This window comes from Streptomyces albofaciens JCM 4342 (genome assembly GCF_008634025.1).
Lineage (GTDB): Bacteria > Actinomycetota > Actinomycetes > Streptomycetales > Streptomycetaceae > Streptomyces > Streptomyces albofaciens.
The window spans coordinates 3107193-3163792 of record NZ_PDCM01000001.1 but is presented as its reverse complement, the minus strand read 5'-3'; the positions used below and the strand labels follow the sequence as shown (position 1 = coordinate 3163792).

Below are 56600 nucleotides of genomic sequence, written 5' to 3'. Positions count from 1 at the left end.
ACGGCGGTGTTCTCCAACCTGCTGCTCGGATCGCTGGGCGGTTACGCCTTCGCCCGGATGCGGTTCGCCGGGTCCCGGCTGCTGCTCGGGCTGATGCTGGCGACCATGGTCATCCCGTTCCAGCTGACCATGATCCCGACGTTCCTGGTGATGAAGCGGCTGGGGCTGATCGACACGCTGGGGGCGCTGATCGTGCCGTCGCTGGTCACGCCGTTCGCGGTGTTCCTCTTCCGGCAGTTCTTCCTCGCACTGCCCCGGGAACTGGAGGAGGCGGCCTGGATCGACGGCTGCTCGCGGCTGCGGGTGCTGTACTCCGTCGTGCTGCCGCTGGCCCGCCCGGCGCTGGCCACGGTCGCCGTGCTGACCTTCCTGACCACCTGGAACGATCTGACCTGGCCGCTCATCGCCATCAACCACGACACCCAGTACACGCTCCAGCTGGGGCTGACCACCTTCCAGGGGCAGCACCACAACCGGTGGTCGGCGATCATGGCGGGCAATGTGATCACCGTGTTGCCGGTGCTGGTGGCGTTCCTCTTCGCGCAGAAGACCTTCATCCAGTCGCTGACGTCGAGCGGGCTGAAGGGGTAGCCCTCTGCTGGTCCGTCTGCTCCGCTCCCCGCCCAGCCCCCGCCCCGGAGGTGTCCGTGCCCCGTCCCTTCGATCTCCTCGTGATCGGCGACGCCAACCCCGATGTGGTGGTCGGCCCGGTCCCGCGCACACCGGAGTTCGGGCAGCGCGAGCAACTGGTCGGCACCGGGCGCCTGTTGCCGGGCGGTTCGGCCGCGATCACGGCCTGTGGCGCCGCCCGGCTCGGGCTCCGGGTGACGTTCGCCGGGCGGGTCGGCGACGACGCCGCGGGCGCCTTCGTCCGTACGGCACTGGCCGGGCGCGGCGTCGACGTCTCGGCGCTGGCCACCGACCCGGAGCTGCCCACCCCGCTGACCACCGTCCTCACGCACGGCGCCGACCGCGCGATCCTCACCGCCCCCGGCTGTCTGGCGGCCACCGGGCCGCAGGACGTGCCGGACCGGCTGCTGGCCGCGGCCCGGCACGTCCACGCCGGATCGTTCTTCCTGATGCCGCGGCTGGCCCGGTCGCTCGGCGACCTCTTCGCGCGGGCCCGCGGGCACGGCGCGGCCACCTCGCTCGACACGAACGACGACCCCGCGCAACGCTGGGACCCGGAACTCCTCGGCCCCGTCCTGAAGTCGGTCGATCACCTGCTGCCGAACGCGGCGGAGGCACGGGCGCTGGCCGCCACGCTGGCACCCGGGTCGGCGGAGGAGGTGTCTGAGGGGACGCCGGAAGGCGACCGGCCCGGCACCGGCCCGGCCTCCGCTGCCGCCGCCCTCGCCCGCCTCGGCCCGCTGGTCGTCGTCAAGGACGGCGCGGCCGGCGCGCTCGCCCACGACGGCGCCGTCCTCACCCGTACCGCCGCCGTGCCCGCCGACCCGGTGGACACCGTCGGCGCGGGCGACAGCTTCGACGCCGGCTTCATCGCCGCGGTCCTGCACGGCCTGGACCTGCCCGCGGCCCTCTCCTTCGCCGCGGCCTGCGGCGCCCTGTCCACCCGCGCCCACGGCGGTACGGCGGCCCAGCCCACCTGGGACGAGGCCCGTGCCGCCGCCCTCACGACCCGACCAGGGAGCCACGCATGACCAGCACCGCCCCGACCGGCCGCACCGGCATCGGCACCGGCACCGGCGCCGTGAAGATCGCGTTCATCGGCGCCGGCAGCGTCGTCTTCACCCAGGGCCTCCTCGCCGACCTGCTCGCCTTCCCCGAGCTGCGGCGCATCCACGTCGCCCTGCACGACATCGACGCCGAACGCCTCGCCACCGCCGAGGGCGCGGCCCGCCACATCGCCGCCACCCGCGGCGCCGAGCCGCGCATCACCGCGCACCCCGACCGGCGCGCGGCACTCGACGGCGCGGACTTCGTCATCAACACCGTGCAGGTCGGCATGAACGCGGCCACCCGTACGGACTTCCGCATCCCCGCCCGCTACGGCCTGCGCCAGACCATCGGCGACACCCTCGGCGTCGGCGGCATCTTCCGCGCGCTGCGCACCTTCCCGCTGCTGCGCGCCCTGGCCGACGACATCGCCGAACTCTGCCCGGACGCCTGGCTGCTGAACTACACCAACCCGATGGCGATGAACGTGATGTACCTGGCGCGGGCCACGCCGCTGCGCCGCGTCGTCGGCCTGTGCCACTCGGTCTACTGGACCGTGCGCGACCTCGCCGAGCTGCTGGACGTCCCCTACGAGGAGATCACGTACCTGGCCGCGGGCGTCAACCACCAGGCGTGGGTGCTGCGGTTCGAGCGGGGCGGGCGGAGCCTGTACCCGCTGCTGGACGACGCGATCGCCAAGGACCCGCAGCTGCTGCGCCGGGTGCGCGTGGACATGTACCGCAGGCTCGGCTACTACCCGACCGAGACCAGCGAGCACTCGTCCGAGTACGTGCCCTGGTATCTGCACCACGACAGCGAGGTGGAGCGGCTGCGGCTGCCGATCGGCACCTACCTGGACATCATCGAGGAGAACACCGCCGAGTACGAGAAGACCCGGGACGCGCTCGCCGCGGGCACACCGCTGCCGGTGGAGGGCACGATGGAGTACGCGCCGCAGATCATCCACAGCGTCGTCTCCGGCACCCCGCGCACCGTCTACGGCAATGTGCCCAACCACGGCCTGGTGGACAACCTGCCCGCCGAGGCGGTGGTGGAGGTGCCGTGCCTGGTGGACTCGCTGGGGGTGCAGCCCACCCGGGTCGGCGCCCTGCCCCCGCAGTGCGCGGCCCTGAACCGGACCTATGTGAGCGCGAACGATCTGGTCGTACGGGCGGCGGTGGAGGGCGAGCCGCGCCACATCCGGCACGCGGCGATGACGGACCCCGCCACCGCCGCCGCCCTCCCGGTCGAACGCATCTGGGACCTGTGCGACGACCTCGTACGCGCCCACGCCGACCTGCTCCAGCCGGACCTGCGCGCCGTGCTGGGGCACTGAGGCGGGCGCCCGGGGCGGGACCCGCGCGCTACTGGAGGCCGAGCGCCATCCACTTGCCCGGGTCGGCCAGCGGCTCGAAGCCGACGCGGGCGTAGACCTCGTGGGCGTCGCCGGTCGCCAGCAGGATGCGGCGCAGGCCGTACGGCGCCAGGTGGTCGCGGACGTGGGTGACGAGGGCCGTGCCCAGGCCCTTGCCGCGGGCCGTGGGGGCGATGTAGACGTCGCAGAGCCAGGCGAAGGTGGTGTGGTCGGTGACGACCCGGGCGTAACCGACCTGTCGCCCCCGGCCGTCCCCGGCGGAATCCGCCTCGTACAGGCCGAAGTTGAGCGATCCGGCCACCGCCCGGTCCTGGCGCTCGCGGGGGCGGCCGAGCGCCCAGTAGGCGTCGGTGGAGAGCCAGTGGTGGATCAGGGCCAGGTCCAGCCGGTCCGGGTCGGTGGAGACCTCGTAACCGGCGGGGATGCCGTCGGTCACGGGCTCGGGGGCGAGGTCGCCGCGGGTCGTGTCGTTCATGGCGGGAGGCTGGCAGAGGATGCGGCCGGAGTCGAACGGATTACGTTCCGCGCCGCCCGCCGCGTCACCCGCCGCCCGTCACTTCGTCGTACGCGGCGCGCAACCTCCGCGCCCCTTCGGCCAGTTCGGCGGTCCCGGCGGCCGAGGCGAACGTTAGGCGCAGGTGCGGGGCCGGGGGCTCGGCGGCGAAGTACGGGCGGCCCGGGGCGACCGCGACACCCGCGCGCAGCGCGGCCCCGGCGAGCGCCGCCTCGTCCGTACCGTCGGGCAGGCGCAGCCAGAGGTGGTAGCCGCCGGGCGGGACGACCCGTACGCCGGGGCCCGTCCCCGTATCCCCGAAGTGCAGCCGGAGCGCCGCGGCGAGCGCCTCCCGGCGCACCGCCAACTGGCCCGAAGTGGAGCGCAGGTGACGGCTCCACGCCGGGGAGCCCACCAGTTCCAGGGCCGCCTCCTGAAGCGGCCTGGGCACGAAGAAACTGTCCACGACCTGGATGGCGCGCAACCGGTCCAGCACCGGTCCGCGCGCGGCGAGCGCACCCACCCGCAGGCTCGGCGAGGTGGCCTTGGTCAGCGAGCAGACGTGTACGACCGTGCCGTCCGGGTCGTCGGAGATCAGGGTGGGCGGCAGCGGTGGCGCGTCCTCGTGGACGAGGCGGCGCGCGAAGTCGTCCTCGACCACGAAGGCGCCGGCCGCGCGGGCGACCCGCAGCACCTCCGCCCGGCGCCCCGCGGCGAGCACCGCCCCGGTCGGGTTCTGGAAGAGCGGCTGGCAGACGAACAGCCGGGCCCCGCTGGCGCGGAAGGCCTCGGCCAGCAGGTCGGTCCGTACGCCGTCCGCGTCCATCGGTACGGGTACGGGGCGCAGCCCGGACGCGCGGGCGGCGGCCAGCATCCCCGGGTACGTGGGCGACTCGACGAGCACCGGCGCGCCGGGCGGGGCCAGCGCCCGCAGCGCCGCGGTCAGCGCGCTCTGCCCGCCCGCCGTCACCAGCACGTCCGACTCCGCGAGCGCGCCGCCGGGGCCGCCGGTCTCGCGCGCGAACCAGGCGCGCAGTTCGGTGACGCCTTCCATCGGCGGCCGGCCCCAGGCGCCGGGCCGGCGTCCGGCCCGTGCGAGCGCGGCGGCGAGCGCGCGCTCCGGTTGCAGCGCGGGGTGCAGATAGCCGCCGTTCAGCTCGATGACGCCGGCGGCGGGCGCGGCCAGGGTGGCCAGTACGCCGGAGGCGTCCACGCCGCGCGGCGCGTGGTCCCCGGCCGCCTCGGCGCTCAGCGCGATCTCCTGCCAGGAGGTGTCCACCGGGCGGACCTGCGGCCGGGCCTCGGCGCGGAAGGCGCCGGCGCCGGGCCGGGTGACGACCAGCCCCTCGGCCGCCAGCTCGGCCAGGGCGCGGGAGACCGTCACCGGGCTCACCCGGTGCCGCTCGACCAGGGCCCGGCTGGACGGCAGCTTCTCACCCGGAGAGTAGCGGTTGAGGCCACTACGGAGAATGGCGGCCAGCTCGGCGACGCTGCTACGCTCATGCATGAGAGAGCACGATAGCGCTACTACCGGTACCGCGATAGCGGTCGACACCACGGCCGCCGCGGCCGCCGGCCCCGGCCGCCCGGGGGCCGAGGCCGTCCGGCCGTCTCCCGTCACGCACGCCGCGGCCCCCGCCCCCGGCACCGCCGCCCGCGGCACCCTGCTCGCCGCCCTCGGGGTCGCCTCCTTCTCGCTCACCTTTCCCGCCACCGCCTGGGCCCTGGAAGGCATGGGCGCCTGGACGGTGGTGACGCTGCGCAGCGTGCTCGCCGCCGCCATCGCCGGCTGCTGCATGGCCGTCTTCCGCGTCCGGCCGCCGGAACGCCGGCACTGGGCCGGCCTGGCCGTCGTGGCGGCCGGTGTCGTCCTGGGCTTCCCGCTGCTGACCACCCTCGCCCTGGAGACCTCCACCACCTCGCACGCGGCGGTCGTCGTCGGTCTGCTGCCGCTGACCACCGCGGTGTTCTCGGCCGTACGGACCGGGGCCCGGCCGTCGAAGGCGTTCTGGGCCGCGGCGCTGGCCGGTGCCGCCGTCGTCATCGGCTTCACCGTCCAGCAGAGCGGCGGCGCGCTGAGCACCGGTGACCTCTACCTCTTCGCCGCGCTCCTGGTGTGCGCGGCGGGCTACACCGAAGGCGGCCGGCTGGCCCGGCACCTGCCCGGCTGGCAGGTGATCGGATGGGCGCTGCTGCTGGCCCTGCCGGTCACCGTGCCCGGCGCGGCCCTCGCCCTGCTCGCCGAGCCGCCGCACCTGACCGGGCACGCGGTGGCGGGCCTGCTGTGGCTGTCGCTCGGCTCGCAGTTCCTCGGGCTGGTGGTCTGGTACCGCGGCATGGCGGCGATCGGCGTGTCCAGGGCCAGCCAGCTCCAGCTCGCCCAGCCGCTGCTGACCCTGGTCTGGTCCGTGCTGCTGCTGGGCGAACAGCTGCCGCTGGCCGCCCCGGTCGCCGCCGTCGCCGTCCTGGTCTGCATCGCGGTCACCCAGCGCTCCGCCGGCTGACCGAATGGCCGGTGGACACCGCCCGCGGTACCGCTCTCCACGGGTGCAACGGTGGGGCCCGGCCGTACACTTACCGCCACGGAACACACACCCTCCGACCGACTTGACGAGGAGGCCGTAGCCGATGCGTGCGAGTGTGGGAGACCGGCTGCTGGTGCACGGCAGGATCGTGGGGCAGCACGACCGGACCGTCGAGATCATCGAAGTGCTGGGCGAGAACGGCACCCCGCCCTACCGCGTCCGTTTCGAGGACGGGCACGAGACCCTGATGTCCCCGGGCCCGGACACCGTCGTCCGTCCGTTCTCGACGGCCGACGCCCAGGAGTAACGGCCCGGTCCGGGCGGCGGGCGCCGCCCGGCACGCCGCTCAGCCGGCCCGCGGTGGCACGGCCGGCCCCTGGTAGTGGTCGGCCACCACCCGCGCCATCGCCCCGGTGCGGTCCTCGGCCACCTCCTTCGCCGAGAAGAAGATGTGGCCGCGCACCCTCGGGTGGCGGCGGGCGAAAGCGAGGTGGCGGGACAGTTCGGCGGGGTCCTGCCAGGCGGGCGGCTGACCGGGCGCCCCCGCCTTGTACAGGGCCTCGCCGACGCACAGGTGCACCCGTGTCCCCGCGACCGTCTCCGCCCACCAGGGCACCAGCTTCGCGTAGTCGGCGGCGGGGAACCCGATGTTCCAGTACACCTGCGGCACGATGTAGTCGATCCACTCCTCGCGCACCCACTTGCGGGTGTCGGCGTAGAGGTCGTCGTAGGTCTGCACGCCCGCGCGGGTGTCGGATCCGGACGGATCGGTGGCCCGGTTGCGCCATATGGCGAAGGGGCTGATGCCGAACCGTACGGGGCGGTGGTGGGTACGGCGCCGCCGGTGCCACCGGCCCCGGTCCGGCCCGCGCCCCCCGCCGGGGCCCCGGCCGCCGCCCGGTGACCGTGCCTCGCGCACCCGCTCCGCGGTCTCGTACACCAGCAGGTCGATGTTGGCGCGCCGCCAGTCCGCGCGGGTCTCGAAGCCGCCGCCGTACTCCTCGTACGCGGCGTCGTCGTCGAAGGTCTGGCCCGCCACCGGATACGGGTAGAAGTAGTCGTCGAAGTGGACGCCGTCGATGTCGTACCGCTCCACCGCGTCGAGGATCGCGTCCTGCACGAAGCCGCGGACCTCGGGCAGGCCCGGGTTGTAGTAGAGCTTGCCGCCGTACGGCACGACCCAGTCCGGGTGCAGCCGCGCCGGGTGGGCGGGCACCAGCCGCGACGGATCGGTGTGGTTGGCGATGCGGTACGGGTTGAACCAGGCGTGCAGTTCCAGGCCGCGCCGGTGGGCCTCGCGCACGGCGAAGCCGAGTGGGTCCCAGCCGGGGTCGCGGCCCTGCGTCCCGGTCAGGTACTCCGACCAGGGCTCGTACGGGGAGGGCCACAGCGCGTCCGCCGTGGGCCGCACCTGGAAGATCACCGTGTTGAGGCGGCGCGTGACCGCCACGTCCAGGTACCGCAGCAGTTCGGCCTGCTGCTGGGCGGGCGGCAGGCCGGGCCGGGAGGGCCAGTCCCGGTTGGCGACCGTCGCCAGCCACATGCCGCGGAACTCCGCCCGCCCGGTGTCCGCGCCCCGGCCGCGGGCCGCCGCGCCCCCGGTGCCCGGTACCGCGGCGGCCGTGGTCAGGGCCGCGACCGCGAAGGCTCTTCGTGTGATCCGTCTCATGCCACGCCCTCAAAGTGTCCGGTACGTCCCGTCCTAAGGCACCAGGATGCCCGCCCCTCCCCCCGCCGCACAGCATTCCGCGGAGTAACGTCGGGGCCGAGGCGGACGCCGGGGTCCCTGCCACGAGCACAGGCCCCCGCGCGGGCCGCCGGACCCCGAGATCAGCGAAAGGCACGATGTGACCGACATCGAACGCGTCGGAGTGGTGGGCTGCGGCCAGATGGGCGCCGGTATCGCCGAGGTGTGCGCCCGCGCCGGCCTGGACGTGATGGTCGCTGAGACCACCGGCGAGGCCCTGGAGCTGGGCCGTACACGGCTGACCAACTCCCTCGGCAAGGCGGCCGACCGCGGCAAGATCACTGTCGCGGAGCGGGACGCGACGCTCGGCCGGCTCAGCTTCACCACCGACCTCGGCGAGTTCGCCGACCGCGACCTGGTCATCGAGGCGGTCGTGGAGAACGAGCAGGTCAAGACGGAGATCTTCCAGGTCCTCGACCAGGTGGTGACCCGCCCGGACGCGATCCTGGCCTCCAACACCTCCTCGATCCCGCTGGTGAAGCTGGCCGTCGCCACCTCCCGCCCCGACCAGGTCATCGGCATCCACTTCTTCAACCCGGCGCCGGTGCAGAAGCTGGTCGAGCTGATCCCCGCGCTGACCACCGGCGAGGAGACGATCAAGCGGGCCGAGGCGCTGGTCCAGAACGTCCTGGGCAAGCACGCGATCCGCGCCCAGGACCGCTCCGGCTTCGTCGTCAACGCGCTGCTGATCCCGTACCTGCTCTCCGCGATCCGGATGTTCGAGTCCGGCATCGCCAGCCGCGAGGACATCGACAACGGCATGGAGCTGGGCTGCGCCCACCCGATGGGCCCGCTCCGGCTCTCCGACCTGATCGGCCTGGACACCGTCGCCTCGGTCGCCGCCTCGATGTACGAGGAGTACAAGGAGCCGCTGTACGCCGCTCCCCCGCTGCTCGCCCGCATGGTCGACGCCGGACGCCTCGGCCGCAAGACCGGCTCCGGCTTCTACCCGTACTGATCTTCGCGACGGTACGGACGGCGGGGCCCGGCCGCCGGCTCCGGCGGGCGCCCGGCCCGCACCCACGGCACACGGCGCGAGGGCCGCTCCCCTGAGGGAGTGGCCCTCGCGCCGTTCTGCTTTACCGTGCCCCGGGCCGTGCGGCCCGGGCACGCCGGACGAAAGATCCGCCCGCCGTCCCGCCCCGTGAGTGACGTCCCCCGTCGTGGTCCGCCCGCCGCTCGGGGGAAAGACGGCGGGCGGACAACCGGCCGATGGGCGCCCGTCCACCGGCAGCGGCCCCCGTTGCAGACCAGCTTCGGGCTTCCCGGCCATGGTCGGGACCGTGTGAACGGGGCGGGCGCTGGTGCGCGTTTCACACCCCGTGTGAAATCCGCACTCCCTCCGGCGCCGTCACGGCGGGTGACTTCACACGGGGTGTGCGCGGCCAACCCGCATATTCGTTCCGCACACGCTCCCGCCGTCCGTGCCGAGGTAGTTGACTGATGCGCGGATCGACAACGAAGTCCCGTCCATGGAAGGAATGAGGAGCGGACCGTGACCGCCCACCCTGAACCCGATCTGGTTGCCACCGACTTGGCGGAGCTCAGACGCTGCCTCGATGTGCGGACCGCCCGTGTCGACGGTCAACTGGCGCTGCTCGCCCAGCGATCCGAGCAGACCGAGCGTGACGCGGGCGACTTGCATGCCCGCGTCACGCGGTTGGAGCACGGCCGCTGGCCGCTGCCCTCCATCGCCGCACTCACGGGGCTCGCGGCGCTGGCGATCGCCGTATGGCAGGCGATGGTGCGCTGAGGCCGGCGGGCACGCGGCGCGCCTCGGCCGCCGCGGCCCGGGTCACCCCAGCCTGATGTGGTGCAGCAACAGCAGAGCGGCCGCCATATTGGCGGCCGGCACCTCCCCTCGCGCGATCATGTCGGGTACCAGTTTCAGCGGGACCCACTCCCGTTTGTCGGACTCGAAGTCGTCCTCGGGATGGCCCACGAAGGAGCCCCGGTCGGACCAGAAGATGTGGTGCCGGGCGTCGGTGAGGCCGTTGGACGGCTCCACCGAAAGGAGGTGTTCGAGGGGGCCGGGGCGCCACCCGGTCTCCTCCTCCATCTCCCGGGCGGCCGCGGCGGCGATGTCCTCGCCGTCCTCGACCACCCCCGCGGCCAGCTCCCACCCCCAGGTGTCGGTGATGAAACGGTGCCGCCACAGCAGCAGCACCTCGTTGGCCTCGTTGACCACTGTGGCCACGGCGACGGGCCGCAACCGGATCAGGAAATGATCCAGGTGGCGGCCGTCGGGGAGTTCGACATCGGCGAGGTTGACCCGGAACCAGCGGTTCTCGTAGACGGTCTGCTCACTGAGATTCTTCCATCGCACGTATGTGCCACCTTCCGCCGTTGGGCTGGCAAGGTGACACGGGCCGGCCTCACAGTGGAACGCGCAGCGCCTCGTCGATCAGATCGGCAGCCTCCTCGGTGGCGGTACCTCCGGTTTCGGACAGATGCTCGCGCACCGCCCGCAGCCGGTCCCGTAACCGCTGCGACTCCATTCCCCGCGCCTGTTCGGTCATCTGCGCGGCGTTGGCCACAGCCTGGTCCGCGTCCCCTTGGCGCAGCTCGATATGGGTGAGCATGGCCAGCCGGTGGACCCGGCCCCGGTCGTGCGTGGGGGTGTCGACGGCGGCGTCCGCGTGTTCCCGGGCAGCACGCAGGTCCCCCAGGCTCAGCAGTGCCTCCGCCACTTGTACGTTCACCAGGCCCGGCTGGACGTAATCCGTTTCGTCGGGTTCCTGACCAGGGCGTATGCGCTCGGCCGCCGCCTCCGCACGCCGGATGCAGGACAGCGCGCTCGCGCCGTCCCCCAGGCGTGCGTACGCCTTGGCCTGCATCGCGTAGAGATCCGCCGCGAGCGCCGGGGTGATCTGCGGCCCCGCCGTGCGCAGGGCCGCCTCCGCGAACGCGACCGCCTGGCGGTACTCCCGTACGAACAGGGACTGGTTGACCAGCAGCGCGATGATGTACGCGCCGAGCCCCCGGTCCCCGCTCGCCTTGGCCAGCCGCAGCGCCTGATGGAAGTAGCGCTGGGCCAGCCCGAGAGCGTCCGAGTCGTACGCACAGATGCCCGCGACGGCCACCAGCCCGCCGGTCGCCCGGTGGAGCTGACGCCCCGTCGCATCGGTGTAGCTGCCGCGCAGCAGCGGCGCCGCCTCCGTGTTGAGGAACCCGACGACCCGCGTTCTCGTCGCGATACCACCCGCCTTCCGGTACATCTGCTCGTAGTGCGTACGCGCCGCGCGGAGCATTTCGATGTCCGCCATGGACACCCGGGTCAGGCCGTCCCGGGACACGTCGGCGTCCTCGGGCGGGTTCTCCCACTCCCATACGGGGATGACCGCGGAGGTGCCGGTGAGGGCGGGGGCCGACAGGACGTGCGGCCGCTGCTGTTCGTCGGACCGCCACAGCGCGGTGGCGCGTTCCACGAATCCGGAGAGCGGGGTGTCCGGGGCGCGGCGCACCCCCGGCCGGCTCAGTCCGATGTCGTCGAGCCCCACCGCCCGGTGCAGCCGCTCGCTGAGGACTTCGCAGATCAGGTCGGGCACCTGGCCCCGTGGCCGCTGCCCCTTCAGCCAGCGGGCCACCGCCGTGTGTTCGTAGCGCAGCGCCAGTCCGCGCTGCCGGCCGAGCTGGTTGACGTGCAGGGCCAGCCCGGCGTGTGAGATGCCCGCCTCGTCGAGAATCGCGTCGAGCAGGCTGTTGGGCTCCATGGTGCCCTCCCGAGGGGGCCGCCCCGCCCCCGGCCGGGGCGACCGCCCGTAGACTTGTCGACTCAACTACCCCTTGAGATCAGCGTAATGAAGCGACCTTCACACGGGGTGTGAACCGGTCGCGCCCTCCTTCACTCCACCCGGCCCGCCCGGACACGCCCGCGCGCCGAGGGGGCCGCCTCCGCCTGGGCGGGTACCCGCCAGCGGTCGTTGCACAGCACCAGCAGCGCCACGTCGTCGGACAGCCGCCCGCCGACGTGCCGCAGCAGCGCGGCCCGTACGCCTTCGACGACGCGGGCGGGACGGCAGTCGCGGACCGAGCGGACACTGTCGTCCAGCGCCCGCGGCAGCGGGAAGAACGTGCCGTGGGCGTCCCGCGCGTCGGTCGCGCCGTCCGTGTGCAGGAAGATCGCCTGGCCGGGCTGCAGCGGCGGGCAGCCCACCACCGGCAGGTCGGCGGGCAGCGGGAACAGGCCCAGCGGCGGCATCGGCTCGCCGGGCGCCTCGGGAAGCGCGCCCTGCCGGCTGAGGCGGTACGGCCACGGGTGCCCGCAGTTGAGGGTGCGCACGGCGCCGTCCCGGTCGATCTCCACCAGCAGCACCGTCACGAACTCCTCGGACAGCGGGTTCTCCGGCTCGCCGCCGCCCGACGCCGGGTGCTCCGCGCGGGCCCGCTCCCGCAGGTGCCGTTGCAGGGCGCGCTCCAGGCGCCGGAGCACCGCGCCCAGGTCCGGTTCGTCGTGCGCCGCCTCGCGGAAGCTGCCGAGGACGGCGGCGACCGTGCCCAGCGCGCCGATGCCGTGGCCGCGCACATCGCCGATGACGGCCCGTACGCCGTGGCGCGTCGCCACGACGTCGTACAGATCGCCGCCGACGGTGGCGGTCTCGTCCGCCGTGAGGTGGTCGGCCGCGACCACGATGCCGTCCACCCGCGCGGGCAGCGGGCGCAGCAGCACCCGCTGCGCGGCGGTGGCCACTTCCTTCGTACGCTCCAGCTCCCGCAGCAGGCGCAGCCGCCGGCCCGCGGTCAGATAGCTGGCGGCCACCACGACGAGGACGGCGCAGCACGTGCCGATACGGGCGAGGACGTGGGCGCCCGGGTCCTCCGTGCCCAGGGGCAGCAGCGCGAGCAGCGCGCACAGGCCGCCGAGCACCACGCACTGCCGGCGGCCGGTGCCGGCGCAGGCTATGGCGGGGGCGGCGGCGAGAAGCTGGAGGAACTGGCCGTCGCCGGGGGTGCACCGCTCCCAGAGCAGTACGCCGAGGACCCACAGTCCGGGCAGCACGAGGACGAAGGCCCGCCGGGCTCGCGCGGCACGCGCAGGCGTGCCGCTCCGCCGCGCCCAGGTTCGGATCATGCCGATGCTCCCCCCAGCAACCATCGAGGCGGTCGGCCCGGCCCTCTCCCCGCGGCGGAACCTGTTGTGTGAGCGAGCCGCATCGTCCCGCACGATTCTTACGACCCCGCGTGGTCGACCGGATACTTTGCGCACTGATCTCACCCGATCGGGTGACCGCCGGGGAAACGACCGGGGGCCCGGGGACGAACCGTCGGTTCGTCCCCGGGCCCCCGGTGGGACAAGCGGTACGCGTGCTTACGCGCCGCGCAGCACCGCGCCCGTCCGCTCGACCGCGGCGGCCACCGCCGCGTCCCGCGCCGCGGACGCCTCGTCGGCGGTCAGCGTGCGGTCCGGCGCGCGGAAGCGGAGCGCGTAGGCCAGGGACTTCTTGCCCTCGCCCACCTGCTCGCCGGTGAACACGTCGAACAGCCGCAGCGATTCGAGCAGGTCGCCCGCGCCGGAGCGGAGCGCGCCCGCCACCTCGGCGGCCGGGACCGACGCGTCCACGATCAGCGCGACGTCCTGGGTCGCGACCGGATAGGTGGAGATCCGCGGCGCCCGCACCACACCGGTGCCGGCCCGCTGGAGGCGGTCCAGGTCGATCTCCATCGCGCAGGTGCGCTCCGGCAGGCCGAGCGCCTTGATGACGCGCGGGTGCAGCTCACCGGCGTTGCCGACGAGCACCTCCTCGCCGTCGATCACGGCGAGCAGCGCCGCGCAGCGGCCCGGGTGCCAGGGCGCGTGCTGGTCCTGGCGCACGATCAGCTCGACCCCGGCCTCGCGCGCCACGATGCGGCCCGCCTCGATCGCGTCCGCCCAGCCGGCCGGACGGCCCTTGCCCCACCAGCCGGCCTGCTCGCGGGCGCCGGTGAGCACCACCGCGGCGCGGCGCGGCTGCTCGGGCAGCGCCGCGTCCAGCGCGGCGATCTCCTCGTCGGTCGGCCGGCGGTCCACCGGCAGCCGCACCGACGGCTTCTCGTCACCGGTCGGCCGGAAGACCAGGCCGGTCTCGAAGAGCGCGAGGTCGTGCGAGCCGCGGCCGTCGTTGCGCCGCAGCGCGCCGAGCAGGCCCGGCACCAGCGTCGTACGGAGCACGGGCTCCTCGTCGGAGAGCGGGTTGACCAGCTTGACGGTCCGGCGGCGCGGGTCGTCCTCCTCCAGGCCGAGCTGGTCCAGGACGGCCTCGCCGAGGAACGGGTAGGTCGGTGCCTCGACGTAGCCGGCGCCGGCCAGCGCGCGGCCGACGCGGCGGTGCAGCCGCTGGCGCTCGGTCAGGCCCCGCCCGGCGGGCGGCCGGGGCAGGGTGAGGGGCAGGTTCTCGTACCCCTCCAGGCGGATGACCTCTTCGGCCAGGTCGTTGGGGTCGGTCAGGTCGGGCCGCCAGGACGGCACCGTCACGACCAGCTCGTCCTGGCCGTACACGTCGCAGCCGACCTGCTGGAGGCGGCGGACGACGGTCTCGCGGCCGTACGCGACGCCCGCGACGCGGTCCGGGTGGTCGGCGGGCACGGTGATCGTGCGCGGCGCGCTGGGCGCGACGACCTCGGTGACGCCGGCCTCGGCGGTGCCGCCCGCGAGCAGCACCAGCAGGTCGACGGTGCGCTGCGCGGCGGCGGACGCGGCCTGGGGGTCCACACCGCGCTCGAAGCGCTTGGACGCCTCGGAGGACAGCTTGTGGCGGCGGGCCGTGCGGGCCACGGACACCGCGTCGAAGTGCGCCGCCTCGACGACGACCTCGGTGGTGCCGCGCACCTCGCCGGTCTCCGGGTCCGCCACCGGGTCGGCGATCTCGGTGTTGGCGCCGCCCATCACGCCGGCCAGGCCGATCACACCGCGGTTGTCGGTGATGACCAGGTCCTCGGCGTCCAGCACGCGCTTCGTGCCGTCCAGGGTGGTGAGCTTCTCGCCGGCCTCGGCGCGGCGCACGCCGATCGTCCCCTCCACGCGGGAGCGGTCGTAGGCGTGCAGCGGCTGGCCCAGCTCCAGCATCACGTAGTTGGTGACGTCGACGGCCAGCGAGACCGGCCGCATGCCGGCCTTCTGCAGGCGGCGCTGGAGCCAGATCGGCGAGCGCGCCTCCGGGTTCAGGCCGACGACCGTACGGGCGGTGAAGCGGTCGCAGCCGAGCGGGTCGCCGACCTTGACCGGGTAGCCGAAGGAGTTCGGCGGCGGCACGTCCAGCAGCGCCGGGTCGCGCAGCGGCAGCCCGTAGGCGATGGCGGCCTCGCGGGCGATGCCGCGCATGGACAGGCAGTCGCCGCGGTTGGCGGTGACGGCGATGTCCAGGACCTCGTCGACGAGCTGGAGCAGCTCGATGGCGTCGGTGCCGGGCTCGTACTCCGGCGGCAGCACGATGATGCCGCCCGACCCGTCGTCGCCCATGCCCAGCTCGTCGCCCGAGCAGATCATGCCGTGCGAGACCTTGCCGTACGTCTTGCGCGCGGCGATCTTGAAGTCACCGGGCAGCACGGCGCCGGGCAGCACCACGACGACCTTGTCGCCGACGGCGAAGTTGCGCGCGCCGCAGACGATCTCCTGGGGCTCACCCGTGCCGTTGGCCCGGCCGACGTCCACCGTGCAGAAGCGGATGGGCTTCTTGAAGCCCTCCAGCTCCTCGATGGTCAGCACCTGGCCGACGACCAGCGGGCCCTTGAGGCCGGCGCCGAGCTGCTCGACGGTCTCGACCTCCAGGCCGGTGGCGACGAGTTTGGCCTGTACGTCCCGGCCGGACTCGCCGTCCGGCAGGTCGACGTATTCCCGCAGCCAAGAAAGCGGGACCCGCATCAGATCTCCATCCCGAAAGGCCGGGTGAACCGGACGTCACCCTCGACCATGTCTCGCATGTCCTCGACGTTGTGGCGGAACATCAGCATCCGCTCGATGCCGAACCCGAAGGCGAATCCGCTGTACTTCTCCGGGTCGACGCCGCAGGCCGTCAGCACCCGCGGGTTGACCATGCCGCAGCCGCCCAGCTCGATCCAGCCCTCGCTGGAGCACGTGCGGCACGGGTTCCGGGGGTCGCCGACGGACGCGCCGCGGCAGACGTAGCAGACCATGTCCAGCTCGGCGGACGGCTCGGTGAACGGGAAGTAGTTCGGCCGCAGCCGGGTCTTGATGTCGTCCCCGAACAGCGCCTTGACCATGTGGTCGAGGGTGCCCCGCAGGTCCGCCATGGTCAGGCCCTCGTCGATGGCGAGCAGCTCGACCTGGTTGAAGACCGGGGTGTGGGTGGCGTCCAGCTCGTCCGTGCGGTAGACGCGGCCCGGGCAGATCACGTACAGCGGCGGCTCGCGGTCGAGCATCGTACGGATCTGCACCGGCGAGGTGTGGGTGCGCAGCACGACACCGGACTGGTCCCGGCCGGCCGCCGCGTTGTCCACGAAGAACGTGTCCTGCATGGTGCGGGCCGGGTGGTCCGGGGCGATGTTCAGGGCGTCGAAGTTCAGCCACTCCGACTCGACCTCGGGGCCCTCGGCGACCTCGTAGCCCATGGCCACGAAGACGTCCTCGATCCGCTCGGACAGGGTGGTGAGCGGGTGGCGGGCGCCGGGCCGTACGCGGTCGTGCGGCAGTGTGACGTCCACCGCCTCCTCGACCAGCACCCGGGCGTCCCGCTCCGCCTCCAGCTCTTCCTGGCGGGCCTTGAGCGCCTGGCTCACCTGGCCGCGGGCCTGGCCGACGCGCTTGCCGGCCTCGGCCTTGGCCTGCGGCGGCAGCGCGCCGATCTCGCGGTTGGCCAGCGCCAGCGGCGAGGTGCCGCCGGTCTGCGCGACCTTCACCTCGTGCAGCTCCTGGAGGTCACCGGCGGCGGCGATGGCGGCGAGCGCCTCGTCCCGCATGCGGGCGATCTCTTCCGGTTTCAGGGCCTCGACCTCGACAGGGTCGTACGACTTATTGGGTGCGGACATCTCTTCCCGTGCTTCCGATGGGCTTGGCGCGCGGCGTGCCCCCGACGTGTGCAGTGCCAAAGGTGCCAAAGGTGCAGTCTACGGGGCAGGGCGGCCGCGCCTCATCCGAGCCCCGGCGGGGTCCGGCCCGCCGGGCGCCGCTCACGCCATGAAGGCGGGCGTCCCGACGGGCAGGCTAAATCGGAACCGGGCGCCGCCGGCCGGGGCGCGGCCGACCGTGACCGTGCCGCCGTGGGCCTCGACGATGCCCTTGACGATGTACAGGCCCAGGCCGGTGCCGCCGCGCTTGCTGCCCCGCCAGAAGCGGGTGAAGACGCGGCTCATCGACTCCTCGGGGATGCCGGGGCCCTCGTCGCTCACGGTGACGCTCGTCCCTTCCGCTCCGTCCGCGCCGGCGACGTCCGATGCCGGTGCCACCTCGATGGTGACGGTTCCCTCGCCGTGGCGCACCGCGTTTTCCAGCAGGTTGCCCAGCACCTGGTCGACCTTGTCCGGGTCGGCCCACAGATCGGGCAGCGGCTCGACCATGCGGATCAGGAAGCGGTCGGGCAGCTGGCCCGCCGTCGTCTGGGCCTGGACGTGCCGGCGTACGGCGGCGACCATGTCCACCCGCTGCCGCCGCACCTCCAGCCGGCCGGAGTCGATACGGGAGATGTCCAGCAGCTCGGCGATGAGCCGGGTGACGCGGTTGGCGTCCGCGTCCACGGTCTCCAGCATCAGCCGCTTCTGGTCGTCGGTGAAGCGCTCCCACTTCTGCAGCAGGGTGGCGGTGAAGCCCTTGACGGAGGTCAGCGGCGAACGCAGTTCGTGGGCGACGGTGGCGATCAGCTCGGCGTGGCTCAGCTCGGTACGGCGGCGCGCCTCGGTGCCGCGCAGCGCGACGACGAGGCGGCGGACCGGGCCGGTGGGGCGGCTGCGCACATAGCGCGCGGAGACCAGCACCTCACGGCCGCCGAGCAGCAGGTTGCGCTCCGGCTGGCCGCTGCGGATCGCCAGGCCGCCGTACGGGTCGGTCAGCTGCCACCAGCGGCGGCCCTCGATGTCCTGGAGCGGCAGCGCCTTCTCCAGCGGCCGGCCCAGCGCGTCGCGCGGGTCGATGGCGGTGATCCGGGCCGCGGCGGCGTTGAAGCAGATGACCCGGCCGGTCTCGTCGGCGACGACCAGGCCGTCGGGCAGGTCGTCCGGGTCGAGTCCGGTGCCGGTGAGGTCCGGGGCAGCGGCGGGCACCGGACCGGGCGCGTCGCCGCCCGCACGGGAACCGGCAGCGACCGTCGTGCTTTGCGCCCTCGTCTGCATTCCCGCTACCCCCTCCCCTTCCCACCCCGGGGACGCAACACTACTAGCCGCGGGAGGCGGAGCGGCAGCCTCCGGTGGTGCGCTGGGCGCGGGCCGAGGCGTAGAGGCAGACGGCGGCGGCGGTGGCCAGGTTGAGGCTCTCGGCCTTGCCGTGGATGGGCACCCGCACCACCGCGTCGGCCAGTGCGCGGGTCTCCTCCGGCAGGCCCCACGCCTCGTTGCCGAAGACCCAGGCCGTCGGGCCGCTCATGGTGCCCGCGTCCAGTTCGGCGTCCAGGTCGGCGGCGCCCGCGCCGTCGGCCGCCACGATCCGTACGCCGGCGCCGCGCAGCCCGCCGACGACCTGCTCGACCGGTACGCCCACGGCGACCGGCAGGTGGAAGAGCGAGCCGACCGAGGCGCGCACCGACTTGGGGTTGTAGAGGTCCACCGAGGCGTCGGTCAGCACCACCGCGTCGGCGCCCGCGGCGTCCGCGCAGCGCAGCACCGTACCGGCGTTGCCGGGGTCGCGTACGTTGGCGAGCACCGCGACCAGCTTCGGGCGGGCGGCCAGGATCTCCTCGAAGGGCGAGTCCAGGAACCGGCAGACGCCGACCAGGCCCTGCGGGGTGACGGTCTGGGACAGGTCGGCGATGGTCGCGTCGGCGGCGTAGTGCACCGGCACGCCGGCCGCGCGCACCGCGCCGACGATGTCCGCGTGCCGCTCGGCGGCCTCCGGGGTGGCGAACAGCTCGACGAGCGTGCGCTCCCCGGCGAAGCGGTGCGCGACGGCTTCGCGTACGGCCTGCGGGCCCTCGGCGATGAACCGGCGTTCCTTGCCGCGGAAGTTGCGGCGGGCCAGCCGCCGGGCGGCGGCGACGCGCGCGGAACGCGGGGAGATCAACTCGGGGGTGCCCATGGGCGGCGGCTCACTTCTTCGGATGTCGTCGGCGTGCGGAAGGGCGTGCGGAAAGCGTCGGACCCGCAGGCCGGGGGCCTGCGGGTCCGTGCGAACGTGCCTCAGGCCGTGCTTCAGGCGGCCTTCGGGGCGTTGACGTCGCTCGGCAGCGCCTTCTGCGCCACCTCGACCAGCGCGGCGAACGCGTTGGTGTCGTTGACCGCGAGCTCGGCCAGCATCTTGCGGTCGACCTCGATGTTGGCGGCCTTCAGACCCTGCACGAAGCGGTTGTAGGTCATGCCGTTGGCGCGGGCAGCGGCGTTGATGCGCTGGATCCACAGCTGACGGAAGTCGCCCTTGCGCTTCTTGCGGTCGTTGTAGTTGTAGACGAGGGAGTGGGTGACCTGCTCCTTCGCCTTGCGGTAGAGGCGGGAACGCTGGCCGCGGTAGCCGCTGGCCTGCTCGAGGATCGCCCGGCGCTTCTTGTGGGCGTTGACTGCCCGCTTGACGCGTGCCACTTGTTAACTCCTTGTAGCGGGGCCGCGGTGGTCGTCACGCGGCCCGAATCGACTTCGGTCCCGGTCAGGTCCTGCTGCCACGCCTGACGGCGGGCGGCGGACTTACTTGCCGAGAAGCTTCTTGATCTTCGCGGCGTCGCCCGGGGCCATCTCGGCGTTGCCGGTGAGGCGACGCGTCACGCGGGACGACTTGTGCTCGAGCAGGTGGCGCTTGCCGGCGCGCTCCCGCATCACCTTGCCGGAGCCGGTGACCTTGAAGCGCTTGCTGGCACCGCTGTGCGTCTTGTTCTTCGGCATGCGCCGTTCTCTCCTCTTGAGTGGCGCCCCCACCGGTCCGGGGACCGGCGCCCGGGGGCGTCAGATGTATCGGTTGCTGTCCGGGGCGACCCCCGGCGCAGTCCGGGGCTCGCGCCCTGGATCACGCCTCGGCGGGCTCCTCGGCGCCCTGCTCCGCAGCAGGACCCTGACGCTCCGCCTTGCGGGCGGCCTGCGCCTCGCGGGCCTCGGCCATCGCCTCGGTCTTCTTCTTGTGCGGACCGAGGACCATGATCATGTTGCGGCCGTCCTGCTTCGGGTTCGACTCGATGAACCCCAGGTCCTGGACGTCCTCGGCGAGCCGCTGCAGCAGTCGGAAGCCCAGCTCGGGGCGGGACTGCTCGCGACCACGGAACATGATCGTGATCTTGACCTTGTCACCCTGCTTGAGGAACCGGACGACGTGACCCTTCTTGGTGTCGTAGTCGTGCGGGTCGATCTTCGGCCGGAGCTTCATCTCCTTGATGACCGTGTGCGCCTGGTTCTTGCGCGCCTCACGGGCCTTCATGGCCGACTCGTACTTGAACTTTCCGTAGTCCATGAGCTTGCAGACCGGCGGACGGGCGTTCGCCGCCACCTCGACCAGGTCGAGGTCGTACTCCTGCGCAAGCTCCAGGGCCTTGGCAAGCGGCACGATGCCGACCTGCTCGCCACTGGGACCGACGAGTCGCACCTCGGGGACGCGAATCCGGTCGTTGATGCGGGGCTCGGCGCTGATGGATCCTCCTCGGTAGCACCACGCGACGGCCTGGCGGACTGCCGCGTAACGTCTGTTTCGGTATGACCAACCGCGCCGGTACATGAAAAATGCCCCGGACGGGACACAGGCGGGGCTCCTCAATGGATCGGGAGCACCGCCGCGATGTCACCGCGGGGCGCAGCCTGACCGTTGACCCGCCGGCCCTGAGGCTGGTCGGGTGGGAGATCGGAGCCTCCACTTGTGGGCCGGGCACATCGGTGCTCAGCCGGTCGGACTCCCAGAATACACGAGTCAAGCCACGGGCCCCACTCGTCTGCGGGCAGGGTGCGGGGGCGGGCCCGGCCCGCGCGCGGGCGGACCATAAGGTGGGGCCGACCCCTGAGCAGGAAGTGAAGCGCGAGCCAATGAGTGACCAGACCCCGCAGCAGCCCGGCCCGGCGGAGCCGGCCGGTTCCGCCGCCCCCGCGAACCCGGACTTCGACGCGATGACCCGCGACATCGCGGACGTGCCCGCCGTCGAGGTGATCACCACGGTCGCCGTGCACCTGATGTCCTCGGCGGCGGTCAACCTCGGGCTCGCCGAGGACGGCGCCGAGCACAAGGACCTGGACGAGGCCCGCAAGCTCATCCAGGCGCTGGCCGGGCTGGTGACGGCGAGCGCGACGGAGATCGGCTCGTACCACGCGGCGCCGCTGCGGGACGGGCTGAAGTCGCTCCAGCTGGCCTTCCGGGAGGCGTCGGTCGTGCCGGACGAGCCGGGGCAGGGGCCCGGGGAGAAGTTCACGGGGCCGGTGTACGGATAGCACCGGCCGCGCCGGGCGCACCTCGCGCGCCCAGACACGAGGAGGCCGCGCCCGGCCATGGTGCCGGGGCGGCCTCCTCGTCGTACGGGGACGTTACGGTTACGTCGCTACGGTGCCGTCACGTCGCGGAGCGTTCGTCCGCGACCAGCTTGGGCTCGTTCGGCGGGTGGGTGACCTGGTGCACCACCGCGGCCAGCGCGCCGCCGATCAGCGGCGCCACGATGAACAGCCACAGCTGCGACAGCGCGCCGCCGCCCGCGAACAGGGCCGGGCCGATGCTGCGCGCCGGGTTCACCGACGTACCGGTGAGCGGGATGCCGACGAGGTGCACGGTCGCCAGCGCCAGGCCGATCGGCAGGCCGTCGAAGCCGACCACCGCCACCCGGTGCGTGACCGCCAGCACCACGAACACCAGCAGGAACGTCAGCACGATCTCGGCCACGAAGGCGCCGCCGAGATTGATGTGCACGGCCGAGCGGTCGGCCCAGCCGTTGGACCCGAAGGCCTCGTCGGTCTTCAGGCCCGGCACCTGCTTGGCGACCAGGAACAGCAGCGCGGCGCCGACGATGCCGCCCAGCAGCTGGGCGATCCAGTACTCGATCGCCGTACGGGGTGTGATGCGGTGCGCCAGCAGCATGCCGAGCGTCACCGCCGGGTTGACGTGACTGCCCGAGATCGGGCCGATCGCGTACGCCAGGGCCAGCAGGGTGAAGCCGAACGCCAGGGCGATGCCGAAGGTTCCGATGTACTCGCCGGCCAGCACCGCGGAGCCGACGGCGAAGAACACCAGGAGCAGCGTGCCGAGGAACTCGGATACGACCGTGCGGGTCTCCGTTGTCGTCTCCATGGGGCCTCCTCGCCCGGATCTTGTGCTCTCCTTCGCATTGTGCGGCGGGGGGAGGAGTTCCGCCTGTTGAGGGCGGTGCGCGCGGGGGCCGGGGTCTGGGGCCGGGGACCGAGGCCCGGGTCCGGGGTCCGAGGCCGGGGTCCGGGTCCGGGGTCCGAGGCCGGCGATCAGCGGGTGAAGAACGCCCCGGTGGTGTCCGTGCCCGGCGGCAGCAGGGCCAGGTCGAGGCCCCGGATGAGCCGGGAGCGCAGGGTCTCGTCGGCGGCCAGCGCGGGGGCCAGGCGCTGGGCGACGGCGGCGGGCGTGGCGTCCGGGGCCAGCCCGAGGGACAGGGTCGCGTCGGCCTCCGCCGAGGGGTCCAGGCGGGCGGCCAGCACATCCGGCTCGGCGTCCAGCAGGGCGCGCAGCGCGTCGGCGACGGCCGGGTCGGCGCGCGGGTCGGTGCTCTCCCGGCCCTCCGCGAGGGCGCGCAGCGCGGCCCCGGTGAGCTGGTACGTCGCCGGGCCCGCCAGGTCGATCACGACGGTGTCCGCCTTCTCGTGCGCGGCGGCGAGCAGCGCCTGCCGCAGCGGCACGGCCACCGGGCGGGCGTCCGGGCGCCAGCGGTGCAGCGTCTCCATCGACGTGAAGGCGGGCAGGGCGCGGCGGCCGTCGGGGGCCTGGAGCGTCGGCACCGCCATGTCGCTCGTCTTCTCCCGCTTGAGGCCGTCCGGGCCGGTCTCCACCTCGCCGAGGACGGCTACGACCGGTACGAGGAGCCGGGCCCGGCTCAGCAGCGGGAGGAGCCGGTTCTCGGTGTCGGCGGTGGGGGCGGCCGCGTGGTCCGCCAGCGCGGCGGCCAGTTCCGGGTCGGCGGAACCGTCGTCGTCGGAGAAGTCCGAGGTGGGGATGTTCTTGAGCACGGTGCCGAGCCTAGCGGTGGGCCCTTTGGGCCCGGGTTTCGGGCCGGTCGGTCCGGTCCGCTTTCGGGTACCCCGCCGTTTCGCGCCTGCGGCGGGGCGGTCGCCTGCGGCGGGCTTGTCGGGTCGTCGGTGACCGTGCGCTTTCGGGTTCTCCGCCGTTTCGCGCCTGCGGCGGGCTTCTCGGGTCGTCGGTGACCGTGCGCTTTCAGGTACCCCGCCGTTCGCGCCTGCGGCGGGCTGTGGCCGCTGCGGAGCGCCCTCTGGGCGCGGATGTCCGGCTCGTCGGTCCGGTCCGCTTTCCGCTGCCCCGCCGTTCGCGCCTGCGGCGGGCTGTGGCCGCTGCGCGGGGCTGTCAGGTTCGGGGGCGGGCCTGCGCGGCAGGCCGCTCCGGCCCGCCCCCTTCCGTGGGAAGGGTGGGGAGGGAGGGGGTGGGGTGTGCTGTGGGTGGCTTGGTGCGGCGCCGTGTGGGCTGGGACGGGTGCGGTTCGTGCGTCGGTTTCCGTGTCGTACGGCTGCGGCTTCTGTCAGGTCCGCTTACGCCAGAAGATCGCCGACGCCGTGATCAGGGCGAGGCCCGCGATCGTCGCCGTCCACGGGAGCCAGGTGGAGTCGTCGGTGGGCGGTTCGGCCGTGGGGCCGGTGCCGAAGTAACGCTTCGTGTAGGCGGCGGCTTCGGGCTTCTGGGGGACCGGCTTGAGGGTGTTGCCCTCTTCTATCGCGGCGGCCGGGTCGACCATGCCCGCGCCCAGTTCGTCGTTGCGGCCGCCTTCCGGTGCGTCCTGGGCGGTGTCGGTGAGGAGCCGCTTGATCTGGGCGGGGCTCAGGTCGGGGTGGGCGGCGCGGATCAGGGCCACCGCGCCGGAGACGAAGGCGGACGCGGCGCTGGTGCCCCAGCCCTCGTAGTACTTGCGGTCCGGGTTGGCGATGACCACGCCGACGCCGGGCGCGCAGACCGTGGCGTACCAGCGGCGGGTGGAGAAGTTGGCGCGGGAGCCCCACTGGTCGACGGCGGTCACGGCGATCACGCCGGGGTAGGCGGCGGGGTAGGAGACGTGGTCGCCGTCCTTGCCGCCGTTGCCGGCCGAGGCGATGACGGGGACGCCCTTGCTCAGCGCGTACTGGATGGCGGCGTCCTCGCGGGGCTCGGGGTGCGCGGAGCTGCTGTCGTCGCCGAGGGACAGGTTGATCACGTCGGCGCCGTGGTCGGTGGCCCAGCGGATGCCGTCGGCGAGGGCGCCCGCGCGTTCGGCGCGGGCGCGTTTGCGTTCCGGGTCGCTGTCTTCGAGGATCACCCGGACCGGCAGGATCTTCGCCTCCGGTGCCACGCCGATCACACCGTCGGCCCGGTCGGTGCCGTGGCCGTGGCCCGCGATGATGCCGGACATCGCGGTGCCGTGCTCCGCCCACGCCTTCTCGCCGGGGCTCGCGCCGAAGCCGACCAGGTCGTTGGCGGGCAGCACCTGGCCCTGGAGGTCGGGGTGGCTCGCGTCGACGCCGGTGTCCAGGACGGCGACGGTGATGCCCTCGCCCTTGGTGGTCTCCCAGGCGTCCTGCGCGTTCATGGCCTTCAGGGCCCATTCCTGGGCCCGTATGCCGTCGGCGTGGGCGGGCAGCGCGGGCAGCACGGTCAGCGCGGCGGCGGACAGTGCGACGCCGGCGGCGCGCGGCAGGGTCCTCCTGGTCATTGCGGCTCCGTGGTTCCCTTGGCGGCCTGCTTGCGGAAGGTCTGCTCGATGCGGTCGGCGACGGCTTTCGCGTCATGGCCGAGCCCGGCTTCGGCGGGGGCGGTGGTGGCGCCGGGACGGGTGGCCTCGGCGGCGGGCTGCGGGTCGTCGACCGTACGGCCGTCGGCGAAGCCGGAGACGCCGTAGACGACCACGGGCAGGTCGTCGAGGACGCGGATGCTCCAGCTGGCGCGCTGGGCGGGCCCGAAGTCCGCGGCGGGGGTGCCCTTGGCGGCGTACGGGCGGGGCATCAGGTCCGTACGGGTGTCCAGGTGCTCGTTGGCGAAGCGGCGCCGCAGGTCCGCCATGCCGGTGCGGTCGGCCTTGGTGGAGACGGCGCCGACGGTGATGACGCTGGTGCGGGTGGCGTCGACGTAGGTGGCGCGCACCAGGCGGTCGCAGCCGACCGGGGCGAGCGCTTTGCTCAGCAGCGGGTCGAAGGCGCCCGCGCAGCCGCTGTCGGGCGCGACGGCGATGCGGGTCCAGGTGCGGTCCGCGCCGCCGGGGCCGGTGCCCAGGCCGTTCAGGGTGCGGGGGAAGAGCGTGTCGACCGGGGCGCTGTGCCAGGCCTCGCGGCCGTGCGCGAAGACCGCTTCGGCGGCGGGGCTGCCGTCGGCGTCGCCGGCGAGCCAGCTGCCCGCGGCGGCGCCCGCCACGAGGCCGACGCCGAGCACCAGTCCGGCGGCGGCCAGGGCGGTGCGCCGCACGGAGCGGTGCGGGGCCGGGGCGGCGTCCGGCGGGGCGGCGGGGGGCGGGGGCACGAGCGGGCCGGTGAGGGGGCGGCCGGTGGGGGGCGGCAGGTCCTCGGGCGCGGTGTGGTCTTCCGGGCGCGCGGCGCCGGGGGGCTGCGGGTCGCCGTCCCAGAGCGCTCCGCTGTTGGCGAGGTGGAAGGCCGCGGTGTCGCGGGGCGCGGCGGAACGGTCCGTCGCGGCCTGGGGCGGGACGGACGGCTTGTCCGGGTGTGGCGTTGCCGGTGCGTGGGCGGGGCGGGGCGGGATGTTCTCCGGCGGGCCGCCTGCCGCCGCGGCCGGGCCCGTCGGCGCGGCGGGCGGGACCGGGCCGGACTTCGCGGGCCGTTCCGGCGGGACGGGGCGCAGCACGGCCGTCCGCGGATCCTCGGCGGGCGGCGCCGGTACCTGCGGGGGCGGGGTGCGGGGAAGGCGATGCGCGTCGGCGAAATCGGCTTCGGTGCTCACCCGCGCTCCCCCTCGCGCCCCTGGTCCCCGGCCCGGCCGGCAATCGGGGCAGGGTGGTTCGTATCCGGACATCACGCCGCTGACCTGCTGGTTGCGGCGCCCGCTCACTCTACGGGCTGCCGCCGCCGGTGCTCCAACCCGTCCGTCCTCCCCCGGCGCTCCGGCGTCCGGTCTGTCGTGTTCTCTCCCCCTACCCACCCGTGTGGCGTTCTGGCAGGCTGCGGCCATGTCCCCGTATACGTGCGACACGGCTGCCGACCGGGCCCGTTACGACCGGGCCACCGCGCATCTCGACGCGCCGCTGGCGCTCGTGGACCTCGACGCCTTCGACGCGAACGCCGCGGACCTGGTGCGGCGCGCGCAGGGCAAACCGCTGCGGGTGGCGAGCAAGTCGGTGCGCTGCCGGGCCCTGCTGGAACGGGCGCTGGCCCGGGACGGTTTCGCGGGTGTCATGAGCTACACGCTGGCGGAGTCGCTGTGGCTGGCCCGGTCCGGGATCGAGGACGTGCTGCTGGCGTATCCGTCGGCGGACCGGGCGGGCTTCGCCGAGCTGGCCGCCGATCCGAAGCTGGCGGCGGCGGTGACGGTGATGGTCGACGATGCGGCGCAGTTGGAGCTGATCGACGCCGCCCGGCCCGCGGGAGGCGGCGAGGAGGTCCGGGTGTGTCTGGAGTGGGACACCGCGTACCGGCCGCTGGGCGGGCGGGTGCGGATCGGCGCGCGCCGGTCGCCGATGGCCCGTCCCGAGCAGGTGGCCGCGCTGGCCCGCGCGGTGACGCGCCGTCCGGGTTTCCGGGTGGCCGGCCTGATGGCGTACGAGGGGCATGTGGCGGGGGTGGGCGACGCGGTCGCCGGGCATCCGCTGCGCTCCCGTGCCGTACGGGCGGTGCAGGCGGCGGCGCGCCGGGATCTGGCGCGGCGGCGGTGGGAGGTCGTGCGCGCGGTCCGGGAGGCGGCGCCGGACCTGGAGTTCGTCAACGGCGGCGGCACGGGCAGCGTGCAGCACACGGCGGCGGAGGCCGCGGTGACCGAGATCGCGGCGGGGTCGGGTCTGTATGTGCCGCGGCTGTTCGACAACTACCGGTCGTTCACGGGGCGTCCGGCGGCGCTGTTCGCGCAGCCGGTGGTGCGGCGGCCGGGGCCGGGTGTCGTGACCGTGCTGGGCGGCGGGTATCCGGCGTCGGGCGTCGCGGGGCGGGACCGGTCGCCGGTGCCGTATCTGCCGGAGGGGCTGCGCTACGACCCGCAGGAGGAGGCGGGCGAGGTGCAGACGCCGCTGCTGGGGCCGGCCGCCGACGGGCTGCTGCTCGGCGACAAGGTGTGGTTCCGGCACGCGAAGGCCGGTGAGCTGTGCGAGCGGTTCGCGGAGCTGCACCTGGTCGGGGGCGACCGGGTGGTGGCGACGGTGCCGACGTACCGCGGGGAGGGCCGCACCTTCCTGTAGCGCGGCCCTCCGGGCGGGTCAGGCGTGGACGCGGTCCCGCTGGTCGGGGACGACCGTGCCGTCGGGGCGGCGGACCGGGCCAGGGCCGCCGTCGGTGTTGGTGTAGCCGGTGGTGGCGCAGGGGTACGTACCGGACTTCTGCGGCAGCGGCTCGATGAACATCGGGTTGACCACCCAGCGGCCGTCGGCGTTGTCGTAGCCGCGGCACATCAGTTCCGGCTGGTTGCGGTTGATGGCCAGGTGGATGCCGGTGGCGTCGTTGACGAAGGTGACGTCGGTGTTGGCGTCGCCGCCGCCGAGCGCGATGCGGTGCGCGGGGTCCTGGAACCGCCACGCCTCGGCGCCCTTGATCTTGAAGATCTCCTGGTTGATCAGGCAGCGCTTGCCGTCCATGTACGGCAGCACCTCGCCGTGGCCGTCCTTGACGTCGCCGCAGCCGCGGATGCCGGTGGTGAACCGGCCGTTCTTCATCAGGCTGCGGACGCCGATGGTGTGCGCGCGGTCGACGCCGACGCCGCCGGACCACGCCTCGGCGATGGTCTCCGAGGACGCGGAGACGATGTAGACCTGGAAGCCGGCCGCCTTGAGGGTGCGGATCAGGTCCTTCTGCTGGTCGTAGTAGCGGATGTAGCCGGCCAGCTGGTGGGTGCCGACGGTCTGCTTCGCGCCGATCGGGGCGGCGAGGTTCTCCGCGCGGGCCTGCCGGGTGTACGAGGTGAGCTGGGCCGGGGTCAGGCCGGCGAACAGCTGCGGCACCCAGGCGTACTCGGGCTTGGTGCGGCGGTGGTTCCACTCGCCCGCGAAGGCGGCCTTGCCGTCCATGGTGCGGGCCTTGCCGCGGATCTCCATGATCTCGTCGGCGCAGGCGACGTTCTTGGAGGTGCGCAGCGGGCGGCCGACGGGGACGGAGGTGCCGCACGCCTTGGTCAGGGCGCGGTCGGCGGCCTTGGTCATCCAGGGGCTGGTGGACTTCCAGCTCTTGGGCCGCAGGATCTTGTCGTGCCGGAGGGACCAGGCGAGGGTGGCGTCGGTGATGTCGTTCTTGACGACGGTGTTGTCCCAGTCGAAGGCGGCGACGGGGCGGCCCTCGGGGCCCGGCTTCGGGTGCGAGCAGATGCCGCGCTCGTCGATCATGCGCTGGATCCTGGCGCGGTTGTCGCCGTACCACTTGATGCTCTTGGAGAGCTGCGGACAGCTCGTACGCTCCGGTGCCTTCGCGGGGTGCGCGGGGCTCGCGGCGACGGCCGGGCCGGTGGCCGCCAGGGTCGAGACGGTCGCGGCGGTGGCGAGCCCCAGGGCGAGGGCGTGTCTGGTGCGCATGGTTCTCCGGTGATAGGGGCGGAAGGTCGGCTTTGACGTTCCTGCGGACAGTGGCCCACGGGACCGGCGCGCCGGGGCACCGGTCCCGTCGGTGATCTTCGGACTGTATCCGTGAAGAAGGCTGTGGCCTACACGGGTGTGACGTACGCCCCTGCGATACCGCCGTCCACCAGGAACTCCGCGGCGTTCACGAAGGAGGAGTCGTCGCTGGCGAGGAAGGCGACCGCGGCGGCGATCTCCTCGGGCTCGGCGAACCGGCCGACGGGGACGTGCACCAGGCGGCGCGCGGCGCGCTCCGGGTCCTTGGCGAACAGCTCCTTCAGCAGCGGCGTGTTCACCGGCCCCGGGCACAGCGCGTTCACCCGGATGCCCTCGCGGGCGAACTGCACACCCAGCTCGCGGGACATCGACAGCACGCCGCCCTTGGAGGCGGTGTAGCTGATCTGCGAGGTGGCGGCGCCCATCACGGCCACGAAGGACGCGGTGTTGATGATGGAGCCCTTGCCCTGGCGCTGCATGTAGGGCAGCGCGTGCTTGCAGCACAGGTAGACGGAGGTGAGGTTGACCTCCTGGACGCGCTTCCAGGCGTCCAGCCCGGTGGTGAGGATCGAGTCGTCGTCGGCGGGCGAGATGCCGGCGTTGTTGAAGGCCACGTCCACCGAGCCGTACGTGTCGTACGCGGTCTTGAACAGCGCCTCGACCTGGTCGGAGTCGGTCACGTCCACCTGGACGAAGGTGCCGCCGACCTCCTCGGCGGCGGCCTTGCCCGCCTTCTCGTCGATGTCGGCGCAGACCACGTTCGCGCCCTCGGAGGCCAGCCGGCGGGCGGTGGCCAGGCCGATGCCGCTGCCGGCGCCGGTGATGACGGCGGTGCGGCCGACGAGACGGCGGCACACGGGGGACTCGCCGGCGCCGGCGGCCGCGGGGGTCTGGTCGGTCACTTAGCTCTCCTCGGTGCTGATGAAGATGTTCTTGGTCTCGGTGAAGGCGGCGAGCGCGCCGGGTCCCAGTTCGCGGCCGAGCCCGGACTGTTTGTAGCCGCCGAACGGGGTCCAGTAGCGGACGCTGCTGTGGGAGTTGACGGAGAGGTTCCCGGCGGCGACCGCGCCGGACACCCGCAGGGCGCGGCCCACGTCGCGGGTCCAGATCGAACCGGACAGGCCGTAGTCGGTGGCGTTGGCGAGCCGGATGGCGTCGGCCTCGTCCTCGAAGGGGATCACGACGGCGACCGGGCCGAAGATCTCCTCCACGGCGGTACGGTCGTCCGGCCGTCCCTCCAGGACGGTGGCCGGGTACCAGAAGCCCTTGCCCTTGGGGATCTCGCCGCGGATGGCGGCGGGCGCGTCCTCGGAGACGTACGACCGTACGCGCTCGCGCTGGGCCGCGGAGATCAGCGGGCCCATCTGCGTGGTGGGGTCGGCCGGGTCGCCCGCGACGAAGGACTTCACGGCGGGCTCCAGCAGTTCCATGAAGCGGTCGTAGACCGAGCGCTGGATCAGGATGCGGCTGCGGGCGCAGCAGTCCTGGCCGGTGTTGTCGAGGAAGGAGCCGGGGGCGGCGGCCGCGGCGCGCTCGATGTCGGCGTCGGCGAAGACGATGTTGGGGCTCTTGCCGCCGAGTTCGAGGGTGAGCCGCTTGGTCTGCGCGGCGCACGTGGCGGCGATGGCGCGGCCGGTGGCGGTGGAGCCGGTGAAGACGACCTTGGCGACACCGGGGTGTTCGACCAGGGCGTTGCCGGTCACCGCGCCCTCGCCCGGCAGCACCTGGAAGAGGCCTTCGGGCACGCCCGCCTCCAGCGCGTACTCGGCGAGCCGGAGGGCGGTGAGCGGGGTGGTCTCGGCGGGCTTCAAGAGGACGGCGTTTCCGGCCGCGAGCGCAGGGGCGGTGCCCCAGGCGGCGATCGGCATCGGGAAGTTCCAGGGCGCGATGACGGCGACGACGCCCAGCGGCTCCTGAACGGTGATGTTCAGACCGCCGGCGACGGGGATCTGCTGACCGGTCAGCCGCTCCACTCCCCCGGCGGCGTAGTTCAGCAGGTCGACGACGTTGTTCGCCTCCCACTCGGCGTTGCCCAGCGGATGCCCGGCCTCCGCCAGTTCGAGCCGGGCGAGCGACGGGACGTTGTCCCGTACGACCTCGGCGAACCGCCGCAGTACGCGGGCCCGGTCGCCGGGCGGCAGCGCGGCCCACGTCCACTGTGCCGCGGCGGCCCGCCGGACCGCGGCGTCCACCTCGGCGGGGGTGGTGACGGGGACGACGGCTTCCAGTTCCTCCGTCGCCGGGTTGATGATGCGCAGCTCTTGCAACACGTGCGGTCTTCCTTACATGCGCTCGAAGGAGCGGAAGCGCTCCCAGTCCGTGACGGCGGCGTCGTACGCGTCCTGTTCGACGCGGGCCATGTGGAGGTAGTGCTCGACGACCTCGCCGCCGAAGGCCTCGCGGGCGATGGGGCTGGCCTCCCAGAGCGCGGCGGCGTCGCGCAGCGTGGCGGGCACGTGCTCGGCTTCGCCGGTGTAGGCGTTGCCCGTACATGCCTCGGGGAGTTCCAGTTCGTGCTCTATCCCGTACAGGCCCGCCGCGACCATGGCGGCGACCGCGAGGTACGGGTTGACGTCGCCGCCGGGCAGCCGGTTCTCCAGCCGGTGGCCGGGGCCGTGGCCGATGACGCGGAGCGCGCAGGTGCGGTTGTCCGGGCCCCAGGCGACGGCGGTGGGGGCGAAGGAGCCGGGCCGGAAGCGCTTGTAGGAGTTGATGTTGGGGGCGTAGAAGAGCGTGAAGTCGCGCAGCGCGGCCAGCTGTCCGGCCAGGAAGTGCCGCATGACCGGCGACATGCCGTACGGCCCGGAGTCGTCCGCGAGCACCGGCTGCCCGGCCTCGTCGCGCAGCGAGAGGTGGATGTGGCAGGAGTTGCCCTCGCGCTCGTTGTACTTGGCCATGAAGGTCAGCGCCATGCCCTCCTGGGCGGCGATCTCCTTGGCGCCGGTCTTGTAGACGGAGTGCTGGTCGCAGGTGGTCAGCGCCTCGTCGTAGCGGAAGGCGATCTCGTGCTGGCCGAGGTTGCACTCGCCCTTGGCGGACTCCACGGTCATCCCCGCGGCGCCCATCTCGTTGCGGATGCGGCGCAGCAGCGGCTCGACGCGGCCGGTGCCGAGGACGGAGTAGTCGGTGTTGTACTGGTTGGCCGGGGTCAGGTCCCGGTAGCCGCGGTTCCAGGCGTCCTCGTAGGTGTCGCGGAAGACGATGAACTCCAGCTCGGTGCCCGCGTACGCGCTCCAGCCGCGCTCGGCGAGCCGGTCGAGCTGGCGGCGCAGGATCTGCCGCGGGGAGGCGGCGACCGGCGTGCCGTCGTGCCAGGCGAGGTCGGCGGTGAGCAGGGCGGTGCCGGGGTTCCAAGGGGTGCGGCGCAGAGTGGCGGCGTCGCCGTGCATGGCGAAGTCGCCGTAGCCGCGCTCCCAGGAGGACATCGCGTAGCCCTGGACGGTGTTGACGTCCACGTCCACGGCCAGGAGGTAGTTGCAGCCCTCGGTCCCGTGCTCCAGCACCTCGTCGAGGAAGTGCCGGGCGGCGAACCGCTTGCCGGTGAGCCTGCCCTGCATGTCGGTGAAGGCCAGGACGACAGTGTCGATCTCCCCGGCGTCGACGAGCCGTCTCAGCTCCTCGACGGAGAGCGGGGGCGTGCGGTCTGCCACGGTGGTGCCTCCTGTCGCTGCATCCGGAGGTCATAAGGTAGGGCGGCGAACCATTGGTTGGGAAGGGGTTCCGGTGGACGGTGCGAGAGAGGGCGGCACGGACGGCCGGGGGGAGCGGCCCGCGGACCGGCTCGCGCCCGTGCTGCGTCCCGTACGGGCGGGCAACGGCTTCGAGGAGGCGCTGGAGCAGATACTCCAGGTCGTCCGGCTGGGCCTGGTGGCCGGCGGCGAACGGCTGCCCGCGGAGCGCGAGTTGGCGGAGCGGCTGCACATCAGCCGGGTGACGCTGCGCGAGGTGCTCAAGGTCCTCCAGGACGAGGGCCTGGTCGAGAGCCGACGCGGCCGGTACGGCGGTACGTTCGTACGGCCGCGCCGGCAGAACGCGGACAAGGACGAACTGCGGCGCCGTATCGGCAAGGTCGACGTCGAGGACACGCTGCGGTTCCGCGAGGTGCTGGAGGTGGGCGCCGCGGGGCTGTGCGCCGCGCACGGCCTGGACGACGCGCAGGCGCGGCGGCTGCGGCAGGCGCTGGCGGCGACCCACGACGCGCCGCTGGCGGACTACCGGAGGCGGGACACGCTGCTGCACCTGACGCTGGCCGAGCTGGCCGGTTCACCGTCGCTGGCGGCGCAGTACGCCGCGGTGCGGGCGGGCGTCAACGAGCTGCTGGACTGCATCCCGCTGCTGGTGCGCAACCTGGAGCACTCGCAGGCGCAGCACACCGCCCTGGTCGAGGCGGTGCTGGAGGGGGACGCGGACGGGGCGCGGGAGGTGATGCGCGAGCACTGCGCGGGCACGGCGGCGCTGCTGCGCGGGTTCTTGACGGCCCCGCCGCCGTAACCAGTCTTTTACGCAGGGGTCTTGCGCTCGGCCACATCGCGAGGCAAAGGTATGCGGCTAAACCTTTACCGCAGCACTTCCCCTCCCCCACCCCCGGCGAGCAGGAGCGGCTCATGGCCGACAGCACGGAACCCCGCACCGCACCGCCCTTCGGCACCGCGGCCGGCGACTTTCCGCCCCAGGACGCCTACTTGCAAAAACGCACGCTGCGGCGGGGCAGCGCGGGCCCGCTCCTGCTCACCGGACTGGGCGTCGCGTACGTCGTCTCCGGCGACTTCTCCGGCTGGAACAACGGCCTCGCGCAGGGCGGCTTCGGCGGCCTGGCCATCGCCGCGCTCCTGATGGGCGTGATGTACACCTGCCTGGTCTTCGCGCTGGCCGAACTGGCCTCCGTCCTGCCGACGGCGGGCGGCGGCTACGGCTTCGCCCGGCGCGCGCTGGGCACCTGGGGCGGCTTCCTGACCGGTACGGCCATCCTCATCGAGTACGTGCTAGCGCCGGCCGCGATCTCCATCTTCATCGGCGACTACGTGCAATCCCTCGGCCTGTTCGGCCTGACCTCCGGCTGGCCCGTGTACCTGGCCTGCTTCGTCGTCTTCATCGGCATCCACCTGTGGGGCGTGGGCGAGGCGCTGCGCTTCAGCCTGGCCGTCACCGCCGTCGCGGTCGCCGCGGTCGTCGTCTTCGCGTTCGGGGCGCTCAGCGACTTCCACGTCAGCGCCCTGAACGACATCCCCGCCGACGCGAACGCCTTCGGCTCCAGTTCCTGGCTCCCCTTCGGCGTCCTCGGCATCTGGGCCGCCTTCCCCTTCGGCATGTGGTTCTTCCTCGGCGTCGAGGGCGTGCCGCTGGCCGCCGAGGAGACCAGGGACCCGGCCCGTACGCTGCCCAGGGCGATGGCCGCCGCGATGGGCATCCTGCTGCTGCTCGCGCTGGTCACCTTCGTGGCGGCGACCGGCGCCCGGGGCTCCGCCGCCATCCAGTCCGCCGGCGACCCGCTGGTCCAGGCGCTCCAGCCGCACGGCCAACCCACCACCGTCTCCCGCATCGTCAACTACGCGGGACTCGCGGGCCTGGTGGCGTCCTTCTTCTCCCTGATCTTCGCCGGTTCCCGCCAGCTGTTCGCGCTCTCCCGGGCCGGCTACCTGCCCCGCTTCCTCTCCCTCACCAGCCGCCGCAAGGCCCCCTACCTGGCACTGCTGGTGCCCGGCGCGCTCGGCTTCGCGCTGGCCGCCGCGACCGGCGACGGCGCCCGTATGCTCAACATCGCCGTCTTCGGCGCCACCATCTCCTACGCCCTGATGTCGCTGTCGCACATCGTGCTGCGCCGCCGCGAGCCGCGGCTGCCCCGCCCGTACCGCACCCCCGGCGGCGTCCTGACCTCCTCCACCGCCTTCGTCCTGGCCTGCGCGGCGCTGGTGGCGACCTTCCTCGTCGACCGGCAGGCCGCCCTCATCGCCCTCGTCGTCTACGGCGTGGCCCTCGCCTACTTCGCCCTCTACTCCCGGCACCGGCTGGTCGCGGCGGCCCCCGAGGAGGAGTTCGCGGCGCTCGCGGCGGCCGAGGCCGAGCTGGAACGCGACTGACCGCCCATCTGCTGGAGCAGCCCCCCCCCCCCCCCCCCCCCCCCGGAGGACCCGTGTCCGCACACCCACCCCTCATCGGCGTCACCACCTACCTCGCCGACGATGCCCGCTGGGGCGTCTGGGCCCTGCCCGCCGCGCTGCTCCCGGCCGGCTACCACCGCCTCGTCCAGCGCTCCGGCGGCCTGGCCGCCCTGCTGCCGCCCGGCGACCCCGGCACCGCGGCGGAGGTGGTCGCGCGGCTGGACGGCCTGGTGATCGCGGGCGGCCCGGACGTCGAACCCGTACGGTACGGAGCCGAGCCCGACCCGCGCACCGGCCCCCCGGCCCGCGAGCGGGACACCTGGGAACTGGCGCTGATCGAGGCCGCCCTCCGGGCACGCGTGCCGCTGCTCGGCATCTGCCGGGGCATGCAGCTGCTGAACGTCGCCCTGGGCGGCACCCTCGTCCAGCACATCGACGGCCACGCGGGCCCCGCGGGCCTCTTCGCCCGCCACGAGGTCAAGCCGGAACCGGGCACGCTGCTGGGCGGCATTCTCCCCGGGACGGTGGCCGTACCGACGTACCACCACCAGGCCGTGGACCGGCTCGGCAACGGCCTGCTGCCGTCCGCCCACACGGCGGACGGCACGGTCGAGGCCCTGGAACTCCCCGGCGCGGAACACTTCGTGCTGTCGGTCCAGTGGCATCCGGAGGCGGGGGACGACACACGGGTGATGGAGGCGCTGGTACGGGCGGCGGGCGGTGCCTGACGGTGGGAAACCGGCGGCACCCGCGCTCCCGTATAGCCGCGTATTCGCGGCGGCAAACCCATCCGATCCGGCGATGCACACCGCGCGGCGGGGCTGGCTACGCTCGCTGCATCGGCGCTGACCTGCGTCAACGCCGTGTGTCAGGTGCCCGGTGCAGCAATGCCCTGCCTCGTGCAGCTTTGCCGACGGAAGTAGGCCATCCCGTGACATACCAACGCCACCTCACATCCGCCGCCGCCGTGGGGCTGTCCTCCGTGCTGGCCCTCGGCTTCCTCGACGGCTCCGCCGCCGTGGCCGCCGCCGGCCAGTGCGGGGGCAGCGCGAACGACTACGTCGAGGCGCCGCAGGAGGGTGCGAGAGCATCGTTCGAGCTGTCCAAGCCGTACACCCAGGACGGCACCAAAGTACGGACCGTGCAGTTCAACGCCGACCACTCGCTCACGGTCGAGCCGACGAACTCCTCGTCGACGGCGGACGGCTTCTGGCTCCACGAGCCGCCGAACGGCGGCAACTCCGCCAAGAAGGGCGTGGTCACCTTCATGACGCGGGTGACCACGTCCGACGGCGGGCGGTACCAGACCGTCTTCACCGTCCCGGTCTCCATCTGCAACCCCCGCAACCGGCAACGGCCCACCAATGTCTTCCAGATCAGAGGGGACCGTACGCTCACCTACACCGCCCCCGACGGCAGGACGGCCACCGCCGCGGACGCGGCGTACCAGGCCGACCGGTGAGGCGGGCGCTCACGGCAGCGCCCGGGTCAGCCCCAGCAACTGGCGCGCCGGGCCCGCCGGGCGCTGGCCGGACGGCCAGACCGCGCGCAGGTCGCGGCCGAAGCGGGCGCCGTGGACGGGGATCTCGACCAGCCGCCGCGCCGCCAGCTCCTCCCCCACGGCCAGCTCGCTCAGCACCGAGGGACCGGCGCCGCTCACCGCCGCCGCCTTGACCGCCGTGGTGGAGGCCAGCTCCAGCAGGGGGGCCGCCAGGCCGCCGTGTCCGGCCAGGGCCGCGTCCAGGACCTGGCGGGTGCCGGAGCCGTGCTCGCGCAGGATCAGCGGGGTGGCGGCCAGTTCGGCGGCCGTCAGGTCGGTGCGGCGCCGGGCCCACGGGTGGGCGGGCGCGGCGACCACGACCAGCCGGTCGTGGCCGATGACCGCGCCGTCCAGCCCGGCGGGCACGTCCAGGCCCTCCACGAAACCGAGGTCGGCCTCGCCCGCGAGGAGGCGTTCGGCGACCGCGGCGGAGTTCCCGGCCAGCAGCGACACCGCGGTGTCGGGGCGCTGCGCGCGCAGCGCGATCAGCCAGCCGGGCAGCAGGTATTCGGCGATGGTCATGCTGGCGGCCACCCGCAGCCGCGAGTCCCGCCGCCCCCGCAGCGCCTGCGCTCCCGCGTCGAAGGCTTCGGCGGCCTCCACCACCCGCCGCGCCCAGTCGGTGACCAGCGTCCCCGCGTCCGTCAGGCGTGAGCCGCGCGGGGAGCGTTCGACGAGGGCCACGCCCAGCTGCTGTTCCATCGAGCGGATGCGGCTGCTGGCGGCGGGCTGGCTGATGCCCCGCTCGCGGGCGGCCCGCCCGAGGCTGCCGAGCCGGGCGACGGCGAGCAGCAGCTCCAGCGCGCCGAGGTCCGGCACACGGTGCGCGAGCGGGGTCGCGGGGCCCGGCTCGGGGCGCTCTTCGTTGACGGTGGCCATAACTCCAGCTTATGCCCTCATAGAAGCGAGGGCCCTGGCGGGAGGCGGGACGGGCGGCGAGCCTGGGACCATGGCAACCCCGACGCAGTCCCTCTCGCCCACCGGCTCCCGCACCCGGCCCCGCTCCCCCGGCACGCCCCCGGCGGCCCTGCGTCACCTCGGCCCCAACTGGTACGCCGCCGTCATGGGCACCGCCATCGTCGCCAACGCCGGCGTCGCCCTGCCGCACTCCCCGTTCCTGCGCGGCGTGTACGCCGCGGTCTGGGCACTGTCCGCCGTCCTGCTGCTGGTCCTGCTGGCCGCCCGTACCGCCCACTGGCTCCACCACGCCGACCAGGCGCGCCGCCATCTGCTCGACCCGGCGGTGGCGCCGTTCTACGGCTGTCTGTCGATGGCACTGCTGGCGGTCGGCGGCGGGACCCTCGCCGTCGGCACCGACGTGCTCGGCGAGCCGGCCGCGGTCGCGGTGGACGCCGTGCTGTGGTGCGCCGGTACGGCGACCGGGCTCGCGGCGGCCGCTGCGGTCCCGTACCTGATGGTGAGCCGGCACCGGATCGAGGCCGGCACCGCCTCCCCCGTGTGGCTCCTGCCGCTGGTCGCCCCAATGGTCTCGGCGGCCCTCGGACCGGGTCTGGTGCCGCACCTGCCCGCCGGGCAGTGGCGGGAGGCGATGCTCCTCGCCTGCTACGCGCTGTTCGGCATGTCGCTGCTGGCCACCCTGTTGATGCTGCCGCTGGTCATGGCCCGGCTGATCCACCACGGCCCGCTGCCGCTCGCGCTGACCCCGACGCTCTTCCTCGTCCTGGGCCCGCTGGGCCAGTCCACGACCGCGGTCGGCAACCTCGCCGACGCCGCGCCCGGCGCGGTCGGCGCCGGATCCGCGCGGGCGATGAGCGCCTTCGCGCTGCTGTACGGCGTGCCCGTCATGGGCTTCGCGCTGCTGTGGCTCGCGCTGGCGACGGCGCTGGTCGTCCGGGCCTTCCGCGCCGGGATGACGTTCTCGATGACCTGGTGGGCGTTCACCTTCCCGGTCGGTACCTGTGTGACGGGCGCGGCCGGACTGGCCCGGCACACCGGCCTCACGGCCTTCACCTGGCTCGCGGTGGGCCTGTTCGGCGTGCTGGTGACGGCCTGGCTGGTGGCGGGGGTGCGGACGGCGCGGGGGCTGGCGGGCGGGCGGCTGCTGGTGCCCGCGGCTCCGGCGGGCCCTGCGGCGGTCGCCGCTTCGGCCGTCGCGGCCGCCCCGGTCACCGAGCCGCGTCCAGCGCGGCCCTGAGCACCGCCGGCGCCTCCGCCAAGGACGGTCCGTACCAGGTCAGATGGCGCCCGCTGACCAGCGCGGCGGGCAGCCCCGGGAACGCCTCGGGGCCGTCGTCCGCCGTGAAGCGGTACGGCTCGTCCGGCAGCACCACCAGATCGGCGCCGCGCGCGTTCAGCTCGTCGACCGGTACCCGCGGATACCGGTCGGCGTGGTCCGCGTACAGGTTCCTCACGCCCAGCCGGGCGAGCAGGTCGCCCGCGAAGGTGTCCCGGCCCAGCACCATCCACGGCCGCCGCCAGACCGGCACCACCGCGCCGCGCGCGTCCGCCGCCCCGGCCCGTACGTCCCGCCAGGCGTCCGCCGCGTCGTCCAGCCAGCCGGGCCGGGGCAGTCCGCAGCCGCGCACCAGCACCCGGTCCAGTTCGCGCAGCGCCTGGTCCAGGTCGCGGATCTCGGTGACCAGCACCTCCAGCCCGGCCGCCCGCAGCGCGCCGAGGTCCGGCGCCCGGTTCTCCTCCTCGTTGGCCAGCACGAGGTCGGGCGCGAGGGCGGCGATCCGGGCGGTGTCCGGGTTCTTGGTGCCGCCGACGCGCGCCACGTCCAGACCGGCGGGGTGGCTGCACCATTCGGTGGCGCCGATGAGCAGGTCGGGCGCGGTGGCGGCCACGGCCTCGGTGAGCGAGGGCACGAGGGAGACCACCCGGGGGGCGCTGCGGTGACCGGTCGTCATCACCCCACGGTACGCGGCCTGGCCGGCCCCGCGCGCACAAAGGCCCCGTCCCGGCCGTACGGCCGGGACGGGGCCCGCGCGAGGCGTTCAGCGCCTCACTTCACCGGCGCCATCCTGTCCACGATGCCCGGGTGGTCGGCGATCCACTTCTCGACGCCGTCGTTCTCGTGGCCCTTGCCGGCGTCCTGGATGTCCTTCTCCAGGCTGCCCAGCTCGTCGGGCGTCATCTTCCAGTTCTTCAGCCAGCCGTTGAGCTCCGGGAACTTCTCCGGGAAGCTCTTGTGGCCGAGCGTCCTGATCTGGTTGTTGTCGCCCCAGGTGTGCTTCGGGTCGGCGAGCTTGGTCAGGTCGTACTTGCTGTACGCCCAGTGCGGCGACCAGAGCACGACCGCGATCGGCTCCTTCTTGGCGTAGGCGCGGTCCAGTTCGGCCAGCATGGAGCTGGTGCCGGCCTCGGTGACCTGGAAGTCCTCCAGGCCGTACGCGGGCGCGACGGTGTCCTTCAGGCGCTTCATCTCGCCGGTGCCCGGCTCGATGCCGATGATCTTGCCCTGGAACTCGTCCCGGTGCTCGCGCAGGTCGTCCAGCGTCTTGACACCCTTGACGTAGGACGGGACCGCGATCTCCAGCGACGTCTTGTCGTACCAGGCGCCGACGTCCACGAGGTCGTTCTTGTACTGGTCCCAGTACTGCTTCTGCGCGACCGGCAGCCAGGCGTCGAACTCGACGTCGATCTGACCGCTGGACAGGCCGGTCCACATCGGACCGACGTCGAGGTTGCGGATGGCGGGCTTGTAGCCGCGCTTCTCCAGGACGTTCTTCCACAGGTACGTGGTGGCGATGCCCTCGTCCCACGCCGGGTAGCCGATGTTCGGCGCGGCGCCGGCGTCCTTGCCCTTGGCGTACGTGACGTTCGCCGACGGCGCCAGCTTGTCGACCAGGCCCGGGTTCTTCTTCAGCCAGGTGCGCACGCCGTCCTGCTCGTGGCCCTCGCCCGCGCTCTTGACGTCGTTCTCCAGACTGGTGAGCTGCTTCTCGTCCAGGTGGAAGTTCTTCATCCACTTGGCGACCTGCGGCTCGTCCTTGGAGAAGCCCTTGCGGCCGAGCAGGTGCAGGCTGTCGCCCGAGCCGAAGGAGCCCTTGGGGTCTTCGAGCTTGGTGAGGTCGTACTTGTCGTACGCCCAGTGCGGCGACCACAGCGTGACGGCGATCGGCTTCTTCGCCGCGTACGCCCGGTCCAGCTCGGTGAGCATGGACGCGGTGCTGGACTCGGCGACCTTGTACTCGCCCTCCAGGCCGTAGTCCTTGAGGACCTTGCCCTTGAGGATCTTCATCTCGCCGGCGCCCGGCTCGATGCCGGTGATCTTGCCGCCGAACTCGCCGGCCCTGCCCTTGAGGTCGTCGAGGGTCCTGACGTCCTTCATGTACGACGGGACCGCGATCTCCAGCGAGGTCTTGTCGTACCAGGCGCCCAGGTCTTCGAGCTTGTCCCGGTACTTCTTGTAGTACTCGGCGTGCGTCGTCGGCAGCCAGGCGTTGGTCTGCACGTCCACGTCGCCGCGGGCCTCCCCGGTGAACAGCGCCCCGGCCTCCAGCGCCTGCGCCTTCGGCTTGAAGCCGCGCTGTTCGAGGATCTCCTTCCACAGGTACGTGGTGGCCTTGCCCTCGTCCCAGTTGACGTACCCGAGCGTGATCGGCCGGCCGCCGCCGTCGGTTTTCGCGCCGTCCTTGCCGAAGACGTTCAGACCGCCCGCGACCAGCGCGAGCACGACCACGCCGGCCATCGCGACGGACGTGGCGGGCTTCCAGTACAGGAACTTCAGGCCGCCCAGCGAGGCCTGCGCCTTGGCCAGCGCGCGGCGGCCCAGCGGCGAGACCCGCTCGTTGAGGGCGCCGGTCATCCGGTCCAGGTACATGGCCAGGATGACGACGGCGAGGCCGGCCTCGAAGCCGAGGGCGACGTTCACCGAGCTGACCGCGTTGTAGACGGAGGAGCCCAGGCCCTCGGCGCCGACCATGCCGGCGATGACGACCATGGACAGCGCCAGCATGATGACCTGGTTGACGCCGGCCATGATCGTGGGCAGCGCCAGCGGCAGCTGCACCCGGAAGAGGGTGCGGCGCGGGTGGGTGCCGAACGCCTCGGCCGCCTCGACCAGTTCGCCGTCGACCTGGCGGATGCCCAGCTCGGTCATGCGGACGGCGGGCGGCATCGAGAAGATGATCGTCGCCACCATGCCGGGCATCACGCCGATGCCGAAGAACAGGATGCCGGGGATCAGGTAGACCATCGCGGGCATCGTCTGCATCAGGTCCAGGACCGGGCGCAGGGCGCCGCCGACGGCGCGGTTGCGGGCCGCCCAGATGCCGAGCGGGACCGCCACGACGACGGTGATGATGCAGGCGACCAGCACCAGCGCCAGCGACTGCATGGTGGCTTCCCACTGCTGGATCGAGTCGATCAGCGCGAAGCCGGCGAAGGTCAGGACGGCGGCCGGCAGGCCGCGCAGCCACCAGGCGAGCACCGCGAGGATACCCATCAGCAGCAACGGGTGCGGGGCGGTCAGCACCGCCTCGATGCCGTTGTACATGTCCGTCAGGACGCGGGAGACGAAGTCGAAGAGCCAGGTGAGGTGGTGGCGCAGCCATTCGACGCAGGTGTCGGCCCAGGAGCCGACGTTGATCCTAGGCACCGGCGGTCACCTTGCCCTCGGGCTCGCCGCACGCTTCGCCGTGGGCCGCGTCCCCGGCCGCACCGCCGGAGTCCCGGACGGCCGTTTCCGCCGGAGCCGGCGTCACCGTCCGCTCCTCGGCGGGCTGCCCGCCGTCGCCGAGCACGGACAGCAGCCGCTGCGCGGGCACCGCGCCGACCAGTTCGCCGTCCGCGCCGGTCACCGCGACCGGCACGGACCCGGTCGAGCACGGCCCGAACAGCTCCGCGACCGGCGTGTCCCGGTGGACCGTGGCGGGCGCGGCGGCCAGCAGGTCCGCGGCCGTGCGCAGTTCCGTGCCGTCCGGTGCCGTGCCGCCCAGCACCTCGTCCGCGTCGACCATGATGGCGCCCGCGGTGAGCACCCGGGAGCGGTCGACGTCCTGGATGAAGGACGCGACGTAGTCGTTGGCCGGGGTCAGCAGGATGTCCTCGGCGCTGCCGATCTGCACGATGCGGCCGTCGCGCATGACGGCGATCCGGTCGCCGAGGCGCATGGCCTCGTTCAGGTCGTGGGTGATGAAGACGATGGTCTTCTTGAGCGTCTTCTGGAGCTCCAGGAGCTGGTCCTGCATGTCGCGGCGGATCAGCGGGTCCAGCGCGCTGAAGGACTCGTCCATCAGCAGCAGGTCGGCGTCGGTGGCCAGCGCGCGGGCCAGGCCGACCCGCTGCTGCATGCCGCCGGACAGCTCGTCGGGCCAGGACTTCTCCCAGCCCTTGAGGCCCGCCAGGTGCAGCGCCTCCGTGGCGCGCTTCTCGCGTTCGGCGCGCGGTACACCCTGCACCTCCAGCCCGTACGCGGCGTTCTCCAGCACGCTGCGGTGCGGGAAGAGCGCGAAGTGCTGGAAGACCATGGAGATCTTCTCGGAGCGGACCTTGCGCAGTTCCCTGTCGCTGAGCGAGGTCAGGTCCTGGCCGTCGAACCGCACGCTTCCGGCGGTCGGCTCCAGCAGCCCGTTGAGGGTCCGCAGGAGTGTGGACTTGCCGGATCCGGACAGACCCATGACGACGAAGATCTGGCCCTCGTCCACGGAGAAGGACGCGTCGATCACCGCGGCGGTCGTACCGTCGGCCCGCAATTCGTCGCGGCTCGCTCCGTCTTCGAGCCGTCGTACCGCGTCCTCGGGTCGTCTCCCGAACACTTTGTACACGTGCTCGGCTTGCAGCCTGGCCACATACACCTCTCGAATTGACTGAGTACGACCCGTCTCCCCCGTGGACAGGTCGTGGCGCGGAACGGGTCGGGCCCGCCTTAACCGGTGGAAAAGTTGAATTCCCACCGGCTCCGCTCCGGCCGCGCGCCTGCCCCCTTCCGGAAATGACAAACACAAAAGTGACTCAGTTCACATCCGGCGCCCCGCCCGGCCCCCGGGCATCAGCCGCGCACGTCACCGGGGGTGCGGCATCATCGGGGTGTGACTCGACGCCTGATGCTCCTCGACACCGCCTCGCTCTATTTCCGGGCCTACTTCGGCGTGCCGGAATCGGTCCGGGCCCCGGACGGCACCCCGGTCAACGCGGTGCGCGGGCTGCTGGACTTCATCGCCCGGCTCGTCCAGGACCACCAGCCGGACGACCTGGTGGCCTGCATGGACTTCGACTGGCGTCCGCAGTGGCGGGTCGACCTCATCCCCTCGTACAAGGCACACCGGGTCGCCGAGGAGACCCCGGCCGACTCCCTCGAACCGGACGCGGAGGAGGTCCCGGACACCCTGTCCCCGCAGGTCCCGGTGATCGAGGAGGTGCTCGACGCGATCGGCATCGCCCGGGTCGGTGCCGCGGGGTACGAGGCGGACGACGTCATCGGCACCCTCACCGCCCGCGCCGCCGGGCCGGTGGACATCGTCACCGGCGACCGGGACCTGTTCCAGCTGGCCGACGACCGCCGCGGGGTCCGCGTCCTGTATCCGCTCAAGGGCGTCGGCACGCTCCAGACGACGGACGAGGCGCTGCTGCGCGAGAAGTACGGCGTGGACGGGCGCGGCTACGCGGACCTCGCGCTGCTGCGCGGCGACCCCAGCGACGGCCTGCCGGGCGTGCCGGGCATCGGCGAGAAGACCGCCGCCAAGCTGCTGGCGGCGTACGGCGACCTCGCCGGGATCATGGCCGCGGTGGACGACCCGGCGTCCAAGCTCACCCCGTCGCAGCGCAAGCGGCTGGCCGAGGCCCGCCCGTACCTGCAGGTGGCACCGAAGGTCGTACGGGTCGCCGCCGACGTGCCGGTGCCGGACTTCGACGCCGCGCTGCCCGGCGAGCCGGCCGATCCGGAACGGCTGGAGGCGCTCGCGGAGCGGTGGGGGCTGGGCGGCTCCCTTCAGCGGCTGCTCGCGACGCTGCGTCCGGCGGACCAATAGGGAGCGACGGCACGCCCGACGAACTGTTAGGTTAGGTATACCTAACAAACCGTGGCAGGGGAGATCGTCGTGGCAGCAGAGCGTCCGGCCCGCAAGAAGCCCAAGCTCATTTCCGCGCAGGTACTGCGCACCGAACAGCTCACGCCGCACATGGTGCGGGTGGTGCTGGGCGGTGACGGCCTGGCGGAGTTCTCGGCGGGCGAGTACACCGACCATTACATCAAGCTGGTCTTCCCGATCCCCGGCGTGGACTACCCGAAGCCGCTGGACATCGCGGAGATCCGCGCCGCCTTCCCCCGCGACCAGTGGCCGAAGACCCGCACGTACACGGTGCGCAGCTGGGACCCGGACGCGCGGGAGATGGCGGTCGACTTCGTGGTGCACGGCGACACGGGCCTCGCCGGGCCGTGGGCCATGCGGGCGCGCCCGGGCGACGAGGCGCTCTTCCTGGGCCCCGGCGGCGCGTACGCCCCCGACGCCGCGGCCGACTGGCACCTGCTCGCCGGTGACGAGAGCGCCCTGCCGGCCATCGCCGCCTCCCTGGCCCGGATGCCGGAGGACGTGCCCGTACGGGCGTTCATCGAGGTCGCGGGCCCCGAGGAGGAGCAGAAGCTGGAAGCCCCGGCGGGTGCCGAGATCACCTGGCTGCACCGCGGCGACACGCCGGTGGGCGGGCTGCTGGTCGAAGCCGTCCGCGCGCTGGACTTCCCCGAGGGGCGGCTGCAGGCGTTCGTGCACGGCGAGGCGGGCTTCGTGAAGGAGCTGCGCAAGCTGCTGCGCGTCGAGCGCGGTATTCCGCGCGAGGACCTGTCCATCTCCGGCTACTGGCGCCGCGGCCACGACGAGGACGGCTGGCAGGCGTCCAAGAAGGTGTGGAACGAGCAGATCGAGGCCGAACAGGAGAAGGCTGCCCCCACCGCCTCCTGACCCGTCCCGGACCCCTCCCCCGCACGCTGCTCCTGAAGGGCGCCCGCCGTCACCGGGCGCCCTCACGAGGTTCGGACATGGACCCTGCGGGTACCCGAACTACGTGCTGCCGCTGGGGAGTTGGCGTCCGACGGGATGACGCGACCGGTCTTCGGGTGGCCGGGAACGTTCGGGTGAGGGCCCGATGGCGCGTCTCCTCGTGAAGCCGTGGCCCCCGGTCCGCACCGCCTCGCATTGCCAGGCCGGAACGGGCCCGCGCGGCGGGTGCGCGCGGCCTCCGTGGGGCCTGGCGGAAAAGCGCCGGTGGCCCGGTCGCCGCCCCCGCATCTCAGGACTACGCGGCCGAGGGCGCGCACGGCGTGTCGGACTGGCGCACGCGCGGCGCGCGACACGCCGTACGGACGCGGCGCACCGGCCCGCCGCCCCTTGCCGTGTGCCACCGGCGTACCGGCCGCTCCCCGGCAGACCGCCGCCCTATGCCAGCACCTTCCCGATGACCGCCACCCCTTCCTCGATCCCGGTCACCGTGCTGGCCGCGTAGCCCAGCACCAGCCCCGGCCGCCCGCGGCGCTGCCGGTGCCACGACAGCGGGTGGGTTTTGACGCCGCGGGCGAGCGCCGCGGCCGCCAGCTCCGTGTCGGCGAAGCCCGCGTCGAAGGTGACCGTCAGGTGCAGGCCCGCCGCGGCTCCCTGGACGGTGGCGTTCGGAAGGTGCGTGTCGACCGCCCGGATCATCGCGTCGCGACGCGCCCGGTGGCGGCGGCGCAGCTGCCGCAGCCGCCGCTCCAGCTCGCCCGTCTCCATCAGGTCCGCGAGCACCAGCTGCGGCAGCGCGGCACTGCCCAGGTCGGTGAACCGCTTGGCGTCGACCAGCGCCCCGTGCAGCTCCGGCGGTGCCACGACCCACCCGGTCCGCAGCGTCGGCGCCAGCAGCTTCGAGACGCTTCCGGCGTAGCAGACGTGCTCGGGCAGCATCGCGCGCAGGGCGGGCACCGGCGGCCGGTCGTAGCGGTGCTCCGCGTCGTAGTCGTCCTCGATGATCAGTCCACCCGTGCCGGTGGCCCAGCGCATCAGCTCCCGGCGCCGTCCGCCGCCGAGCACCACCCCGGTCGGGAACTGGTGCGCCGGTGTGACCATGACGGCGGGCGCGCCGCAGTCCCGCAGCCCGGTGACGCGGATGCCGTCCGCGTCGACCGGGACCGGCGGCGTGCGCATCCCCCAGTACCGGAGGTGCTGGCGGGTCCCGAGCGATCCGGGATCCTCCACCGCCACCGCGGAAACGCCCCGGTCGCCCAGGACCCGGACGAGCAGGCCGAGCGTCTGCGCGGTGCCGTTGACGATCAGCACCTCGTCCGGGCCGGCGGCGATACCGCGGTTGCGGGCCAGCCACTTGGCGACGGCCCGCCGCAACTCCGGCGTGCCGCGCGGGTCCCCGTACCCGAGACCGGTGGCGGCGAGCGTGCCGAGCACCCGGCGCTCCGCGCGCAGCCACGCCGAACGGGGGAAGGAGGCCAGGTCGGGCGTGCCGGGGCTGAGGTCGATACGGGCCGGTGCCGCCCGCACCATGTCGAAGACGTCCGCGCCGGGCTCGGCGGGGAACACCGCGCCGGGCGGCGGCGTGGCGGCCGTCCGCGTACGGGCGGGAGCGGCGGCCGGTGCCATGACGGGCGCGGCGACGACGACCGTCCCCGCGCGGCCCCGCCCGGCCGCGTGCCCGTCCTCGATCAGCCGCTGGTACGCCTCGGTGACCACGCCGCGGGAGACCCGCAGTTCCTCGGCCAGCGTACGGGTGGCGGGCAGCCGGTCGCCGACCGCGAGACGGCCGTCGGCGATCGCCAGCCGCAGCCGCCGCGCCAGCCACTCGGACAGCCCGCCCGCGGGCGCGTCGGCCGCGTTGAGCTGGAGGAAGTCGGAACCGGACGGTATGGACCGGTCGGACGGTACGTCTTTGGACCTGGGCACCGGACCATTGTGCGGCCAGAGTGACGGCATGAGAACGGCAGCGACAGCGACCGACGGGACCGGCGCACCCGAGAGCCGGCACCGGACCGCGTCCCACAACCCCGGTTACGTACACGGGTATTCGGATCGAGAGACCCGGCGGCTCACCGACCAGGCGGAGACCCTGGCGGCGCTCCTGCACGCGGGTACGGCGTACCCGGCGGGCAGCCGGGTATTGGAGGCCGGGTGCGGGGTCGGCGCCCAGACCGCGCACCTGGCCGCCTCCAGCCCGGGGGCGCACATCACCGCGATCGATGTCTCCGCCGCCTCGCTCGCCCGGGCCCGCGAACGCCTGGCCGCCCGGCCGCACGCGGCGACGGTGCACTGGCAGCAGGCCGACCTGACCGACCCGCCGTACCCCGACGCCTCCTTCGACCACCTCTTCGTCTGCTTCGTCCTGGAGCACCTGCCCGACCCCGCGCGGGCGCTGGCGGGCCTGCGGCGCGTGCTGCGGCCGGGCGGCAGCATCACCGTGATCGAAGGGGACCACGGGTCGGCGTTCTTCCACCCGGACAGCGCCCACGCCCGCGCGGCCGTCGGCCACCAGGTCCGGTTGCAGGCGGCGGCCGGCGGCAACGCGCTGCTCGGCCGGGAGGTGCAGCCCCTGCTGGCCGCCGCCGGGTACGCGGACGTCACCGTCCGGCCGCGCACGGTCTACGCCGACGCGACCCGGCCCGGCCTGGTCGACGGGTTCACCCGCAACACGTTCATCGCGATGATCGCGTCCGTACGGGACGACGCGCTGGCCGCCGGACTGACGACCAAGGCCGAGTGGGACCGGGGCATCCGCGATCTACGGCGTACGGCGGAGGAGGGCGGCACGTTCCACTACACGTTCTTCAAGGGGACGGCCGTCAATCCGCTGGAGTGAGGGGCAGGCCTGGGTTGAGGGGCAGGCCGACGCGCGCCCGGATCACGCGCGCCCGATCGCAGCAACGGGCGGGACGTGACGGGCTCGTATCGCGGCAACGACAGGCCGAGCCCGTGGGCGGCCGGATCACACTGACGGCCAGGCCAGCGCACACCAGGCCCGCAGCGGCTGACAGGCCGTCGCACGCCAGGCCGCAGCGGCGGGCAGACCGGCGCACGCCCGGACCGCGAGGCCGGGCGTGCGCCGCTTCCCGCTGGACCTCACCCCACGGACGAGTACGCCACCACGCCCCGCAGCACCGCGTCCACGGCCTTGCGTGCGTTGCGCGCCACGTCCGGCGGTGCGGCGGCGGCGAGCTGGCCGAGGATGTCGATCAGCTGCTTGCACCAGCGCACGAAGTCACCGGCCGGCATCTCCGCCTCGCGCAGCACCTCGTCGAGGCCGAAGCCGGAGGCCCAGCGGTACGCGGCCCAGGCGAAGCCGAGGTCCGGCTCGCGCTGGCCGACGCCCTCCGCCTGGTTGATCTTGTGGTCCTCCTCCAGGGCGTCCAGCCGGCCCCAGATCCGCACCATCTCGCTGAGCGCGTCCCGCGCCTTGCCCGACGGCAGCTTCGGCGCCACCGCGTCGTCCGCCTGGCGCGACTCGTACACCAGCGCCGAGGCGCAGGCGGCCAGTTCGGCGGGGCCCAGCCCGTTCCAGACACCGGCGCGCAGGCATTCGCTGGCCAGCAGATCCAGTTCGCCGTAGAGCCGCGCCAGCCGCCGGCCCTCGTCCGTGACCGTATCGCCTTCCAGGTAGTCGAGTTCGGTCAGCAGGCCGCAGATGCGGTCGAAGGTGCGCGCGATGGTGTTCGTACGGCCTTCGATACGGCGCTCCAGCTGCCGGGTGTCCCGCAGCAGCCGGTGGTAGCGCTCGGCCCAGCGGGCGTGGTCCTCGCGCTCGTCGCAGCCGTGGCAGGGATGCGCGCGGATCTCTGTACGCAGCCGGGCGATCTCGCGGTCGTCGGCCGCCGCCGACCGCTGCTTGCGGTGCCGCTCCGGCGCGATGTGCCCGGCCTTCGTGCGCAGCGCGGACGCCAGGTCGCGGCGCGACTGCGGGCTGCGCGCGTTGAACGTCCTGGGGATGCGCATCCGGTCCAGCGGCGCCACCGGCACCGGGAAGTCGATCGACGCCAGCCGCTTGACCTGCCGCTCGGCGGTCAGCACCAGCGGCCGGGGGCCGTCGTGCGCGTCGAAGCCGCGGTGCCCGTTGGTCCGCCCGGACGGCATGCCCGGGTCCAGCACCAGCGCCAGGCCCGCGTACTTGCCCGTCGGGACGTGGATGACGTCGCCCGGCCGGAGCTTCTCCAGCGCGGCCGCGGCGGCCGCCCGGCGCTGCGCCGCGCCCTGCTTGGCCAGCTCCGTCTCCCGGTCCTTGAGCTGCCGGCGCAGCCGCGAATACTCCTCGAAGTCGCCGAGGTGGCAGGTCATGGACTCCTTGTAGCCCTCCAGACCCTCCTCGTTGCGCTGCACCTGGCGGGAGATCCCGACCACCGACTTGTCCGCCTGGAACTGCGCGAACGACATCTCCAGCAGCTCGCGTGAACGGTGCCGCCCGAACTGCGAGACGAGGTTGACCGCCATGTTGTACGACGGCTTGAAGGACGAGCGCAGCGGATACGTACGCGTGCCGGCGAGGCCCGCCAGGGCGCCCGGGTCCATGCCGCGCTGCCAGAGCACCACCGCATGGCCCTCGACGTCGATGCCGCGGCGCCCGGCGCGGCCGGTGAGCTGGGTGTACTCGCCGGGGGTGATGTCGGCGTGCTGCTCGCCGTTCCACTTGACCAGCTTCTCCAGCACCACGGAACGGGCGGGCATGTTGATGCCCAGCGCCAGCGTCTCCGTCGCGAAAACGGCCTTGACCAGCCCCTTCAGGAAGAGTTCCTCCACCACCTCCTTGAAGGTGGGCAGCATGCCGGCGTGGTGCGCGGCGATGCCCCGCTCCAGCCCCTCCAGCCACTCGTAGTACCCCAGCACATGCAGGTCCTCGTCGGGGATGCCGGCCGTCCGCTCCTCCACGATGGCGCGGACCCTGGCCCGGCCCTCCTGGTCGTTGAGCCGCAGCCCCGAATACAGGCACTGCTGGACGGCCGACTCGCACCCGGCCCGGCTGAAGATGAACGTGATCGCCGGCAGCAGGCCCTCCTGGTCCAGCCGGTCGATCACCTCGGCGCGGCCCGGGGTCCAGATACGGCTGCGCTGGCGCCGCTCGCGCTCGCGGTCCGCCTCGCGCTGGTTGCGGCCCCGGCGCTTGTCGCGGCCGAACGTCGGGCGGCTGTTCTCCAGCCGGGCCAGCCGCTCCAGGTCCGGGTTGACCTCGCGGCGCCCGGCCTTGCCCTTCCCCTGGCCCTCGCGCTCCTCGAAGAGGTCGTACATCCGGCGTCCGGCGAGCACGTGCTGCCACAGCGGCACCGGGCGGTGCTCGGAGACGATCACTTCCGTGTCGCCGCGGACGGTGTCCAGCCAGGCACCGAACTCCTCGGCGTTGGAGACCGTGGCGGACAGTGAGACGAGCGTGACCGACTCGGGCAGGTGAATGATCACCTCTTCCCAGACGGCGCCCCGGAAGCGGTCGGAGAGATAGTGCACCTCGTCCATGACCACATAGCCGAGGCCGGCCAGCGACTGGGAGCCCGCGTACAGCATGTTCCGCAGCACCTCGGTGGTCATCACGACCACCGGCGCCTCGGAGTTGACGCTGTTGTCACCGGTCAGCAGACCGACCCGGTCCGCGCCGTGGCGCCGCACCAGGTCCTGGTACTTCTGGTTGGAGAGCGCCTTGATGGGCGTCGTGTAGAAGCATTTGCGGCCCTGCTCCAGGGCCAGGTGGACGGCGAACTCGCCCACGATCGTCTTGCCGGATCCGGTCGGGGCCGCGACCAGCACTCCCTTCCCGGCCTCCAGAGCCTTGCACGCGTCGATCTGGAACGGGTCCAGCGCGAAGTCGTACATCTCACGGAAAGGGGCGAGTGCGGTGGCCTGCTCCGCCGCCCGCAGCTTGGCGGCGGCGTAGCGCTCAGCAGGGGACATGTCCTCGGTCATCGTGCTTACGAGCCTACCGGCCACCTCTGACAACGAGCCGATCATTATGGACGGGCTTTACCGGGGGGCTCCGGCCGTGCGGCCCCCTCCCCGGCACCGAAATGGCTCACCGGGCACACCTGCTCCAAAAACAGAACAATCACCCCGTTACCCTCACAGAGATCATTCGCGGTCCGACGTTCCGTTCCGGTTTGCACCGTTGACCAGGTGCGCCGGTCGCCGACCGCATGGACGAGCGGGGCGTTCCGCGCCCCGACGGAGGGGAAAGCATGAGGAAGATCAAGGCAGCCACGACGGCAGCGGCGCTCGCCGTCGTCGCGGTGGGTGTACCGATGGCCGTCGCCGCCCCGGCCTCGGCCGCGAGCTCGGGCGTGGCCAAGTGCGTCACGGCGACGTGGTACCCGAGCAAGAACGCGGTGAACATCCACAACGGCTGCAAGAACACGATCAAGGTCCAGGTGGACGAGCGCTGGTGGTGGGACAGCAGCTGCATCACGATCAAGCCGGGGAAGAGCCACTACTACAAGGGCACCGGCACGGTGCGGAGCATCAAGTACTGCTGATGCGACGTCTGCCCGGCGCCTGCTGACACCGGCAGGCCGAACATGAAAGGGGCGGGGAGCCCAGCCGGCTCCCCGCCCCTTTCCGCTGCCCGCTCGGGCATCACGTCACGTCGTCGTACCCGTTGCGTCGCTGCGGCCGGCCATCCGGCGTGTCGGTGCCCGCCTGCTCCGGCAGCATCCGGTGACCGGCGACCGGCTCGACCTCGCCGATGTCCTCGGGGGTCAGGTCCAGCTCGGAGGCCTCGTCGTCGCCCGGCCCCTCGGACAGTCGGCGCTGCCTGCGGGAATCGTTCACCGTGGCGATCGCGACGGCTGCGAAGTACAGAAGGCAGATCGGCGCTGCCAGGGCGATCATCGTCAGCGGGTCGGTGCTCGGGGTCGCGATGGCCGAGAAGACCGTGATGGCCATCACCATGCCACGCCACCAGCCGCGCATCCGGGCCGCGGTGAGGATCCCGGCGAAGTTGAGCATCACCAGCGCCAGGGGGAGCTCGAAGGACAGGCCGAACACCACGAACATGCGGGTGACGAGGTCCAGCAGTTTGTCCAGCGGCAGGAGGTTGTCCACGCCGACCGGCGTGAATTCCAGCAGCACCTGGGCGGTGGTCGGCAGCACCGAGTAAGCGAAGTAGGCGCCGATGAGGAAGAGCGGAAACCCAGCGGCCACGAAGCTGAGCGAGTACTTCTTCTCGTTGCGGTGCAGACCGGGCGCGAGGAAGGCCCACAACTGGTACAGCCAGACCGGGCAGGCGACGATCACGCCGCCCATCAGGGAAACCTTCAGGGCCAGTGCGAACGGCCCGAGCAGGTCCAGCATCACGATGCGGGCACAGGTGCCCTTCTGCTGCTTCGCGAGGTCCGTGAACTGCGCATCACAGCCGACCGCCTGCAGGATCGGCTTGGTGATGAAGTTGATGATCTCGCTGTAGAAGAACGCGCAGACGATCGTGGCGATCAGAATGGCCAGGACCGATTTGGCGAGCCGGTTGCGCAGCTCGCGCAGGTGTTCCACGAGCGGCATGCGCCCCTCGGGGTCCTTCGGTTTGCGGTTCTTCGGGAGGGCGGACTTGAGCACCCCACATCCTCATCTCGTACGAGAGGCAGTGGCCGACACCCCTGCCCCGTCCGGGCCCTCGGTCAGCGCTTGGTGGTGTCGGACGGCTGGGCCACCGGCCGTCCGCTGCTGACATCGCCGGGAGCGGCCTGGATGGTGCGGGGGACTTCCTGCTGGCCGTTCGGCGGGTCGGACGGCGCCGACTGCGTGTCCGTCCCCTCCGACTTCATCGCCTTGGCCTCGCTCTTGAGGATGCGTGCGGACTTGCCGAGCGAACGAGCCATGTCGGGGAGCTTCTTCGCGCCGAACAGCAGCAGGACGACGACGAGGATGAGGAGGATCTCGGGAACGCCGATCTTTCCACCGAACATAACTGTGTACCTTCTCACCGAGGCGGCTGGGGGTTGGGGCTGCCCGACAGATCGGACATATGTCCGTCCGCCGCGCCAGCAGCGATCGTAACGCGCGGCGGCGAACGCTGGACAATCTCCGCGCGTACTCCCGGTTGCGGACCGGTGCCTCGCTCTTCGGCCCGCCTCAGCAGCGTACCGGTCGCGCGTGCGACTGAGCAGAGCGCGTCATCCCTTTACCCTCCCGCCCCGGGCGGCCAGCGGCACCGCCGCGCGCTCCAGGTCCTCGGCGGCCCGCTGGATGCGCTGCGAGGTCTCCCCCACCTGGCGGGCCAGCCGCCGGACCTCCACGAAGACACGGACGGCGAGGACGCCGAGCACGGCGAGGCCGAGGAAGCCGAGGGCGACAGCGATCATGGGCCAGAACATGGGACGAGCCTATCGGGGCGGGTGTGCCGAACAGGACACACGGGCTGAAGGGGAGGCACGGCAGGCGCCCAGGGCCGGAGGAACAGCGGCGCCGCGGCGATCACCCACCCTGCACCCGCAACGTCCGCACCCCACCCCCCGTGAGCAGTTCGACGATCCGCTCCCCCGCCGGTTTGCGGACGGCGCTGCCGCAGTCCGGGCAGGTGAAGGAGTAGAACGTGGTGCGGCGGGTGGCGCCGATGGCGAGGCGGAGGGCGTCCGAGGCGAGCTCGAAGCAGCCGCGGCACTCGGGGCAGGCCGCCTTGAAGAGCACCGGGCCGGTCAGGGTCGTGGTCATCGCGCCCGCCGTGGTCGTCGTCATCGTTGCCGCCCGCCCTTTCGCCGCCCTACTCGCCGTACGCCGCCAGTGCCTGCCGTGCCGCCTGCCGCGCGCTGTCCGCGAGGGCCTGCGGCGCGACGATACGGCCGTCCCGGCCCAGGCGCAGCGCGAGCCGCCGCAGCGAGGCCGGGTCGGGGGTGCGCAGGGTGATGCGCAGGCCGCCGTCGGGCAGTTCCTCGGCGCTGTCGTGCGGGTAGTACTCGGCCACCCAGCGCCCGCCGGGCCCGACCTCGACGACGACTTCGGGATCTTCGGCGGCCGGCTGCACCAGCCCCTCGGACAGGTCGCGCAGTTCGACCGGCGGCGGGTCGGCGGGGGCGTCCAGGAGCTTGATCTCGGCGACCCGGTCGAGCCGGAAGGTGCGGCGCGCCTCCGAGAGCCGGCACCACGCCTCGACGTACGTGTGGCCCACCGCGAACAGCCGGATCGGGTCCACCTCGCGCTCGGTCAGCTCGTCGCGCGCGGGCGAGTAGTAGCGCAGCCACAGCCGGCGCCGCTCGGCGATCGCCCGGTCGACGTCCGCGAAGACGCCGCCCTCGGACTCGAAGGTGACCGAGACCCGGGAGCTGGCGCCGGCCGCCTCGCCCGCCGCGGCCTCCAGCTTGGCGGTGGCGCGCAGCAGCGCCTGCCGGTCGCCCTCGCGCAGGCCGGGAAGGGTGGCGACCGCGCGGGCGGCCACCAGCAGGGCGGTGGCCTCGTCGGCGGCCAGGCGCAGCGGTTCGGCGACGTCGTCGGGGTTGTGCCACCAGATGCGGTCGCCGTCGGTGTCGATGTCGAGCAGGTCGCCGCCGCGGAAGCTCGTACCGCACATCGGCAGTACGTCGAGGTCGGCGATCAGCTCGTCCTCGGAGATGCCGAAGGCGCGGGCGACGTCGGAGACCCGGGCGCCGGGGCGCTCGCGCAGGTACGTCACCAGCGACAGCATGCGCCGGGTCTGGTCGATCGCGTTCGTAGCCATGGAGTGTGCGTCCCGTCCCTCTCAGCCCTTGGCCACGGCGCGCAGCCGGTCCACGACATCGGCCCGCAGTTCGGCGGGTTCCAGCACGACCACGTCGGGGCCGAACTCGACCAGCCAGGCGTCGAGTCCGTGCCCGTACGGGATCTCCAGCTCGTCCCAGCCGTCGCCCAGCTCACGGATACTCAGGGCGCGGGCGCGCAGCGGGTAGCCGTGGTCGGCGCGCAGTTTGATGCGGGCGGTGCCGGTGGCGGTCTCGCCCGCCCAGCTCTCGACCGTCTCGCGGACGGTGACGTGGTCGGGCACCTCGGCGGTGAACTTCCCCTGCCGGGAGCGGACCTTGCCGGTGATGCGGGAGAGCCGGAAGACGCGTTCGGCCTGGCGCCCGCGGTCCCAGCCGGCCAGGTACCAGTGGCCGCGCCAGCACTCCAGTATCCACGGCTCCACCTGCCGCTGCTCGGGGCGGGCGGCGTTGGACCTGCGGTAGTCGAAGACCACGGGCCGGCGGTCGCGGCAGGCGAGCATCAGGGGCTCGAAGGCGGCCTCGTGGGCGGGGATGCGGGGCTCCAGGGCGCTGTGCGGCTGCTGCGCCTCGAAGGAGCCGTCGTCCTCGAAGGGCATGCCGGCCGCGCGCAGCTTCTGCAGGGCGCCGCTGGCGGCGCCGGCCAGCCGGGCCTGCTGCCAGATCTTGGCGGCCAGGCCCAGCGCCGCGGCCTCGGCCGCGTCCAGGGTGATCGGGGGGAGGCGGTTGCTGTCCCGGCGCGCGAGGTAGCCGGTCTCCCCGTCCAGTCCCTCGACGGTCTCGATGACCAGGCCCAGTTCGCGCAGGTCGTCCTTGTCGCGCTCGAACATCCGGTTGAAGGAGTCGTCGCTGCCGGTGCCGCCGTCCCCGGTGCCGAACGCCTCGACGTACGCCTCGATGGAGGCGCGCAGTTCACGCTTGGTCAGCGGGCGACGGGTGCCCAGAAGGCACAGCGCCAGATTCATCAGCCGCTCGGCCTTGGCAATGGCCATCGACGCCCCTTCTTGTCGGACTCCCGACCGATGACCGTACCGCTCCGGGGACCTGCGGCAAAGCCGAGGGTTCGCGGAGGTGCGGGCGGCGACGGCCGAGGGCCCGTACCGGACGGTACGGGCCCTCGGTGCGACGGCCGCCGCTGTGCCGCGGCCGGGTGCGCGGACGGTCTCAGACGGAGACCAGGTCGCAGACGAAGATCAGCGTCTCGTTCGGGGCGATGCGGCCGCCGCCGGCGCCGCGCTCGCCGTACGCCAGGTGCGCCGGGATGGTCAGCCGGCGGCGGCCGCCGACCTTCATGCCCTGCACGCCCTGGTCCCAGCCCGCGATGACCTGGCCGGCGCCCAGCTCGAACTGCAGCGGCTTGCCGCGGTTCCAGCTCGCGTCGAACTCCTCACCGGTGCTGAAGGAGACGCCGACGTAGTGGACGGAGACGGTGTCCCCCGCCTTGGCGACCGGCCCGTCCCCCTCCCACAGGTCCACGATCTCCAGGTCGGTGGGGACCGGGCCCTCGGGGAAGTCGATCTCGGGCTTGTCGATGTTCACGAAAGTGCTCCTACGAAAGTTTCTGCACAGCTACGGGCACAGTCTGGCAGATCACGTTCAGACGGTGCCGACGATGTCCACGCTGAACACGAGGGTGTT

General features: G+C 73.1%; 53 protein-coding genes (2 of these 53 cut by a window edge). 18 read left to right on the top strand and 35 right to left on the bottom strand.

Annotation, left to right across the window (positions count from 1 at the left end):
* The 3 genes in view from CP973_RS14210 to melA are tightly spaced (at most 56 nt apart) and all read left to right on the top strand, a layout consistent with a single transcriptional unit that may run on beyond the window.
* Positions 1 to 591 carry the 3' portion of a carbohydrate ABC transporter permease gene (locus tag CP973_RS14210; RefSeq protein ID WP_167538332.1) on the top strand. The gene continues 303 nt to the left of window position 1, outside the view, so only the last 591 of its 894 coding nucleotides appear in the window; the start codon falls outside the window, past its left edge; its stop codon occupies positions 589 to 591.
* 56 nt (positions 592 to 647) lie between these two features.
* The gene (locus CP973_RS14205; protein WP_150240717.1) at positions 648 to 1661 is read left to right on the top strand and encodes a carbohydrate kinase family protein; all 1014 of its coding nucleotides are present in this window, start codon (positions 648 to 650) and stop codon (positions 1659 to 1661) included.
* Entirely contained in the window at positions 1658 to 3013 is a 1356-nt protein-coding gene (gene melA / locus CP973_RS14200) for an alpha-glucosidase/alpha-galactosidase (RefSeq protein WP_150240715.1), read from the top strand. The genes CP973_RS14205 and melA overlap by 4 nt, the downstream gene beginning before the upstream one ends.
* A gap of 28 nt (positions 3014 to 3041) precedes the next feature.
* On the opposite strand, the gene CP973_RS14195 is transcribed toward melA, so the two are convergent.
* Together CP973_RS14195 and CP973_RS14190 are read right to left on the bottom strand one after the other, a co-directional pair.
* A complete protein-coding gene (locus CP973_RS14195) occupies positions 3042 to 3527 on the bottom strand; it encodes a GNAT family N-acetyltransferase (RefSeq protein ID WP_150240714.1) in 486 nt (161 codons plus the stop codon).
* 64 nt (positions 3528 to 3591) lie between these two features.
* A complete protein-coding gene (locus tag CP973_RS14190) occupies positions 3592 to 5052 on the bottom strand; it encodes an aminotransferase-like domain-containing protein (RefSeq protein WP_150240712.1) in 1461 nt (486 codons plus the stop codon).
* Between CP973_RS14190 and CP973_RS14185 the strand changes: the two genes are divergently transcribed.
* Together CP973_RS14185 and CP973_RS14180 are read left to right on the top strand one after the other, a co-directional pair.
* Complete coding sequence (locus CP973_RS14185; protein WP_150240710.1) at positions 5051 to 6049, top strand: DMT family transporter; 999 nt, start codon at positions 5051 to 5053, stop codon at positions 6047 to 6049. The two genes, CP973_RS14190 and CP973_RS14185, sit on opposite strands and share 2 nt — an antisense overlap.
* Positions 6050 to 6173: 124 nt before the next feature.
* Positions 6174 to 6377: a DUF1918 domain-containing protein gene (locus CP973_RS14180; protein ID WP_150240708.1), complete on the top strand. Its 204-nt coding sequence runs from the start codon at positions 6174 to 6176 to the stop codon at positions 6375 to 6377.
* A gap of 39 nt (positions 6378 to 6416) precedes the next feature.
* On the opposite strand, the gene CP973_RS14175 is transcribed toward CP973_RS14180, so the two are convergent.
* Positions 6417 to 7739 (bottom strand): glycoside hydrolase family 10-like protein, encoded by a 1323-nt coding sequence (locus CP973_RS14175; RefSeq protein ID WP_150240706.1) that lies wholly within the window; start codon positions 7737 to 7739, stop codon positions 6417 to 6419.
* A 178-nt stretch (positions 7740 to 7917) separates the two neighbouring features.
* On the opposite strand from CP973_RS14175, the gene CP973_RS14170 reads away from it, so the two are divergent.
* Positions 7918 to 8775, top strand: a complete 858-nt coding sequence (locus CP973_RS14170; protein WP_150240705.1) for a 3-hydroxybutyryl-CoA dehydrogenase — start codon at positions 7918 to 7920, stop codon at positions 8773 to 8775.
* Positions 8776 to 9312: 537 nt separating this feature from the next.
* Positions 9313 to 9570, top strand: coding sequence for a hypothetical protein (locus CP973_RS14165; RefSeq protein WP_150240703.1), 258 nt, complete (start codon positions 9313 to 9315; stop codon positions 9568 to 9570).
* A gap of 42 nt (positions 9571 to 9612) precedes the next feature.
* Here the strand turns inward: CP973_RS14165 and CP973_RS14160 are convergent, their stop codons facing one another.
* The 10 genes from CP973_RS14160 to infC all read right to left on the bottom strand — a co-directional run bounded on the left by CP973_RS14160 (position 9613) and on the right by infC (position 20586).
* Positions 9613 to 10143: an NUDIX domain-containing protein gene (locus CP973_RS14160; protein ID WP_150240701.1), complete on the bottom strand. Its 531-nt coding sequence runs from the start codon at positions 10141 to 10143 to the stop codon at positions 9613 to 9615.
* Positions 10144 to 10192: 49 nt separating this feature from the next.
* Positions 10193 to 11530, bottom strand: a complete 1338-nt coding sequence (locus tag CP973_RS14155) for a tetratricopeptide repeat protein (RefSeq protein WP_150240699.1) — start codon at positions 11528 to 11530, stop codon at positions 10193 to 10195.
* A gap of 131 nt (positions 11531 to 11661) precedes the next feature.
* On the bottom strand, positions 11662 to 12888 hold the full coding sequence (locus tag CP973_RS14150; protein ID WP_150240697.1) for a PP2C family protein-serine/threonine phosphatase: 1227 nt from the start codon (positions 12886 to 12888) through the stop codon (positions 11662 to 11664).
* Positions 12889 to 13125: 237 nt separating this feature from the next.
* Entirely contained in the window at positions 13126 to 15654 is a 2529-nt protein-coding gene (pheT, locus tag CP973_RS14145) for a phenylalanine--tRNA ligase subunit beta (protein ID WP_150240695.1), read from the bottom strand.
* The gene (gene pheS / locus CP973_RS14140) at positions 15654 to 16778 is read right to left on the bottom strand and encodes a phenylalanine--tRNA ligase subunit alpha (RefSeq protein WP_150240693.1); all 1125 of its coding nucleotides are present in this window, start codon (positions 16776 to 16778) and stop codon (positions 15654 to 15656) included. The genes pheT and pheS overlap by 1 nt, the downstream gene beginning before the upstream one ends.
* A gap of 141 nt (positions 16779 to 16919) precedes the next feature.
* Positions 16920 to 18074, bottom strand: coding sequence for a sensor histidine kinase (locus CP973_RS14135; RefSeq protein WP_150240692.1), 1155 nt, complete (start codon positions 18072 to 18074; stop codon positions 16920 to 16922).
* 43 nt (positions 18075 to 18117) lie between these two features.
* Positions 18118 to 18972: a TrmH family RNA methyltransferase gene (locus CP973_RS14130; protein ID WP_150240690.1), complete on the bottom strand. Its 855-nt coding sequence runs from the start codon at positions 18970 to 18972 to the stop codon at positions 18118 to 18120.
* A gap of 113 nt (positions 18973 to 19085) precedes the next feature.
* Positions 19086 to 19469, bottom strand: coding sequence for a 50S ribosomal protein L20 (gene rplT / locus CP973_RS14125; protein ID WP_003985533.1), 384 nt, complete (start codon positions 19467 to 19469; stop codon positions 19086 to 19088).
* Between the two features lie 102 nt (positions 19470 to 19571).
* Positions 19572 to 19766: a 50S ribosomal protein L35 gene (gene rpmI, locus CP973_RS14120; RefSeq protein ID WP_030017691.1), complete on the bottom strand. Its 195-nt coding sequence runs from the start codon at positions 19764 to 19766 to the stop codon at positions 19572 to 19574.
* A 121-nt stretch (positions 19767 to 19887) separates the two neighbouring features.
* Positions 19888 to 20586, bottom strand: coding sequence for a translation initiation factor IF-3 (gene infC, locus CP973_RS14115; protein WP_208853179.1), 699 nt, complete (start codon positions 20584 to 20586; stop codon positions 19888 to 19890).
* Between the two features lie 302 nt (positions 20587 to 20888).
* On the opposite strand from infC, the gene CP973_RS14110 reads away from it, so the two are divergent.
* Positions 20889 to 21287: a DUF1844 domain-containing protein gene (locus CP973_RS14110; RefSeq protein WP_150240688.1), complete on the top strand. Its 399-nt coding sequence runs from the start codon at positions 20889 to 20891 to the stop codon at positions 21285 to 21287.
* Positions 21288 to 21405: 118 nt separating this feature from the next.
* Here CP973_RS14110 and CP973_RS14105 read toward each other — a convergent pair whose 3' ends face one another.
* From CP973_RS14105 to CP973_RS40815, 4 genes are all read right to left on the bottom strand, one after another.
* Positions 21406 to 22134: an MIP family channel protein gene (locus tag CP973_RS14105; RefSeq protein ID WP_150240686.1), complete on the bottom strand. Its 729-nt coding sequence runs from the start codon at positions 22132 to 22134 to the stop codon at positions 21406 to 21408.
* 167 nt (positions 22135 to 22301) lie between these two features.
* Positions 22302 to 23036: an SseB family protein gene (locus CP973_RS14100; protein WP_150240684.1), complete on the bottom strand. Its 735-nt coding sequence runs from the start codon at positions 23034 to 23036 to the stop codon at positions 22302 to 22304.
* Between the two features lie 524 nt (positions 23037 to 23560).
* On the bottom strand, positions 23561 to 24721 hold the full coding sequence (mycP, locus tag CP973_RS14095; protein WP_150240683.1) for a type VII secretion-associated serine protease mycosin: 1161 nt from the start codon (positions 24719 to 24721) through the stop codon (positions 23561 to 23563).
* Positions 24718 to 25956, bottom strand: coding sequence for a hypothetical protein (locus tag CP973_RS40815; protein WP_244409477.1), 1239 nt, complete (start codon positions 25954 to 25956; stop codon positions 24718 to 24720). Before CP973_RS40815 ends, mycP begins: the two co-directional genes overlap by 4 nt.
* A 226-nt stretch (positions 25957 to 26182) precedes the next feature.
* Here CP973_RS40815 and CP973_RS14085 point away from each other — a divergent pair, with 226 nt between their 5' ends.
* The gene (locus CP973_RS14085; protein WP_150240681.1) at positions 26183 to 27400 is read left to right on the top strand and encodes an amino acid deaminase/aldolase; all 1218 of its coding nucleotides are present in this window, start codon (positions 26183 to 26185) and stop codon (positions 27398 to 27400) included.
* Between the two features lie 18 nt (positions 27401 to 27418).
* Here the strand turns inward: CP973_RS14085 and CP973_RS14080 are convergent, their stop codons facing one another.
* From CP973_RS14080 to CP973_RS14065, 4 genes are all read right to left on the bottom strand, one after another.
* Positions 27419 to 28720, bottom strand: a complete 1302-nt coding sequence (locus CP973_RS14080) for an HAD family hydrolase (protein WP_150240679.1) — start codon at positions 28718 to 28720, stop codon at positions 27419 to 27421.
* A gap of 128 nt (positions 28721 to 28848) precedes the next feature.
* Complete coding sequence (locus CP973_RS14075) at positions 28849 to 29661, bottom strand: 3-oxoacyl-ACP reductase (RefSeq protein WP_150240677.1); 813 nt, start codon at positions 29659 to 29661, stop codon at positions 28849 to 28851.
* The gene (locus tag CP973_RS14070; RefSeq protein ID WP_150240675.1) at positions 29662 to 31029 is read right to left on the bottom strand and encodes an aldehyde dehydrogenase family protein; all 1368 of its coding nucleotides are present in this window, start codon (positions 31027 to 31029) and stop codon (positions 29662 to 29664) included.
* A gap of 12 nt (positions 31030 to 31041) precedes the next feature.
* Entirely contained in the window at positions 31042 to 32409 is a 1368-nt protein-coding gene (locus CP973_RS14065; protein WP_150240673.1) for a glutamine synthetase family protein, read from the bottom strand.
* Between the two features lie 73 nt (positions 32410 to 32482).
* On the opposite strand from CP973_RS14065, the gene CP973_RS14060 reads away from it, so the two are divergent.
* The 4 genes from CP973_RS14060 to CP973_RS14045 all read left to right on the top strand — a co-directional run bounded on the left by CP973_RS14060 (position 32483) and on the right by CP973_RS14045 (position 36319).
* Positions 32483 to 33250 carry a FadR/GntR family transcriptional regulator gene (locus CP973_RS14060; RefSeq protein ID WP_150240671.1) on the top strand — a complete coding sequence of 256 codons (768 nt, stop codon included), beginning with the start codon at positions 32483 to 32485 and terminating at the stop codon, positions 33248 to 33250.
* Positions 33251 to 33363: 113 nt separating this feature from the next.
* Positions 33364 to 34836, top strand: coding sequence for an ethanolamine permease (gene eat, locus CP973_RS14055; protein ID WP_150240669.1), 1473 nt, complete (start codon positions 33364 to 33366; stop codon positions 34834 to 34836).
* A gap of 53 nt (positions 34837 to 34889) precedes the next feature.
* A complete protein-coding gene (locus CP973_RS14050; RefSeq protein ID WP_150240667.1) occupies positions 34890 to 35585 on the top strand; it encodes a gamma-glutamyl-gamma-aminobutyrate hydrolase family protein in 696 nt (231 codons plus the stop codon).
* A 203-nt stretch (positions 35586 to 35788) separates the two neighbouring features.
* Positions 35789 to 36319, top strand: a complete 531-nt coding sequence (locus CP973_RS14045; protein WP_150240665.1) for a hypothetical protein — start codon at positions 35789 to 35791, stop codon at positions 36317 to 36319.
* 9 nt (positions 36320 to 36328) lie between these two features.
* On the opposite strand, the gene CP973_RS14040 is transcribed toward CP973_RS14045, so the two are convergent.
* Positions 36329 to 37276: a LysR family transcriptional regulator gene (locus CP973_RS14040; RefSeq protein ID WP_150240663.1), complete on the bottom strand. Its 948-nt coding sequence runs from the start codon at positions 37274 to 37276 to the stop codon at positions 36329 to 36331.
* 70 nt (positions 37277 to 37346) lie between these two features.
* Between CP973_RS14040 and CP973_RS14035 the strand changes: the two genes are divergently transcribed.
* Positions 37347 to 38552: a TDT family transporter gene (locus CP973_RS14035; protein ID WP_150240661.1), complete on the top strand. Its 1206-nt coding sequence runs from the start codon at positions 37347 to 37349 to the stop codon at positions 38550 to 38552.
* Here the strand turns inward: CP973_RS14035 and CP973_RS14030 are convergent.
* The 3 genes from CP973_RS14030 to CP973_RS14020 form a co-directional block, all read right to left on the bottom strand.
* The gene (locus tag CP973_RS14030) at positions 38524 to 39267 is read right to left on the bottom strand and encodes a helical backbone metal receptor (RefSeq protein ID WP_150240660.1); all 744 of its coding nucleotides are present in this window, start codon (positions 39265 to 39267) and stop codon (positions 38524 to 38526) included. The two genes, CP973_RS14035 and CP973_RS14030, sit on opposite strands and share 29 nt — an antisense overlap.
* 95 nt (positions 39268 to 39362) lie before the next feature.
* Positions 39363 to 41960, bottom strand: a complete 2598-nt coding sequence (locus CP973_RS14025) for an ABC transporter permease/substrate binding protein (RefSeq protein ID WP_150240658.1) — start codon at positions 41958 to 41960, stop codon at positions 39363 to 39365.
* A complete protein-coding gene (locus tag CP973_RS14020) occupies positions 41953 to 43152 on the bottom strand; it encodes a quaternary amine ABC transporter ATP-binding protein (RefSeq protein WP_150240656.1) in 1200 nt (399 codons plus the stop codon). The genes CP973_RS14025 and CP973_RS14020 overlap by 8 nt, the downstream gene beginning before the upstream one ends.
* A gap of 255 nt (positions 43153 to 43407) precedes the next feature.
* Here CP973_RS14020 and CP973_RS14015 point away from each other — a divergent pair, with 255 nt between their 5' ends.
* Positions 43408 to 44331 carry a 5'-3' exonuclease gene (locus CP973_RS14015; protein WP_150243564.1) on the top strand — a complete coding sequence of 308 codons (924 nt, stop codon included), beginning with the start codon at positions 43408 to 43410 and terminating at the stop codon, positions 44329 to 44331.
* A gap of 69 nt (positions 44332 to 44400) precedes the next feature.
* On the top strand, positions 44401 to 45258 hold the full coding sequence (locus CP973_RS14010; RefSeq protein WP_150240654.1) for a siderophore-interacting protein: 858 nt from the start codon (positions 44401 to 44403) through the stop codon (positions 45256 to 45258).
* A gap of 474 nt (positions 45259 to 45732) precedes the next feature.
* On the opposite strand, the gene pdxR is transcribed toward CP973_RS14010, so the two are convergent.
* Positions 45733 to 47250 carry a MocR-like pyridoxine biosynthesis transcription factor PdxR gene (pdxR, locus tag CP973_RS14005; protein WP_150240652.1) on the bottom strand — a complete coding sequence of 506 codons (1518 nt, stop codon included), beginning with the start codon at positions 47248 to 47250 and terminating at the stop codon, positions 45733 to 45735.
* Here pdxR and CP973_RS14000 point away from each other — a divergent pair.
* The gene (locus tag CP973_RS14000; protein WP_150240650.1) at positions 47249 to 48130 is read left to right on the top strand and encodes a methyltransferase domain-containing protein; all 882 of its coding nucleotides are present in this window, start codon (positions 47249 to 47251) and stop codon (positions 48128 to 48130) included. The two genes, pdxR and CP973_RS14000, sit on opposite strands and share 2 nt — an antisense overlap.
* A gap of 260 nt (positions 48131 to 48390) precedes the next feature.
* Here CP973_RS14000 and CP973_RS13995 read toward each other — a convergent pair whose 3' ends face one another.
* Positions 48391 to 51210 (bottom strand): DEAD/DEAH box helicase, encoded by a 2820-nt coding sequence (locus tag CP973_RS13995; protein ID WP_150240648.1) that lies wholly within the window; start codon positions 51208 to 51210, stop codon positions 48391 to 48393.
* Positions 51211 to 51479: 269 nt separating this feature from the next.
* Between CP973_RS13995 and CP973_RS13990 the strand changes: the two genes are divergently transcribed.
* Positions 51480 to 51773 carry a hypothetical protein gene (locus tag CP973_RS13990; protein ID WP_150240646.1) on the top strand — a complete coding sequence of 98 codons (294 nt, stop codon included), beginning with the start codon at positions 51480 to 51482 and terminating at the stop codon, positions 51771 to 51773.
* A 100-nt stretch (positions 51774 to 51873) separates the two neighbouring features.
* Here CP973_RS13990 and tatC read toward each other — a convergent pair whose 3' ends face one another.
* The 8 genes from tatC to CP973_RS13950 form a co-directional block, all read right to left on the bottom strand.
* Entirely contained in the window at positions 51874 to 52848 is a 975-nt protein-coding gene (gene tatC, locus CP973_RS13985) for a twin-arginine translocase subunit TatC (protein WP_167538330.1), read from the bottom strand.
* Between the two features lie 62 nt (positions 52849 to 52910).
* Entirely contained in the window at positions 52911 to 53198 is a 288-nt protein-coding gene (gene tatA, locus CP973_RS13980; RefSeq protein WP_150240644.1) for a Sec-independent protein translocase subunit TatA, read from the bottom strand.
* Between the two features lie 207 nt (positions 53199 to 53405).
* Positions 53406 to 53606, bottom strand: a complete 201-nt coding sequence (locus CP973_RS13975) for a hypothetical protein (protein WP_150240642.1) — start codon at positions 53604 to 53606, stop codon at positions 53406 to 53408.
* A gap of 100 nt (positions 53607 to 53706) precedes the next feature.
* Positions 53707 to 53967 (bottom strand): hypothetical protein, encoded by a 261-nt coding sequence (locus tag CP973_RS13970; protein ID WP_150240640.1) that lies wholly within the window; start codon positions 53965 to 53967, stop codon positions 53707 to 53709.
* Between the two features lie 25 nt (positions 53968 to 53992).
* Positions 53993 to 54943, bottom strand: coding sequence for a helix-turn-helix transcriptional regulator (locus tag CP973_RS13965; protein ID WP_033033868.1), 951 nt, complete (start codon positions 54941 to 54943; stop codon positions 53993 to 53995).
* Positions 54944 to 54964: 21 nt separating this feature from the next.
* Positions 54965 to 55954, bottom strand: coding sequence for a helix-turn-helix transcriptional regulator (locus CP973_RS13960; RefSeq protein ID WP_150240639.1), 990 nt, complete (start codon positions 55952 to 55954; stop codon positions 54965 to 54967).
* Positions 55955 to 56126: 172 nt separating this feature from the next.
* Complete coding sequence (locus CP973_RS13955) at positions 56127 to 56501, bottom strand: FKBP-type peptidyl-prolyl cis-trans isomerase (RefSeq protein ID WP_030376108.1); 375 nt, start codon at positions 56499 to 56501, stop codon at positions 56127 to 56129.
* 57 nt (positions 56502 to 56558) lie between these two features.
* Positions 56559 to 56600, bottom strand: partial view of an FKBP-type peptidyl-prolyl cis-trans isomerase gene (locus tag CP973_RS13950; protein ID WP_150240637.1) — the 3' portion only. Its footprint extends 948 nt past the window's final position; 42 of the gene's 990 nt are visible here — the last part of the coding sequence; its start codon lies off the right edge, out of view; its stop codon occupies positions 56559 to 56561.

Coding starts and splice junctions, on each gene's coding strand:
- melA (WP_150240715.1), top strand. CDS start 1,658: ATGACCAGCACCGCCCCGACCGGCCGCACCGGCATCGGCACCGGCACC.
- CP973_RS14195 (WP_150240714.1), bottom strand. CDS start 3,527: ATGAACGACACGACCCGCGGCGACCTCGCCCCCGAGCCCGTGACCGAC.
- CP973_RS14185 (WP_150240710.1), top strand. CDS start 5,051: ATGAGAGAGCACGATAGCGCTACTACCGGTACCGCGATAGCGGTCGAC.
- CP973_RS14190 (WP_150240712.1), bottom strand. CDS start 5,052: ATGCATGAGCGTAGCAGCGTCGCCGAGCTGGCCGCCATTCTCCGTAGT.
- CP973_RS14180 (WP_150240708.1), top strand. CDS start 6,174: ATGCGTGCGAGTGTGGGAGACCGGCTGCTGGTGCACGGCAGGATCGTG.
- CP973_RS14175 (WP_150240706.1), bottom strand. CDS start 7,739: ATGAGACGGATCACACGAAGAGCCTTCGCGGTCGCGGCCCTGACCACG.
- CP973_RS14155 (WP_150240699.1), bottom strand. CDS start 11,530: ATGGAGCCCAACAGCCTGCTCGACGCGATTCTCGACGAGGCGGGCATC.
- CP973_RS14150 (WP_150240697.1), bottom strand. CDS start 12,888: ATGATCCGAACCTGGGCGCGGCGGAGCGGCACGCCTGCGCGTGCCGCG.
- pheT (WP_150240695.1), bottom strand. CDS start 15,654: ATGCGGGTCCCGCTTTCTTGGCTGCGGGAATACGTCGACCTGCCGGAC.
- pheS (WP_150240693.1), bottom strand. CDS start 16,778: ATGTCCGCACCCAATAAGTCGTACGACCCTGTCGAGGTCGAGGCCCTG.
- CP973_RS14135 (WP_150240692.1), bottom strand. CDS start 18,074: ATGCAGACGAGGGCGCAAAGCACGACGGTCGCTGCCGGTTCCCGTGCG.
- CP973_RS14130 (WP_150240690.1), bottom strand. CDS start 18,972: ATGGGCACCCCCGAGTTGATCTCCCCGCGTTCCGCGCGCGTCGCCGCC.
- rpmI (WP_030017691.1), bottom strand. CDS start 19,766: ATGCCGAAGAACAAGACGCACAGCGGTGCCAGCAAGCGCTTCAAGGTC.
- infC (WP_208853179.1), bottom strand. CDS start 20,586: ATGTACCGGCGCGGTTGGTCATACCGAAACAGACGTTACGCGGCAGTC.
- CP973_RS14110 (WP_150240688.1), top strand. CDS start 20,889: ATGAGTGACCAGACCCCGCAGCAGCCCGGCCCGGCGGAGCCGGCCGGT.
- CP973_RS14105 (WP_150240686.1), bottom strand. CDS start 22,134: ATGGAGACGACAACGGAGACCCGCACGGTCGTATCCGAGTTCCTCGGC.
- mycP (WP_150240683.1), bottom strand. CDS start 24,721: ATGACCAGGAGGACCCTGCCGCGCGCCGCCGGCGTCGCACTGTCCGCC.
- CP973_RS14085 (WP_150240681.1), top strand. CDS start 26,183: ATGTCCCCGTATACGTGCGACACGGCTGCCGACCGGGCCCGTTACGAC.
- CP973_RS14080 (WP_150240679.1), bottom strand. CDS start 28,720: ATGCGCACCAGACACGCCCTCGCCCTGGGGCTCGCCACCGCCGCGACC.
- eat (WP_150240669.1), top strand. CDS start 33,364: ATGGCCGACAGCACGGAACCCCGCACCGCACCGCCCTTCGGCACCGCG.
- CP973_RS14040 (WP_150240663.1), bottom strand. CDS start 37,276: ATGGCCACCGTCAACGAAGAGCGCCCCGAGCCGGGCCCCGCGACCCCG.
- CP973_RS14035 (WP_150240661.1), top strand. CDS start 37,347: ATGGCAACCCCGACGCAGTCCCTCTCGCCCACCGGCTCCCGCACCCGG.
- CP973_RS14030 (WP_150240660.1), bottom strand. CDS start 39,267: ATGACGACCGGTCACCGCAGCGCCCCCCGGGTGGTCTCCCTCGTGCCC.
- CP973_RS14015 (WP_150243564.1), top strand. CDS start 43,408: ATGCTCCTCGACACCGCCTCGCTCTATTTCCGGGCCTACTTCGGCGTG.
- CP973_RS14000 (WP_150240650.1), top strand. CDS start 47,249: ATGAGAACGGCAGCGACAGCGACCGACGGGACCGGCGCACCCGAGAGC.
- pdxR (WP_150240652.1), bottom strand. CDS start 47,250: ATGCCGTCACTCTGGCCGCACAATGGTCCGGTGCCCAGGTCCAAAGAC.
- CP973_RS13995 (WP_150240648.1), bottom strand. CDS start 51,210: ATGACCGAGGACATGTCCCCTGCTGAGCGCTACGCCGCCGCCAAGCTG.
- CP973_RS13990 (WP_150240646.1), top strand. CDS start 51,480: ATGAGGAAGATCAAGGCAGCCACGACGGCAGCGGCGCTCGCCGTCGTC.
- tatA (WP_150240644.1), bottom strand. CDS start 53,198: ATGTTCGGTGGAAAGATCGGCGTTCCCGAGATCCTCCTCATCCTCGTC.
- CP973_RS13975 (WP_150240642.1), bottom strand. CDS start 53,606: ATGTTCTGGCCCATGATCGCTGTCGCCCTCGGCTTCCTCGGCCTCGCC.
- CP973_RS13970 (WP_150240640.1), bottom strand. CDS start 53,967: ATGACGACGACCACGGCGGGCGCGATGACCACGACCCTGACCGGCCCG.
- CP973_RS13965 (WP_033033868.1), bottom strand. CDS start 54,943: ATGGCTACGAACGCGATCGACCAGACCCGGCGCATGCTGTCGCTGGTG.
- CP973_RS13960 (WP_150240639.1), bottom strand. CDS start 55,954: ATGGCCATTGCCAAGGCCGAGCGGCTGATGAATCTGGCGCTGTGCCTT.